This window comes from Bradyrhizobium sp., from assembly GCF_047605465.1.
GTDB lineage: Bacteria > Pseudomonadota > Alphaproteobacteria > Rhizobiales > Xanthobacteraceae > Bradyrhizobium.
In genome coordinates, this window is sequence record NZ_JASGFS010000011.1 from 57,047 (window position 1) to 113,473 (window position 56,427).

Here is a 56,427-nt window from a genome sequence, read left to right on the forward strand (position 1 = left end):
CGCGCATGCTGACCAAGCTGGAGAGGGCGGGTTGCGAGCGCAGCGTGGTCGGCCTCGTGATCCCGACCGGGTACTCCTTCAATCTCGACGGCACCTGCCTCTACCTCGCCGCTGCGGCGGTGTTCCTGGCGCAGGCGACCAATACGCCGTTCGGCCTTGCCGAACAGATCGAGCTGCTGCTGATCCTGCTCGTGACCTCGAAGGGCGCGGCGGGGATCGCGGGCGCCGCCTTCGTCGTGCTGGCGGCGACGCTGTCGGCGACCGGCACCATTCCGGTCACGAGCGTCGCGCTGGTGCTCGGCATTCATCGCCTGATGTCGCAGGGGCTGACCCCGACCAATCTGATCGGGAACGCGGTCGCGACGATCGCGATTGCGAAATGGGAGGGCGCGCTCGATCACGAACGCCTGCGACGTGTACTTGACGGCGAGGAGCCGGTGGCTGCGACTTGAACGAACCTGCTGCCTGCATGAGGCGGGCAGCTTATGATGCTGACGAACGAAAGAGGGGAATTGATCCCATGAAGACAGGTCTCGTGATTACCGCCCATCCGGGCGATTTCGTCTGGCGCGCCGGCGGCGCCATCGCGCTTCATGCCAAAAAGGGCTACCGCATGAAGATCGTGTGCATGTCCTTCGGCGAGCGGGGCGAGAGCCAGTTCGCCTGGAAGGAAAAGGGCGCCACACTGGAGTCGGTGAAGGCCGGCCGCAAGGACGAGGCCGAGCGCGCGGCCAAGCTGCTCGGCGCCGAGATCGAGTTCTTTGATTGCGGCGACTACCCGCTGAAGCTCACCGAGGCCCATTTCGACCGCATGGTCGACATCTACCGCGAGCTCAATCCGAGCTTCGTGCTGACCCACGCTCTGGAAGACCCCTATAATTTCGACCATCCGAATGCGGCACATTTCGCCCAGGAGACCCGCGTGGTCGCGCAGGCGATGGGCCACAAGCCCGGCGCCCAGTACAAATATTCCGCGCCGCCGGTGTTCCTGTTCGAGCCGCACCAGCCGGAGCAGTGCAATTACAAGCCGAACCTGATCCTGAAGATCGACGAGGTCTGGAAGGAGAAGTACGAGGCGTTCCAGATCCTCGCCGCGCAGAAGCACCTCTGGGGCTATTACGAGCGCGTCGCGCTAAACCGCGGCATCCAGGGCAGTCGCAACACCGGCGTGCCCATGACCTATGGCGAGGCGTATCAGCGCCTGTTCCCGACTGTCGAAGAGGTGTTGGCATGAAGCCGGTCGTCGTCCGCAACATCAAGCGCGCCGATCCCGCCGGGATGGCGGAGTATGGCGTCTCCACCGTGCACGAGGCCTATGGCCGCGTCGGCCTGATGAAGCCCTACTTGCGGCCCGCCTGGCCGGGCGCGGCGATCGCCGGTCCCGCCGTCACCGTGCTGGCGCAGCCCGGCGACAACTGGATGATCCATGTCGCCGTCGAGCAGTGCAAGAAGGGCGACATTCTCGTCGTCGGCTGCACCACGGACAATACCGACGGGATGTTCGGCGAGCTGCTCGCGACCTCGCTGCAGGCGCGTGGCGTGCAGGGATTGATCATCGATGCCGGTTGCCGCGACGTCAAAGCGTTGCACGAGATGAAGTTTCCGGTGTGGTCGCGCGCGGTTTCCGCCAAGGGGACGGTGAAGGCCACGCTCGGCTCGGTCAACGTTCCCGTAGTCTGCGCCGGCGTCAACGTCGATCCCGGCGATATCGTCGTGGCTGACGATGACGGCGTCGTCGTGGTCCCGAAGCGTTACGCCGCCGAGGTCGCCGAGAAGGCGAAGAAGCGGAACGCGGACGAGGGCGGCAAGCGCAAGCGGCTGGCGTCGGGCGAACTCGGCCTCGACATGTACAACATGCGCGAGGCGCTGGCGAAGGCCGGGCTCGTCTACGTCGACAATCCCGAAGACGTCTGAACGGCGAAGGAAGAGAAGCGGAGCGGACGGATGGATCGTGTCAAGTTGCGGACTGTGCTCGGCAGTCACCCTCATGTCCAGGCGGTGAAGAGCGGAGATATCCGCTCCGACCGCTTCGATCTCGACTTCATCGAGTACACGCCGACCAACACGGCGTTCAAGCCGATGGTACGCGAGCAGGCCTTCGACGTCTGCGAGATGGCCATCGTCACCTATCTGATGGCGAGGGCGCACGGCAAGCCGCTGGTGCTGCTGCCGGCGACCATGCTCGGCCGTTTCCAGCACGGCTATGCACTGTACAATCCCGAGCGGGGTACGCTCGGGCCGTCCGATCTCGAAGGCAAGCGTGTCGGCATCCGCTCGTTCACGACGACGACGGGGGCCTGGATCCGGGGCATTCTCGCCAACGATTACGGCGTCAATCTCGACAGGATCCGCTGGGTGACGTTCGAGGATCCTCATGTCGCCGAATATGTCGACACCACGGAGCGTGCGCCGAAGGACAAGAAGATCCTTCAGATGCTGCTCGACGGTGAGCTCGATGCCGTCCTCGGCGAGACCTCGAACGACGCGCGGCTGAAGCCGCTGTTCGCCGATCCCGCCGCGGAAGCCGACAAATGGTATGCGCACCGCGGCGTCGTTCCCGTCAACCATCTCGTGGTCGTGACGGAAAAACTCGCGAAGGCGCATCCGGACGTCGTCGCGGGCGTCTATGATCTGCTCAAGCGGAGCAAGGCGCAGGCCGGTCCCGCGGCGACGCCCGACCTCGTTCCGTTCGGAATCGAGGCGAACCGGAAACCGCTGGAACTGATCGTCGACTATGCGTTCCAGCAGGCGCTGATTCCGCGCCGCTATGCTGTCGAGGAACTCTTCGACGAGACGACACGAGGACTGAACTGATGTCGGATCCGAGGCGATGGCAGATCGGGCTGGTGGGCTATGGCGAGGTCGGCCGGATCCTGGCTGAGGACCTGCGCCAGCAGGAGATCAGGGTCGCCGCCTATGACATCAAGCTCGACGGCGAGCAGGGCGCTGCCCTGAAGGAGCACGCGGCGACGTTCGGCGTCGCACTCGCCGCTTCGCATGCGGAGCTGACCGCGAAGTCCGATTTCATCGTCTCCGCCGTCACGGCGAGCCAGGCCGTGCCGGTGGCAGAGGCCTGCGCCGCCGCGGTCAACCAGGGCACCTGGTTCCTGGATTTCAATTCGGCGTCTCCCGGCGCCAAGCAGCGCGCGGCTGCGCTGATCGACCGTGCGGGCGGCCGCTATGTCGAGGGCGCGGTGATGACGTCGGTTCCACCCTACCGCATCAAGGTGCCGCTGCTGCTCGGCGGCCCGGGCGCGAAGGAGCTGGAACCGCTGCTGAACGCGATCGGCTTCGCGGCGAAGGTCGCGAGCGACAAGCTCGGTGTGTCCTCGGCGGTGAAGATGTGCCGCAGCATCATGATCAAGGGCCTCGAAGCCATGGTCATCGAGAGCTTCACCACTGCGCGCGCCTACGGCGTCGAGGATGCGGTGCTGGCCTCGCTTGCGGAGACGTTCCCGCAGATCAACTGGGAAAAACAGGGCGCCTATTTCTTCCAGCGCGTCATCGAGCATGGCCGCCGCCGTGCCGAGGAGGTGCAGGAGGTTGCCGAGACCGTGCGCGAGGCCGGGCTGACGCCATGGTCCGCGCAAGGCACCGCCGAGCGGCAGGCGTGGATGGCCGATCTTGCGGACGAGGGTTTGTTCGGCACCAAGGGAACGAAGGAGTTTGCCCGCAGCGCCGACTGGCGCGTGGAGGCGGACCGTATCCTGGCGAAGGTCAATCGCCGGAAATAGCCCGGTTCAACTCAATGTCCGGCCGGGATAGCTCGTGACCTCGTCGCGGGCGCGTTCGATCAGGTCCATCAGGTTTCTGGACTTGCGGACGAGTTGCTCGGTGGCCGGCTGCGTGCGGAACTCCGCCAGCACCGCGCGAATGCATTTGTTGGCGGCGTCGAGCGTCCAGAGCGCGCGCGCCATGTCGTCCTGGGTCTTGATCGCGGAGATGTCGAGGCCGGACAGGACCTGCCCGATGCCGTCGAGCCGCTTCATGGCGGCATCGACGGGCGTCCGGGGCCGGATGGAATCATAGTCGATGCCGCTGAATGCGCTGAACATGTCCATGCTTGCCCGTTGAATGCAGACGTCAGTGCGCGACGTAGTATGATCCGTACGGCCCGGCTTGCAACGCGCACGGCTACGGTCCGGGTTTCTACTGGATTGCGGCGTTCTGAACGATCGGCGGTAACATCGAACGGAGACTGGTCGAGGGTCAGGCGCGTTTCCCGACCATCTTACCGTCCGTCGCGACGAGCCGGCCTTCCTTGTAGACGGACCGTCCCTGCGACGGGCCGACGACGGCCTCCGGAACATGCTCGGCGTTCAGCGTCACGAAGTCGGCCTTGGCGCCCACGCGCAGGCCGTAGTGCGGGAGGCGCAGCGCCTTTGCACCGGCCGCGGTGACGACATCGAATGCGACGCGCAGTTCTTCGTCGATGTTGAAGCCCGAGCGATAACCGAGCGTTGTCGCTCTATGCAGCATGTCGCCGTCGCCGTAGGGCCACCAGGAGTCCCGGATATTGTCGTTGCCGCTGAAGACGGTGACGCCGGCATCGCGCAGGGCGAGGATGGGCGGGAAGGGCCGCGCACCCGGCGCATTCGTCATGATCGCGACGCCGGAGCGGGCCAGCACGTCGGCCATCGGCTTGAGCTGATCCATGGTGATGTCGCCGAGCCCGTAGGCATGGCTCACCGCCACGCGGCCTTCCATGCCGAGCGCGCGCGTGCGCGCCGCGATCTGTTCGATCTCGAAGGCGCCCAGGGAGCCCATGTCGTGCAGGTGGATGTCGACGTCGACGCCATGCTTGTCGGCCACGCCGAACACCACGTCGAGGTGCTTTTCGACATCGCGGTCGAAGCTCGCGGGATCGAGGCCGCCGACGAGGTCGGCACCGAGCCCGATGGCTTCGTCGAGCAATTGCGGCGTGCCCGGGCTCGACAGGATGCCGCTCTGGGGAAAGGCGACGAGCTGGATGTCGATCAGTCCCCGATATTCCTCGCGCACCCGCAGGATCGTCTCGAGCGACTTCAGGCCGACCGAGCCGTCCACCATGACGTGGCTGCGCATCTGCGTGCTGCCGTGGCCGATGCAGAGATCCAGCTGATTGCGCGCACGCACATCCATCGGCGCGGCGGCGGCCATGTTCTCGGCCTGGAAGGCGACGCGTTCATGCACATCGAACCCGTTGGTGCACGGCTTGTGCGGGCGCCAGGCATCGCCATAGAAGCTGGTGTCGAGATGGATGTGGCCTTCGACGAAGCCGGGAACGACGAGGGCATTGCCGAGGTCGATCGTCTCGGCGCCGACGGGCGGCTCGCCGGCGGGGGTGATCGCGGCGATGCGGCCGTCGCTGACCGCGATGTTGTGGCGGGTCCCACCATCGAAACGCGCGTTCAGGAAGATCTTGTCGAAGGCCATCGGCTCCTCCGTTGGTTGATTGCTGGTCGCACAGGGCCGGACAGGCGCGCTGTGCGCGAGAGCGTGTTCAGTTCGGGGGCTTGAACAGGGTGGGGCGCGCGCGTTCGAAGGTCTGCCGGCCGTTCTTGAATCCCATCATGATATCCGGCAGCTCGGCGATCGCGAAGCGGCTGTCCTGCGTGTCCAGCACGACGAGATCGGCGGGATTGCCGACTTCGACGCCGTAGTCGGCGAGATTCATCAGCCGTGCGGGAAGCTCCGTCACGAGATCGAGGCAGGTGCCGAAGTCGGCGACCGAGGCATGCGCGACATTGGCGTAGAAGTTCGCCATCCGCAGCAGCGATGCATCGCCAAAGGGCGTGAAGGGATTGAGCACGTTGTTGGTGGCTACGGAGCAGCGTACGCCGCCGTCGACCAGTCTGTGGGCGAGGGTCAGGCCGCGCGGGGCATCGTGGGTGGCCTCGCGCCCCATCAGATAGAGGTCGGTCGCGGGCAGCACGGTGACGGCGACGCCGGCCTTCGCGAGTTGCGTGATGGCCGCCTTCAGGCGCGCCGGCGGCAACGCCGACAGCTTCGTGGCATGCCCGATGGCGACACGCCCCTGATAGTTGCGCTGCTCGGTCTGCCGGCAGACTTCGTCGAGATGCCACCAGGACGGATCGAGATCGAAGTCGAGGTGGAGATCGACGTCGACATCGAACTCCTGCGCTAGGTCGAAGATGCGCGCGAGATGCGCATTCGGGTCGGTGTCCGTGTAGGGACAGCCGCCGATCGTCTCGCCGCCATCGCGCAACGCCTGGATCAGCAGTTCCTCGCTGCCGGGATCGTTGGTGAGGCCTTCCTGCGGAAAGACGCAGAGCGACAGGTCGATCGCCCAGGCGTAGTCGCGCTTGAGCGCCTTGACGGCCTCGAAGCCGCGCAAGCCGATCCGCGGATCGATCTCGACATGGGTGCGCATGCGCGTCGTGCCGTGCACGATCGCGCGTTCGAGCACCCGGGCGCCGCGGGCGTAGACGTCTTCGATCGTAAAATCCTTCTTCATCCCGGCCACGGCGCGGATCGCCTGGGCAACACCACCGTGCTCGTGCCCGCAGCGGTCGAGCAGGCACGCCTTGTCGAGATGGATGTGGGTGTCGACGAAGCCGGGCAGCGCCAGCCGGCCGCCGACGTCGATCTCGACCGCCTCGCAGGCAAGCCGTGGCCCGACAGCGGCGATCCGGCCGCCTCTCACGCCGATATCGACGGGGGTGGCGGACGATCGCAACAGCGCGTTGCGGAAGATCAGGTCGAAGGCGGGCTGGGCGGTCATGGTGTCGGAGTCGCGTGTGGCAGCGTAACGGAAGTGGCGGGGTTCGGCAGCGTCAAATTGTGTGCAACCATACTACAGGATTGTGCGGGACGATCGACAGGCCGGTTCGAGCAGGCTTCCCCGAGAAGGAGGTCTGCCGGCGCGCGAAGCCGGAGACCATGAGGTCCTCCTTGACGCCGGTCAGGGCACATCAAAAAGCGCGATAACTGGTAGACGCAGCCTCGTCTGGCGATTGTCGCGACCCTGCGCTATCAACTTGCCGCGACCGCGCCGCGGCGGTCGACGACCCACAGGAGTCGCCGATGCGTCCAGCCACCGTCCTTCTGGCCGTTACAAGTCTTGCCCTGACGAGCCTTGCAGGCGCTTCGTCGGCCGAAGACCTCTCGGGCACGCTCCAGAAGGTCAAGGAGACGAAGAAGATCACGCTGGGCTATCAGGAGGCGTCTGTTCCCTTCAGCTATCTGGACGGCAACCAGAAGCCGGTCGGTTTTGCCCTCGATATCTGCCTCAAGATCGTGGATGCCGTGAAGACGCAACTCGGTATGCCCGACATCGCGGTCGACTACACGGCGGTGACATCCTCGAACCGCATTCCGCTGATGGTCAACGGCACGATCGACCTGCATTGTTCGGCGACCACCAACAGCGCCGATCGCCAGAAGCAGGTGTCCTTCACCAACACGCATTTTCTGAGCGCGACGCGGTTTGCGGCCAAGAAGGCGGCGAAGATCAACACCATCGACGATCTCAAGGGCAAGTCGGTCACGGCGGTGGCGGGATCGGTCAACCTGACGCAACTGGTCAAGATCAACACCGCGCGCAATCTCGGCATCAACGTGATGCCGGCCAAGGACCAGGCCGAGGCCTTCCTGCTGCTCGAGACGGATCGCGCGCAGGCCTATGCGCTCGACGACGTCCAGCTTGCGGTCGCGATCGCGCGGTCGAAGGATCCGTCGCTGTTCATGATCAGCGAGGAGACCTTCTCGAAGCCCGAACCTTATGGGATCATGCTGCGGCGGGAGGATGCGCCGTTCCAGGCGCTCGCTGATCGGGCCACGGCGGAGCTTTACGCAAGTCCGGAGATCGAGGTCCTCTACAGGAAATGGCTGCAATCTCCGACGCCGCCGAACGGTCTCAATTACAATGTTCCGATGTCGCCGGCCCTGCGCAACGCCTTCAGGAAGCCGAGCTCGAGCTACGATCCGGATGTCTATGAAGTGAATTGAGGCGAGGGCGCTAGCGCGAACGCTGCGCGTCGAGCAACTGACCGGCCAGCGCCGCGCCGATCACCGCGATCGCAGCCATGACGAGCGCCCAGGCGACGAACAACCGATGACCGATCAGCGCGCCGCTCACCAGCGGGGCGCTGATGTTCGCGCCCGACATCAGCGACTGGTTGAGGCCCATGATCATGCCCTGGCGGTTGATCGTGGTGCTCCGCGACAGTTCCGCCGTCAGTGTGCTGCGGGCGAACATGGTGCCGACGATGATCAGCGTCAGATAGACCGCGAGCAGGCTGATATTGGCGCCGGCCGCAAGCCCCGCAAATCCGAGGCCCATGCAGGCGAACGCCGCCGCGACGATGCTGCGGTCGGAGGCGATCAGGTTCGCGCGCGTGATCAACAGCCCCTGGACCACCATGTTGATGAAGCCGGCATAGGCGAACATCCAGCCGAGCTCCCGCGCGCCGAAGGGGTGGCCGTCCCACGAGAACCGCGCCGACAGGAACAGGCCGATCTGCGACAGGAACATCGAGTTGACGAAGAAGAAAACGATGAGCAGGCCGAGCAGGCGCCAGGCGTAGCGCATGCCGAATAGGCTCCGGGTCAGCGTCGGCTCCGGCACGCGATGCTGGTAGAGCGGCTCGGAAGCCGGATGATCCGGCGGAAGCAGGACAATCGTCGCCAGGATGCTGATCAATGACAGCGCGGCAGCGGCCCACACCGGCGCGGTCTGCCCGTAATGGACGAGGAAGCTCGACAGCGCCGGTCCGAGCAGGAGCCCGGTTCCGATCGCGCCGCTGGTCATGCCGAGCGCCTGCTTGCGCGTCGCCGGCGCGCTGTGCTCGGCCGCATAGGCATGGGCGACCGAGATGTTGCCGGATGTCAGGCCGTCGATGATGCGCGCCAGAAACACCAGAGCGAGATTGCCGGCCATCGCGAGCAGGACAAATCCGACCAGGGTTCCGATCTGGCTCACGACCAGCACCTTCCGCCGGCCGTAGCGGTCCGAGAGGATGCCGACCACGGGGCCGGCGATGAGCTGGCAGACGGCGTAGACCGAGATCAGCGCACCGATCAGGAACGGCGTGGCGCCGAGGCGCTGCGAATAGAAAGGCAGGAGCGGCAGGATGATCCCCATGCCGGTGGCATCCACGGCCACGACGACGAAGGTCGGGACCAGGGTGAGGGCGCTTTCCCCCGCCACGGCCTGCCGTGCCTCGGTCGCGGAACCCGATCCCATGTCGCGTCGCCTCGTTCGCTTTTTCGTGATCGCTCAACTGATGTCAGGCTATATAGTTGCAGCCTAATAGTTTGTGTCCTATCTAATTTGCATGGCTCCATCGCAGGCTCATATCCATGCCGAAATCGGCCGGCTCGTCACGCGGCTGGCCCGGGTCTGGCGGCGTGAATCGGATCAGGCGCTGTCCGATCACGGCCTGTCCTATGCGACGGCGATTCCTCTTCTGGTGCTGTCGCGCCAGGGCGAGAACGTCCGTCAGGGCGTGCTGGCCGAAGAGCTCGGAATCGAGGGGCCGTCCCTGGTGCGCCTGATTGATCTGCTGCAGGCCGAGGGCCTGGTCGAGCGCCGGGAGGACCTGACCGACCGCCGTGCCAAAACGCTACATCTGACGAAGGCGGGCGAGGCCAAGGTCGAGGAGATCAACCGCGTGCTGCGCCGTGTGCGGGCGAGCCTTCTCAAGGATGTCGGTGCAGAGGAACTTGCTGTAACCTTCGAGACGCTCCAGCGTGTCGAGCGGCGGGCGAACCTCCTGCTCGAAGCAAAGACTGCGCCAGAGGCGAAATAGTCATGCGCGCCGAAGAGCCGTTTCTGGTCCGCCACGCGGACCTCATCTTCGCCTTGAAGACGTTCGCCGCGTCGATCCTGGCGCTCGTCATCGCGCTGGCGATGGACCTGCCGCGGCCCTATTGGGCGATGGCGACGGTCTATATCACCTCGCAACCCCTGGCCGGCGCGACCAGCTCGAAGGCCTTCTTCCGCGTGATGGGCACGCTGGTCGGCGCGATCATGACGGTGGCGCTGGTGCCGAACCTGATCGATGCGCCGGAACTGCTGTGCCTGGCGATCGCGCTCTGGGTCGGGCTCTGCCTTTATCTGTCGCTGCTCGACGGTACGCCGCGCAGCTACGTCTTCATGCTGGCCGGATACACCGTCGCGCTGATCGGCTTTCCTTCGGTCTCCGAGCCCGGGGCTATCTTCGATACCGCGGTGGCGCGGCTGGAGGAGATTTCGCTCGGCATCATCTGCGCGAGCCTCGTCTCGACCATCGTGTTTCCGCGCAGTGTCGCGCCGGCTGTCGCCCGCCGTGTCGACACCTGGTTGTCGGATGCGCGCCGGCTCAGCCAGGTCGTGCTGCTGCGCGAGGGCACCAGCGACACGCGCCGCGGCAAGCGTCTCAAGCTCGCGACCGATATCGTCGAGATCGACACGCTCTCCACTCATCTTGCCTATGACCGGCTGACCGACAGCAATGCCGTGCGCGGCCTCGGCGAGATCCGACTGCGCATGCTGATGCTGCTGCCGGTGATCGCCTCGCTCGAGGACCGGCTGGCGGCGCTGGGCGAGGAGGCCCTGCGGCGGAATCCGGAGCTGAAGCAGCTTCTGGAGGATCTCGCGCAGTGGATCGCGAGCGACGTCAGTGAACGCCAGCCGGCCGAGCGGATTCGTGCGATGATCGTGCAGCGGCAGGCCGTGCTCGACGACAGCACGTCCTGGGAACGCATCATCACGACGAGCTTGTTGTCGCGGCTGCGCGAACTCGTCGATCTCTCCCGCGATTGCCGGGTGCTGACCGATGCGATCGCCGAAGGCGACAATATCTCCGCCGTCGATCTGGCATTTCATTCCGAGGCCGGTGCCGCGCCCGTGCGCCATCGGGATCGCGGTCTCGCCCTCTGGTCGGCGGCCGGCGCGGCCGTGGCCATCCTGATCTGCTGTGCGTTCTGGATCGGGACCGGCTGGCCGGACGGCGCCTCGGCACCGATGATGGCGGCGGTCGCCTGTTCGTTCTTCGCCGCGCAGGACGAACCCGCGCGCTTCATCCGCAGCTTCGGCCTGTGGTCGCTGGTCGCCATCGTGGTCGTCGCGATCTACCTGTTCGCGCTGGTGCCCGCCATCTCCCATATCGAAGTCCTCGTCGTCGCCCTGGCGCCGACGTTCCTGATCTATGGTTTCCTGATCGCGCGACCGGCTACCTCTGGCACCGGCATGGCGCTCGCGGCCAACACGGCGACGCTGCTCGCGCTGCAATCGACCTACAACGCGGATTTCGCGTCCTACGCCAATTCCGCCGTCGCCTTTTTTGTTGGTGTCGTCATCGCCGAACTCGTGACCAGGATCGCGCGCGGGGTGGGGGCGGAGTGGATCGCCAACCGCCTGGTGCTGTCGAGCTGGAAGACTCTTGCGGTGGCCGCCGAGCGCCGGGGCAAGCGCGACCGCGCGGAGTTCGCGGGCCTCATGCTGCACCGGCTAGGGCTGCTGGTGCAGCGTATCGCCTTCCTCTCCGAGAGCGACCGTCGCGACGCCGACAGCCTCGTCCAGCTCCGCATCGGGCTCAACATCATCGACCTGCGCCGTGCCCGTTACGGGCTTGCAGCAACGACCATCGCCGTCATCGACGACATGCTCGACCAGCTCGCCGCGGCCTGCCGCGGATATGGCGGCGCGGGCATGCCGGGCGAGCTGTTGCGGCGTGTCGATCTGGCGCTGGCGCAGGCCGTCAAGGACCCCAATGACAGCGCGCGCGAAGATGCCTTGATCGGCCTCGTCGGTATCCGTCGCGGGCTGTTTCCGGATGCGCCCGCCTATCGGCCGCGCGCAGGCGAGAGTGTTGCGGCATGAGATATGTGATCGACATCTACGGCGTTCTCGTGCCGGCGCTGCTGCTGTGGATCATCGTCGCCTATTTGCTGAGCGCGCTGGTGAGGCGATTCATGCAGCGCTTCGACCTCTACCGGCTGGTCTGGCACCGCGCCTTGTTCGATTTCGCGATCTTCGTCTGCCTTCTCGGCGGCGTCGTCTATCTCTCGGAGTATCTCTCATGAAGGGGAATTCGGCCTGGATCGGCCGCCTCATACTGACCGTCCTTGCCGTGGTGGCGGCGCTCGCCGTCGGGCGGGAGCTTTGGAGCTATTATATGGAGTCGCCATGGACGCGTGACGGCCGCGTCCGGGCCGACGTGGTCCAGGTGGCGCCCGATGTCTCCGGCTTCGTCACGGACGTGCTGGTCAAGGACAATCAGAAGGTCCATCGCGGCGATGTCCTGTTTCGGATCGATCGCGAGCGCTTCGCGCTGGCGTTGCGGCAGGCCGATGCCTCGGTGGCCGGCCACCAGGCAACGCTCGACCAGGCCAATTCCGACCTGAAGCGTTACAGCGCGCTGACGACGGACGCGGTCTCGCAGCAGAAGCAGGAGCAGGTTCTGGCCACCCAGCTTCAGGCCAAGGCGGCCTTCGATCAGGCGGTGGCCGATCGCGCCGTCGCGCAGCTCAATCTCGACCGCAGCGAGGTTCGCGCCTCCGTGAACGGCGTGATCACCAACATGGATCTGCGCCCCGGCGCCTATGTCACGGCCGGAAAGGGCGTGATGGCCCTCGTCGACACCGACACGCTGCACGTGGAAGGCTATTTCGAGGAGACCAAGCTCGCGCGCATTCAGGTCGGCGACAAGGTGAAGGTGCGCCTCATGGGCGACAAGGGCACGCTGACCGGCCATGTCGAGAGCATCGCGGCCGGTATCGAGGATCGCGACCGCGCCGAGGGTGCGAGCCTGCTTGCCAACGTCAACCCGACCTTCAGCTGGGTCCGCCTTGCGCAGCGCGTGCCGGTGCGCATCGCGCTGGATCCCGTTCCCGACGACACGGCCCTGGTTGCCGGCCGCTCGGCGACGGTGGAGGTCTTGAACTAGCCCTCGACGGTTGCCGAGAGGCCTAGGCCTCGCCCGGGAGCACACCCAGTCGATGCGCGCGATCCATGAGCCTGCGCGCATTGCGGTAAGTCGGCACTTCGACCCAGAGCCCATCGACCAGCGCGCGATCTTCCCCGCGACTGCGCGCCGCATCGAAGCCCGCGACGATGGCGCGCGCATGCGCGATCTCGTCGGCGCCGGGCGTGAAGACCTCATTGAGGCGCGGCGCGTGTTCGGGCAGCACCAGGGATTTGCTGCGGTAACCGAGGCGGCGGGACAACGTCGCCTCACGCACTGCGCCCTCGACGTCGCTGAACGTAAAGGGAGCATCGATCGGCTCGATGCCGCTCGCGCGTGCTTCCAGGATGAAGCGTCTCCGGGCGTAGTCGAGCTCGAGGCCATCGGCGCCGCGTTCGGCGCAGAGGTCGTTGGCCAGATCCTCGGCACCGAGCAGGGCGCAGCGAATGCGGGGGCTGACCGCAGCCATCGTGCGGACCTCGACAACGCCGAGCGCGGTTTCGCAGACGGGAAGGATTTCCGTGCTCCCCTGGTCGAGGTCGAACCGGTTTTCCCAATGCGAGATCGCGGCATCCAGGGCATGCATCTGGCCCGCTCTGTCGCTCATGGGGTAGGCGATCACATCGGGTCGCGCCGTCATGGCGGCCGCGAGATCGAGCAGCCCGTCCGTCTCCAGGGCATTGATGCGGATGGCGGCAAGGCGTTGCCGCCGACGACACTCGCTCACGAAGCCATCGAGCAGGTCTCGTGCCTCGCCACGCCGCGCGGGTGGCGTGAAGTCCTCGAGGTCGAGGATGAGCGCATCCGCACCGCTGTCGAGCATCCTCACGTGCGCCGCGCGGTCGGCGCCAGGTCCGAAGAGCCAGGTGCGGCGAAGATCGGGATCGAGACGGACCATCGGGAATGACCTGTGTGTTTGAATGCTTCTTCAACGCGGCCCGCGCGGTCTTGTTTCGGCAAGCCCAGTCCGATCCATCGGCAAGGTGCAGCGGGTGGGCGCTGCTCCGCTTCCTTGATCGACGGAGGGCGGCTCAGTCTAGCCGATCTCCAGATAGTCCGGACCGGGCAGTTTCGGGAAGGCGGCCGTCGGCAGCGCCTGATACCAGAATGCCACCGAGGCGATGTCGTCCTGCAGCGGCAGATATTTCGACTCCTTGACGCCCGGGAGCCAACCCAGCGCCTGGATGGTCACGCGCAGGTCGGTGCGAAAGCGCACGGGATCGGGGATGTGCCAGCGGTACATGCCGAAGCGCTGCTGCGACCTGTAGACGCCGTCGGGACGGATCACCTGCGGCAGGCCGGCATAGGGCGTAGTGAACTCCTGATAGCGCGACTGCTGCGCGGGGCCCTTGCCGGAATGGGCGACATAGGGATCGAAATTGTAAGCCCCGCAGAAATAATCCTCGGTGCCGGTGCCGCAGATGGTCGGGAATTCACCGTCGCCGTCGATGAAGAACTTGATCTCGCCTTCGCCCCACCAGCCGTTGTTGTTGACGCCCCAGGCCATGTAGGTGCCGACATAGTGGCCTGCGCCCGTGACACCATCGAGGATGGTGTAGACCTCCTTGTAGGGCAGCGGATTGGTGCGCCGGAACTGCGCATGGAAATAGGCGCAGTCCTCGGGAACGTCGGTCAGCGTGTAGTTGATCTGGTAGTAGACGGTGAGCTGCTCCTCGCTGCGGTTTTCCAGCGTGAAGCGGGCGCGCTTGCGGAAGGGCATTTCCCAGTAGCAGTTGAACGCACGGCCGGGATTGACGCAGACCGCAAGCGATGACACTTGCGCGAACTCCTCCCAGCCGCAGGCGAAGAAATCGCCGGCCGGGCATTCGACGCTGGGCTGCTCCTGCCCGTCCCAGTAGATCCGCAGGATCGAGTGGCGCAGACGCCCGCGCGCCAGCGTCATCCAGATCTGCTGGATCGCGCCCTGGCCCTCGATATCGGCGAGGGTGAAGGTCGTGCCGGGCTCGATCACGACATAGGGCGAGACCTTCCAGCCTTGGCCGAGATCGCGGGCCTGACGCGCCGCTGGGCCGTCGACGGACATGCCGCCCTTGCCCTTCTCGCCGGTGAAATTCTCCGGACTGATCGAGCGCGTCTGCGCGTTCGAGAGGCGCGACAGATTGCCGAGATGCAGGCCCAATCCGGAAAACGCCATGATGTCCTCGATCCCTGGGAATTAGCGACATCTCGATATATCGCCGCCGAATCTACCAAAAGATGAAGACGATCGCGCAGGGCAAGGCCGGGATGGCCGGGGTTGTCAGCCCACGCGGTATTCCCTGAACTTGTCGCGCAGAGCCGACTTCAGCACCTTGCCGGTCCCGGTCATCGGGAATTCGTCGAGGAATTCGACGGCGTCCGGCATCCACCAACTCGCGATCTTCGGCCGCATGTGGTCGAGCAGCGTCTTGCCGTCGACATTCGCGCCCTTCTTGCGGACGACCAGGAGGAGGGGACGCTCCTGCCATTTCTCATGGGAGATCGCGACCACGGCGGCCTGCAGCACGTCGGGATGCGACAGCGCGACGTCCTCGAGCTGGATCGAAGAAATCCATTCGCCGCCGGACTTGATCACGTCCTTGGAGCGGTCCGTCAGAGTGACGTGGCCTTGCGGGTCGATCACGGCCATGTCGCCGGTGATCAGCCAGCCGTCGCGATCGAGCCCTTCGTCCAGCTTCATGTAGCCGGAGGCGACCCACGGGCCGCGGGCACGCAGATGACCCACGGTCTTGCCGTCGCGCGGCAACTCGCTGCCGCCGTCGTCGACGATGCGCAAGTCGGTGCCGAAGCAGGCGCGGCCGGACACCTGCCGGCGGTCGAATTTCTCCTTGTCGCCGAGATGCTCCGAGCCGGGCCGCAAGCCCGGCATCGAGCAGCCGAGCGCCTCCGTCATGCCCCAGGCCTGGATGTAGTCGATGCCGTAGTCGCGCTTGAGCTTCTCGACCATCGCGCGTGGCGGCGCCGAGCCCGAGGACAGCGTGGCGCGCAACGTCGAGAACGTGTTGCCGGTGCGTCCCAGCCAGTCGAGCAGGATCAGCCAGAAGCTCGGCACGCCTGCCGAGAGCGTCACCGTTTCGCCCTCGAGCAGTTCGTACAGTTTGTCGGGCTCGTAGTTGCGCCCGGGCAGCACCAGCTTGGAGCCGGTATAGGGCGCGGTGAACGGCATGTTCCAGCCGTTGCCGTGGAACAGCGGCGCCATCGGCATCATCACCTCGCGCACGCCTTCGACATGGCCCGGCAGGAAGTCGAAGCTGCAGCAGGTCATGGTCTGAAGGATCGCGGCACGGTGCGAATAGATCACGCCCTTGGGGTTGCCGGTCGTGCCCGACGTGTAGCAGATGGTGGATGCGCACTTTTCGTCGAACTGTGGCCACGCGAAGCCGGCGTCGCTCTCGCTGGCGAGTAGATCCTCGTAGCAATGAACGTTCGCAAGCTTCGTTTCGGGCATCCGTTCGCGTGAGGACATCACGACGTAAGCCTCGATCGTCTTGAGTTGCGGCGCGATCGCCTCGACGATCGGCAGCGTGGCGCGGTCGATGAACAGCAGCCGGTCCTCGGCATGGTTGATGATGTAGACGAGCTGCTCGGGGAAAAGCCGCGGGTTGACCGTGTGCAGCACGTAGCCCATGCCCGGCGCGGCATAGAACATCTCGAAATGGCGGTGCGTATTCCACGCCAGCGTGCCGACGCGATCGCCCGGCTTCATGCCGAGCCGCTTCAGGGCCAGTGCCATGCGCTTGATGCGCGGATGGGCCTCGGCATAGGTGTAGCGATGGATGTCGCCCTCGATCTCGCGCGCGACGATCTCGGCTTCGCCGTGATAGTCGGCGGCATACTGGATCAGGCCGCTGATCAGCAGCGGCATGTCCATCATCAATCCCTGCATGGTCTCCTCCGGACCGCCATGTCGTTGCACGGCGTTGCTTGTGATTTGCACGCACGGTAGCGGAACGCCGCGCGGCGTTCACGCAAAAAACGGCAGGCGCGATTGCATGCGTCACTTTTTCGGGGCTAACGTAAGACGAGCTGCCGGCGAAGCAGCATTCGCCGTGGAGGAGATTGATGTCAGCGGAAAAACACAAGACCGGATCAGCCGGCGCATCCACAATCGACATTGCCGCACTTCGTTCGCGCTATCGCGACGAACGCGATCGCCGTTTGCGATCCGAGGGCAAGGCGCAATATGTCGAGGCGACCGGCGAATTCGGCCGCTACCTCGACGATCCCTGGGCCGAGCCCGGCTTCACGCGCGATCCTGTCAGTGAAGAGACCGAAGTGCTCGTGGTCGGTGGTGGCTTCGGCGGTCTGCTCTGTGGAGCGCGCCTGCGCGAGGCCGGCATCGATGAATTTCGTATCGTGGAAAAGGCCGCTGATTTCGGGGGCACTTGGTACTGGAATCGTTATCCTGGCGCTGCCTGCGACACCGAGAGCTACATCTATCTGCCGCTGCTGGAGGAGACCGGCTACATGCCGGTGCGCAAATATGCGCGTGCGCCGGAGATCTACGAGCATTCGCGCCGCATCGGCCGTCACTTCGGTCTCTACGAACGTGCGCTGTTTCAGACCGTCATCACGCGCATGGAATGGCGAGAGGACGAGGCGCGGTGGCTGGTCGAAACCGACCGGGGTGACCGCATCCGCGCGCGCTTCGTGATCTTGGCCGGTGGCCCGCTGAGCCGACCGAAGCTGCCGGGCATTCCCGGCATCGAGAGTTTCAAGGGCCACAGCTTCCACACCAGCCGCTGGGACTACGGCTACACCGGCGGCACGGCCGAGGGCGGCCTGACCGGTCTTGCCGACAAGCGCGTCGGCATCATCGGCACCGGCGCCACCGCCGTCCAATGCGTGCCGCATCTCGGCCGCTTCGCGAAGGAGCTCTACGTTTTCCAGCGCACACCGTCGGCGATCGGTGTGCGTGCCGACCGTCCGACCGATCAAGGCTGGGCGCAGGGCCTGAAGCCGGGCTGGCAGCGCCAGCGCATGGACAACTTCACCGCGGTGATCTCAGGCGAGGCGTTCGAGGAGGATTTGGTGCAGGACGGCTGGACCGGTCTCCTCGGCGAGATCCTGCTGGCGCCGCGCCGTCAGCCGCAACCGGTCACCTCGATGGAGGAGGCGCTGAAGCTGATCGAGCAGGCCGACTACCGCAAGATGGAGGAAATCCGTGCGCGCGTCGACGCCGTGGTGCAGGACGAGGCGGCGGCGGCCGCATTGAAGCCCTGGTACAAGGCGTTCTGCAAGCGGCCGTGCTTCCACGACGAATATCTCGACACTTTCAACCGCCCCAACGTTCATCTGGTCGACACCAGAGGGAAGGGCGTCGAGCGCATTACCGAGAACGGTGCGGTCGTCGAGGGCAAGGCCTACGAGCTCGACTGCCTGATCTACGCCAGCGGCTTCGAGGTCGGCACCGATTACGCCCGTCGCATGGGCTTCGAGGTTCATGGCCGGGACGGAATGAGCCTGACCGAGCGATGGCAGGATGGCGTCAAGACGCTTCACGGCTTCTACAGCCGCGGCTTTCCGAACTGCTTCCTGATCGTCACGGTGCAGGCCGGCCAGAGCGCCAATTTTCCGCACATCATCGACGAGCAGTCGCAGCACATTGCCTATGTGATCGGAGAGGCACGCAAACGCGGCGCGAGAACCCTGGAGCCGACGCTCGCCGCCGAGAACGCCTGGGTCGACGAGGTGGTCAGGGCAGCGCTCGGCCGCCAGACCTATCTCGCCGAGTGTACGCCCGGCTACTACAACAACGAGGGCGTATTCGATCCCGTTGCGGCGAGAAACAGTCAATATTGGCGCGGGCCTGTGGCGTTCCTGCGGCTTCTCGACAGATGGCGGAAGGAAGGCCGTCTGGAAGGGTTGGAATTGTCCTATGATCACGCCATGGCGCCGGCGCCCTTGCGCGGCTAAACTCCGGCGATCGGAGCGCCGCAGGATGGAAGGATTTCGGACATGATCAGGGGCAGGGCTGTTGCGACGGCGGTTCTTGGCGCGATGGCGCTCCTCGGTTGTCTGACGCCCACTGCGGAGGCCGCGCAATGTGGCAGCACACCTGCCGGGTTTGAAAGCTGGAAGCGGGAGTTCGGCGAGGAGGCGCGCGCCAAGGGTATCGGGTCCACCGCGATCTCGGCGCTGATGCAGACGAACTATGCCAGCGCCACCATCGCGGCCGATCGCGGCCAGCGCAGTTTTTCGCTCTCGCTCGACCAGTTCCTTGCCAAGCGCGGCGCGACCACCATCGTCGCGCGAGGCCGGTCGCTGAAACAGTCGCAGGCCGCCTTGTTCGCCTCGATTCAGCAACGCTACGGCGTGCCGCCGGGACCGTTGATCGCGATCTGGGGCATGGAGACCGGTTTCGGCAGCCAGCGCGGCAACCAGAACATGCTGTCATCGATTGCGACGCTCGCCTATGACTGCCGTCGCCCCGAATTCTTCACCGATCAGCTCTACGCCGCGCTGAAACTGGTCGATCGCGGCGTGCTGTCCGGTTCGACCCGCGGTTCGATGCACGGTGAGGTCGGCCAGACCCAGTTCATGCCCAAGAACATCCTGGCCTACGGCACCGGCAATCTCGACGTTGCCGCCAATGCGCTGAACTCGACGGCGAATTTCCTGAAGGCCCATGGCTGGCGCGCAGGAGCCGGCTACCAGCCGGGCGAGCCGAATTTCGCCGCGATTGAAGCCTGGAATGCCGCAGGCGTCTATCAGAAGGCGATCGCACTGATGGGTCGACAGATCGACGAGGGCGGTGGCGCAGCGGCATCGCGCTGATGTGTTCGCGCGCACAGGAGAAAGTTCTTGCCGTCGGGAACTGACGGCACGAGGTTTGCTTTGATCGGGGCAGGGCTGGGAATGAGGAGACTCAACATGGCAACCCAGATCGTGATGGACCAGACCGGCGACACGCGCCACGAGTTTGATCCAGACAATGCCGAAGCGCTGGCGCGGGCCGAACGGCGCTTTCGGGAGCTGACAGGGACGGGCTTTACCGCCGCGCTTCGAACCGGGCCCGGCGAAGTCACCCGTATCAAATCGTTCGATCCGACCGCGCAGGAAACGCTGTTCTATCCCCGTCTGGTCGGCGGTTGATCTGAGCTGCTCATGAATCTGGCACTTCGGCTCCGCGCGCCGGTGCGAGCGCGGCTGCACGCGCTACGCGAGCTCTACCGGCGCTTCTTCGGCGAGAACACGCCGGACGCCCGGGGCCGGCGGCTTTTGGCCGACTGGCTGTCGCCGGCACAGCGCGCGCAGTTCGAACGTCATCGCTATTTCGACGTCATCGGCTGCGACAGCGGCAGGCGCTACCGGATCCATTACGGCACCGCCGCCAATGTCCACGAGATCGACGATGCCGGAATCGCGACGATGGGATGGTGCTTTGTTCCGTCGGGCTTCCTCGTCCCCGGCGACGTGATGCTGGCGCAGAAGATCGCCTTGGAGACAGACGAACGGGGAGCCCTGGCGCTCGCCAACCGTTTTCCGCCGGCAACGCATTCGGAACATTTTTACCGGCGGCCGTTCTAGGGACCGGGGGCGGCGGCCCGCTTAGAGATGCATCGTGCGATAGGCGTCCACCGCGTGCGCGGCGAAGACGCCGATACTGCAAAGGACGAGCAGGGCCGAGATCAACTCGATCATAGTTCGCCCTCCTGGGTCGGCTGGGCGACAAGGTGCCGGCAGCAGGAATAATCCCTGATCGGGTCGATGAAGAATCGCATGGTGGCCGTCCCTGTGTGATTTTGACGGGACCATAGCCGGGCATCTGTTTCAGGCGTGTTTCGTGCGTTCAGGAAAGGGGTTTCGCGGGGAACCCAGGGGCTGGCCCGCGCGGGACAGACCCGCTACATCCGCTTCCAGCCCATCCCTTTTGCCGCGCGTTTCGGGCCAGCGGCATGTCACATTGCGAGACAAGATCATGGCACAGGTCGAATGGTTCGACGATCTCACCGTCGGAATGCGGTTCAAATCGCCCGAGGTTCAGGTCACCGAGGCCGATATCAAGCGCTTCGCGGCGGAGTTCGATCCCCAGCCGATGCACCTCGACCATGAGGCAGCCAAGGGCACCCTCTTCAAGGGGCTCGCGGCCTCGGGATGGCACACCGCAGCGATCGCCATGAACCTTGCGATCCAGGCCCGTCCGTTCGGCCAGCATCCCCTGATCGGTGCCGGCGTCGACGGTTTGCGCTGGACAATGCCGGTGCGGCCCGACGACCGACTGCATCTTGTCGGCGAGGTGATGAGCCTGACGCCGTCGAAATCCAAGCCGCAGGGTATCGCCATGGTGAAGTGGACGATGTTCAACCAGAACGGCGAAGAGGTCTACACCTTCACGCCGATCGCGATCGTGCCGCGGCGCGGCTGAGCGCGATCCGGCGCCGCGGGCGTTCGGCCGGTGAAACCCTTGCGGGCGGCCGGAAGAGGTGGTCATCTTCGCGTGGGGAACGCGCTGGAGGCTGACATGAGACGCATATTTCCCGCCGCCTTGCTGCTTGCGGGCGCCCTGAGCGGCGCCCCCGTGCTCGCGCAACAGACCAGGGTCGGCGACTGGACCGTCGAGAAGCGCTCGCAGGACACCCACTGCAATGCGAGCCGCGGCTACAAGAACAAGGACGACGAGAACCGCAACTACGTCATCGTCGTCACCTATTCCGACAAGGCGATCGTCATCGTGATGATCTACGACGGCTGGGATTGGGAGAAGGCGGGTGATGTCCTCAGGGCGGATGTCGGAACCGACGACGCCGGCATCATGAAGAAGGCGAAATGGGAGGTCATGGACAAGACCACCGTGCGCGGCATCTTCGAATACGATCAGTCGATCATGGATCGCCTGTCGAAGGCCAGCCGCATTTCGCTCGATTTCGAGGACGATGACGACGACAGCATCGAGATGCAGATCCCGCGTGCCGGCGAGGCGCTCGCTGCGCTGAAGTTCTGTGAGGAGAACAGGAAATAAAGAGCCTGGCGCTTGCGAATCCGCCCGCGACGATAAGGCGCGTGATCTGCGGCACACAGTCCGGCGGCTGTTCGTATTTATCCTAGTCTTTGGCGAAAACGTCCAAGCTGCATCCTGCGGTTGACGTTACCCAAGGACGATGTTCGACATTCCAGCATTTCGCTGCGGCTTTTTCTTCCCATCGACGGCGATAGTTGACCGCGCTGTCTGCTCCGCTGGTTCCCGAAGCGGGTTGGCCCTGCCTCGCCTTGAGGGCAACACGCAAATCGCATCCTTCGACCAATGACGCTCGTGCAGGCGAACCGGTTCTCGTCGCTCGTCGGCGAGATCTACGATGCAGCAGCCGATCCGGCCCTGCGCAGCGCCACGCTGGAACAGGTTTCGGATTTCGTCGGCGGATGTGCCGCAACCATTCTGTCCAGGGATACTGCAAAGCTCTCGATCGAGATCCACCAGAACTTCGGGACCGACACGCGCTTCCGCCAGCTCTATCGCGACAGATACGTGGAGCTGGATCCGCTGCTCGATCGGCACCTCGATCTCGTGACGGGCCAGATGATCGCCGTCACCGACGTCATGCGCCACGAAGACTTTCTGGCGACGAGCTTCTATCGGGAATGGGTGGAGCCGCAGGGCGCCGTGGATCTGGCAACCGTCACGCTCGAGAAATCGAGTACGCGCACCACGGTGCTGCAGGTGATGCGCCACCGCTCTCGCGGGATCGTCGATGACGCCATGCGCGAGCGCATGCGGTTGCTCGCGCCGCACATGCGGCGCTCGCGCCTGATGGGACGGCAGATCAGCGCGCGCTCGCACACCGTGACTGATCTCGCCGGCGTTCTCGACGGGCTGAGCGCCGCCATCTGCCTGTTCGATGGTGAGGGGCGGGTCATGCATGCCAATGCTGCATGCCGGCGGCTCTTCAGCGATGCCGACCTGCTCGTCATCGTCGGCGATCGGATCGTGGCCCGCAACACCCAGACCGACAAGATATTCCGCGGCCTGTTCGATCCGGTCGGGCGATCGGGAACTGCGGCGGCGGATCGGCGCCGGATCGAACTGGTGACGTCGGTCGACGGCACCCACTATCTCGTCCACGCCCTTCCTCTGGCGCGGGACGGTCTGCCGGTGCGAGAGCGGCGTGACGTCGCAACCACGGTGCTGTTCATCCAGAAGGCGTCGATGGTACCTTCGCTTGCGACCGATGCAATCGTCGCGGCCTTCAGGCTGACGCCATCGGAACTACGCGTGCTGATGGGCATCATCGAGATTGGCGGCGTTCCCGACATTGCGGCAAGGCTCGGCATCGCCGAGACCACCGTCAAGACTCATCTCGGCCGCTTGTTCGAAAAGACAGGCGCCGGACGGCAGGCCGACCTGGTGAAGATCGCCGCCGGATTCGCCGCGCCGTTTGCGCAGCCAACGCGTGGCGATGACGACAGCGCGTGATCCAATTCACATTCGTTTCCCGCCTTTGTGGTGCTCTCAATCCATCGTGATGGACGGCGCGTCCGGGTCCTCCGAACGTAGGACGCGATTCGTTCGAGACTTTCGTATACGGCGCGACTTGAAATGAGAGGAGCAGCGTGCGCCACGCGCGCGGTGCGTGACCGTACCGAACGCGAACGCGCGGACACGACCGCGCCTGGCCGCGCCTGCTCGTCGGTTGGAGAGATTGCGGTGAGCGGCAAGGATGATTTTTCCATTCTCAGTGTTTCGACTGACGACATTCCGGAATGCGAGCGCGTGTCGTTGTTGCGAGAATTCTATTGTCGAGGCGTGTTGAAGGCCGAAGTCGAAGCAAGGGACGGAAAGCCATTCGCGGCGAGCCTGACGTCCCATTCATTACCGGAAGCGCAGGTGCTGATCGGGGGGCTGTTCGGGGCGCGAGTCGTTCGGACGAAGCAACTGGTCGCCGATGGCGATGACAGTCTTGGCCTGGTCGTGAACCGGTCCGGCGTCGTCGGCATATCCGGGCGAGGTCACGATCTGCAGCTTCATCCCGGAGATGCCGTCCTGATGAGCGCGGAGGACGTCTCGACGTTCGAGCGGTTCTCGCTTGGGAACTCTCTCTCGCTGCGCGTGCCGCGACGCGTGCTCGCGCCGATGATCGTCGATGTGGACGATGCCGTGATGCGCATCATGCCCGAAAGCGCCCCGGGTCTTCGGCTTCTCGTCGACTATGCGATGACCGTCGTGCGGCAGAAGGCATTCGCGGTGCCCGCACTGCGCCAGATCGGCGTCGGGCATCTGCACGATCTTCTGGCGCTCGTTCTCGGAGCGACGGAGGAGGTGCAGGAGCTGGCTGGACGGCGCGGCGTCAGGGCGGCGCGGCTGCAGAAGGCGAAGTTCTTCATCGCCAGCAATTGCCGGCGGCAGGACTTGTCGGTCGCGACCGCCGCGCAAGAACTCGGCGTGACGACGCGCTATCTGCAGCGTCTGTTCGAAACGGACGGCAGAACCTTTTCGTCATTCCTGATCGATCAGCGTCTCAAGCGCGCCCATCGCATGCTGCGAGAGCCGGAATTCGCCGAGCGTCCGGTGAGCTCCATCGCCTACGATGTCGGCTTCGGGGACCTTTCCTACTTCAATCGCTGCTTCCGGCGGGCCTACGGCGCGACGCCGAGTGGCGTCAGGAGCGGTGACGCGCTGTGATCGCGCTTCACCGAATGTTGCGTAATTCGATCGGAGTCGTGAATGCGCCGGTTCTTCTTTGACCTGCTGGTTGGAAACGTCGTGATGATCGATCCAGGGGGCATGGTGTTCGAATATGCCGAAGCCCCGATCTCGGCGGCCGACCAGATGGCGAAGCACCTGTTCGTCTGGCGCGACGATTTGCGGGATCGCGATGCCTGGGTCCGTGTCAGGGATGACGGCGGTCGCGAAGTCTATCGCGCTCCGGTCTGGTCCGAGAATTCGGAGAAGGCCGGATGGGACCAGGCCTGACCGTGGTTGCCGCAGTGTCGCAACTTTACATCAGTGCCACGCGAAGCGCAGTGAGTTCGTCCTGAGCCGAAACCCGGTCGCTTTCGTCCAAGTCGGATTTGTCACTCCTTTCTACCTTGGCGTTCAGCGAATCCAACTTGTTGTGGTGGGGCTCCCGCGATCGGAGGAGGCCCATCGAAATTGACCTGCGCGGGCGGCGCAAGGTCGCTACGGCCAAGGAAGTGGACATGAAAGTGACGGCTCGGGGCAGCACTGAACAGCGGTATTTTTTCTCGCGGGGATGTCTTCTTGTCCCGGCGATTCTGATCACGCCGATGGTCATTGGTGGGCGTGCAGAGGCGGCGTGTACGCCCGTGGCGCCGGCGAGCAATGCAACAGTGGTGTGCGCGACGGACACCGACGACCAGCAGGGTGGCAATACCGGCTACGGCACGCTCAATGACAATAACAATACTTATCGTGTCGACGCGGGCGTGACGGTCCACGGTGGCAGCTTCGGCCTCGTGACCGGTACCAACAGCGTCATCACCAACGCCGGCACGATAAGGGGCGCGAGTTCCGCGGGCGTTTCAGTTGCCGGCGACGCCAGCATCAACAATCTGAGTGGCGCGACGATCTCGGGTTACTTTGCCATCACCGCGAGGAACGTCGATCTGACCAACGCCGGCACGATCTCGGGTGAGCTTGGTGCGGTTTCGACCGGCGGTGATGCCACGATTACCAACCTCAGTACGGGTGTCATCACGCAGACGTCGATATTGGGCGGCGCGGTGTTCTCCGCTGGGCTGGCGACGGTGAGCAATGCAGGCACGATTTCGGGCCACACGTTCGGTGTATCCGGAAAGAACGTCAGTCTCTCGAATACCGCGTCCGGTACCATCATCGGTAACAACGCGGTGATCGCGGATCAATCCGTGACGGTCACCAACGCGGGATCGATCCAGTCGAGCGGCAACGCCATCGTGGCGCAGACCGGCGATGTCAATCTGACCAATATCGCTTCCGGAACGATCTCGGCCGCGGCCGATACCATCGTGACAAACGGCGACCCGGCGAGCGGAAGGGGCAATATCACGATCAGCAATGCGGGCGTGATCCGCACGACGACGTCGTTGGCGTCCGTGATCTCCGCCAGCAACCTCGCAACGGTCACCAATTCGGGGAGCATCGTTGGCGGAGCCATCGGCATTATTGGCTTGAACGTCAAGCTGACGAACCTCGCCGGCGGCACGGTGACGGCACACGACGCAGCGGTATTCGGCGCAGCGTCGTTTGTCGACAATGCCGGAACCATTGCCGCCGACGGGAGCTCCGGCGTTGCCATCATTGCCGACGTCACCGACGCGACGGTCCGTAACAGCGGTACGATCTCCGGAGCGGATGCCATTCGGGCACACGCCAGCGCGAACGTGGTCAACAGCGGCACCATATCGGGCACTGAAGCGGCGATTCTTGCCAATACCGCGAACGTCACCAATACGGGGCTGATTTCCTCGACCGCCGGCTTTGCTGTGGTTGCTGCCACAGTCAATCTCGACAATGCGGGGACGGTTACGGGCACGCGCGGGGTCAATGCGATCCTTGCGAGCGTCAGAAATTCCGGAACGATTACCGGAACGAGTGGCGCGATCGTCGCGAACGAATCCACCGTGACCAACACGGGCGTGCTTCAGGCGACCGGAAGCACCGGCATCGGCGTTCTTGCGGTCAGGACCGACGTCAGAAATTTCGGGACGATCACGGGCTACAATGGCATTGTTTCGTCGAACGCAGCGACAATCACGAATGCCGGAACGATCACCGGCACGGGTGGTACCGCGATCCAGCTGTCACGCGCCGCGGATACGCTGACGCTGCTGCCGGGTTCGAAGATCAACGGCGTGGTCGATTTCGGCTTCGGCGATGACGTGGTGAACATCAATCTTGCTCCGAGCACCCGGGTGTCGTCCCTGGTGACCATCGACATGCCGACCTTCGTCAATTTCGACGGCAAGATCAACACGATCACGTCGGGCGGCAAGTTCAACGGCCCGTCTGTCGTCGCCGGTTCGACGCTCGCGACGCTCGACCCCACGGCACTGGCGCAGACCGATCGGACGCTGATGGATTTCACGGGTGGCGTGTCCTCGCTGGTGCAGGGGCGCTTGAATGGCGGTGCAGGTCCCGGCGGCAGCAACATGATGGCGATGTCCTATGCGCCGGACAGCGCGCAGGCAGGACGGTTCACCAAGGCGCCGTGGAGCGTCTGGACGGATTCGGCACCGATCACGGTCTGGGCCAACAGTTTCGGCGGCCAGCGAATCCAGGACGAGACGGCGGCAACGCTGCGCGCGACCTCGACGGCCTGGGGCGGTGCGATCGGCATCGATCGCAAGGTGCAGCCGAACTGGCTGGTCGGTGTCTTCCTCGGCGGCGGGCAGGGCGGCCTGTCGGTCGATCTCAACTCGCAGTCGGTGGACACCAACTACGCCTTTGCCGGCGTCTACAGCCGGTTCGAATGGGCGGCGCAATTCTTCGATTTCACGATCCAGGGAGGCAATGTCGACAACCGTTCGCGCCGGCTGGTGCTGAACAATTCCGTCGACGGCGGCATGGAGACGGCGACCGCGAACTACAGCGGCTGGTACATCAGCCCCGAGGTCGCCTACGGCTACAGGCTCCAGATCGGGAATGGCTACATCCTGACACCGACGGCGCGGCTGCGCTATGTCGCGGGCCGGTTCGACGGCTACAGCGAAGCCGGGTCCGAGCAGGGGCTTTCGGTCGGCGGCCGCACGCTGCAGGATTTCGAGGAGCGGGGCGAGGTCGACCTGTCGCGGGTGACGAGCCTGGCCGGCGGCGAGTTGAAGGCGAACGTCCATGGCGGCGTGGTCGCGCTCCAGCGCGCCGGCGATGCCACGATCAACACCGTGCTGATCGGGCAGAACCTGTCCTTCGTGACGCCCGGCAGCCGCAGCAGCGTCGGTGCGGTGGCGGGCTTCGGCTTCGACTATCGCACCAGCCGCAACGTGTTCGTGTTCGGCGCGGTGGAGGGCATGATGATGTCCGACCAGAGCCGGACCGGCACGGCGAAGGGGGGTGTTCGCATCGCGTTCTGAGCCGGCATCAGCCCCGGCGGCCGGAACGTGATGGCCGCCGGCCGGGTTCCATCCGCCCGGCCGGCGCCTCCTCCGATCGGAGGACGCCGTATCCCCTGGTTGTGCTATGGTCCCCGGCATTGATTGAATTCAAGCCATTTAGAGCCATGCCCGGACCGCGACAACTGCCTGAACTGGTCGAATCCATCTATGACGCCGGGCTAGATCCGTCGCGCTGGAACGAGGCCGTCGTCGGCATCCGCGATTTCGTCGGTGGCCAGGCCTGCGGGCTGTTTTCCAAGGATTCGATCAGCAAGTTCGGCGTTACCCATTACTATTGCGGGGCGGATCCGCATTACATCCAGCTCTATTCCGAGACGCATTCGAAGTTCGATCCGCTGTCGGTCCTGCCGCCGCAGGGGCAGATCGTCAGCATTCCCGATCTCGTCAATTTCGATGCGTATCGGCGAGGGCGCTTCTATCAGGAATGGATGCGGCCGCAGGGATGCAGCGACGCGGCCAATGTCGTTCTCGACAGGTCGAATGCAAGCTGCCCGGTGATGATGACGGTGTTGTCGGGTCGCCGCATGGTCGATGCAGGGATGAAGCAGCGTCTGTCCCTCGTCGTGCCGCATGCCAGCCGCGCGCTTCTGATCAACCGCACCATCGCCTCCAAGCTGACGCTGGCGACGGCACTGGCCGACATCCTGGACAATCTCGCATCCGGCATCTTCCTGCTCGATGCCAGTTGCCAGGTGGTGCATGCGAACTCCGCCGGTCAGGCCTTGCTCGCGGCCGAGGACGTGGTTCGCACCGTCGCCGGACAACTCGTGACCTCCAGCGCAGAAACCAATCAGATCCTGCGCGATGCTTTCGCGGCCCGTGACATTGCCCTGCCGGTCGGGCGAGGGCAGGCGATTCCTCTGCTCTCTCCCGAGGCCGAGCGATATGTCGCGCATATCCTGCCGCTGGCTTCGGTGCTGCGCAATGGCAGCGAGCGCCTTCCCGATGCCGTTGGCGCGCTGCTCTTGCGCAAGGTCACGCTGGGCGGTCAGTCCTACGGTGAACTGATCGCGCGGACGTTTGATCTCACGCCGGCCGAATTGCGCGTGTTCCTGTCGATCGTCGAGGTCGGAGGCGTGCCGGAGACGGCGGCAGCGCTCGGAATTGCCGAGACGACGGCGAAGACGCATCTGCATCGCGTGTTCGCGAAGACCGGTGTGTCTCGCCAGGCCGACCTCGTCAAGCTCGCGGCGGGGTTTTCCAGTCCACTCGTCAATTGACGGGTCGGCGGCCGTCGGTATTGAACCTTTCGCCTCCGTCATCGACTCCCTAGAAAGTCGCCGGGCATCAAGAACGCTCGGCGCTCTCTATTTGACGATTGGCGATTGCGATGCAGAGGCCACCACAACAATCCGAGTTGATCGATAGCATCTACGACGCAGGGCTTCACCCCGAATTGTGGAACGAAGTCGTCGTGATGCTCAACGCGTTCATCGGAAGCCGGGCGTGCGGCCTGATTTCGAAGAACCAGGTCAGCAAGTCAGGCGCGACGCATTACTATTGCGGCGTCGATCCGCACTACATTCGGCTCTATGCCGAAACCTATGCGCGGTACGATCCGCTCGCCAGGCTGCCCCGGTACGGCGAGGTCCGCAATATCCCCGATCTCGTGAATTTCGACGAGTACCGGCGCGGACGATTCTATCAGGAATGGTTGCGACCGCAGGGCTGCATCGACGTCGCCAATGTCGTGCTCGAGCGTTCGAAGTCGCCTTGTCCGATGCTCATGACGGTTATCCCGGGCAAGGAGATGCTCGACGCGGATCAGCGTGCGCGGATGCAATTCATTGTTCCGCACGCCAGCCGGGCATTGATGATCAACCGGGCGATCGAACGCAAACAAGAGCGCGCGATTGCCCTTGCCGATGTCGTGGACAGGCTGAACGCGGGCGTGATCCTGCTGGATGCGGCGTGTCACATCGTCCACAGCAATCCCGCGGCGGAGACGATCCTGGCCGCGGACGATGTCCTGCGATCCGTTGCGGGAAGGCTCGTCGCGCGATCCGCGGAAGCGAACCACGCCTTGCGTGACATCTTCCGGGATCCGGGAGACGTCTCCGTGGCGGCGGCCGCGGGCAAGAAAATCCCGCTGACCTCGCACGATGGATCGTATTACGTCGCACACGTCATCGCGTTGCCGTCGCTCCTGCGCGACGACCAAGCGGAGCGATCGTCGGCCACGGGGGCGTTGTTCCTCTGGAAGGCGGAACTCGACACCCGCTCATGTGCCGGCCTGATCGACCGTACCTTCGAACTGACTCCGGCGGAACTGAGAGTCGTGCAATCGATCGTCGAAGTCGGCGGCGTGCCGGAGTCGGCGATTGCGCTCGGAATCGCCGAGACGACGGTGAAGACCCATCTGCATCGCGTGTTCGCGAAGACCGGCGTCAGCCGGCAGGCCGACCTCGTCAAGCTTGCGGCGGGATTCTCCAATCCGCTCGTTCACTGACGCATCGCCATGCCGCAAAAGCGGCCGTGCAGCGTCCATCATTTCATCATCAGAAAGTTATCGCGCGTCATTCGATTGAATGACGCGATTTGCTGCCGCCTCTTCTAGGAGACACTACACGATCACTTGTTCGATGCATTCGATGTCTGTGTGAAGCAACTCACGAATAACCGAGGTGAGTTCTGTCAATCTCTCACACAGATGGAGAGGAGAGTTACATGCGAACAGTGCCGCGATCTCCAGCCAGCAAGTTTCGCGACATGGTCCATCGCGTCGTCGCGGCGTTTCACAGGCAACGCGAAATCGAGGCACGTCGCGCATTGCGACGCTATCGGCATCTGCTCGAGGTCGAGCAGCATACATCGCATTCGACCGAGATCAGCCCCATGGGCAGCGAAGAGGATATTTCAGACAATGCCAACGAATTTGATGCGCGCGAGCGCGCCACCAGTCGCCGCACGTTCGAGCGCGCGTAACGTCAACATCGTCGTGATCGCGCTCACCGCAGCGCTCGTCGCTCTCCAATTGGTCGGACTGGCGATCCTCGAGCGTTCCCACGCGCATGCGATGCAGGCGCCGGTTTCGCGGGAGCCGGTCGGCTGCCCGGAAGCCGCCGCGGCTCCCGTCCCGGAAATTCCCTACGATTGATCGGAGGGCAGATCTTGCCAGATATCGCGACTTTGATTCTGCTCAGCGTTGCCGTATTCGCGGGCGCCTTCGTCTCGGGGCTGTCCGGCTTCGCGTTCTCGGCCGTGGCTGGTGCCATCCTGCTGAGGGTGTTCCAGCCGCTGGAAGCCGTTCCGCTGATGATGGCATGCAGCATCGGCGTGCAGGCGACCAATCTGTGGGCGCTCCGGCGCACCATCCGCTGGGAAGGCAGTTTGCTCCTGATCGTCGGTGGACTGATCGGCGTTCCCATCGCCGTCTCGCTGCTGCAGAGCACAGACACGCATCTGCTGCGGCGTGGATTCGGCATCATTGTCGCGCTCTATGCGGCCTACATGCTGCTGCGGCCGACGCTGGTCACGGCTGGAGAAGCCGTCGGCCGGCACTGGGTTGCGCTGATCGGTTTCGGCGGAGGGCTGGTCGGTGGCCTCACGGCCATGCCCGGAGCGATCCCGACGATCTGGTGCGACATGCGCGGCATGCCCAAGAGCGAGCAGCGCGGCCTGGTGCAGCCGTTCATCGCGGCGATGCAGCTGTTTGCGATCGCTTTGCTGGTCGGGCATCAGGATCTGTCGTCGAAGGTCTTCATCGACCTGGCAATCAGCCTGCCGGCGCTGTTCGCGGGCTCGGCTCTCGGCGTCATCGCCTTTCACCGTGTCAACGAGACGGTCTTTCGCAAGACCGTGCTCGTTCTGTTGTTGCTGTCGGGGATCTCCCTGATCTAGTGACCGAGTCCCTGGACCGGCGCAGCGCTGGTGTCGCTGCCGTGATGCGTCAGCGGCTTCATGCCGGTGACGGTGCGAAGCAGCACATAGAATACCGGGGTCAGGAACAAGCCGAACACGGTGACCCCGATCATGCCCGAGAAGACGGCGACGCCCATGGCCCGCCGCATCTCGGAGCCGGCGCCGGTCGATAGCACCAGCGGCAGCACGCCCATGATGAAGGCCATCGACGTCATCAGGATCGGGCGCAGGCGAAGCCGGCTTGCCTCGATCGCCGCGCGGAGCGGCGAGCGCCCCGCGAATTCGAGCTCGCGCGCGAATTCGACGATCAGGATCGCGTTCTTGGCCGAGAGGCCGACGAGCACGATCAGGCCGATCTGGGTGAAGACGTTGTTGTCGCCCTTCGAGACCCAGACCCCGAACATCGCCGCCAGCAGGCCCATCGGCACGATCATGATGATCGAAAGCGGCAGCGTCAGGCTCTCATAGAGTGCCGCCAGGACCAGGAACACCAGCAGGATCGCCAGCGGGAACACCCACAGGCCGGAATTGCCGGCGATGAACTCCTGATAGGTCAGGTCGGTCCATTCGAAGGCAAAGCCGGGCGGCAGCACTTCGGCGGCGATCCGCGTCGCGGCTTCCTGCGCCTGGCCGGAGGAGTAGCCCGGCGCGGCCGCCGCGTTGATGTCGGACGACAGGAAGCCGTTGTAGCGGATCGCGCGTTCGGGCCCCGCGCTCTGGCGGATCGTCAGCAGCGCCGACAGCGGCACCATGTCGCCGGAGGACGAACGCACCTTCAACTGCCTGATGTCGTCGGCGCGCGCGCGGAACGGCGCATCGGCCTGGACGTAGACGGAGTAGGTACGGCCGAACTTGTTGAAGTCGTTCACGTAGTAGGAGCCGAGATAGATCTGGAGTGTGTTGAACACTTCGGTCACGGGCACGCCGAGCTGCAGCGCCTTGGTGCGGTCGATGTCGGCGAAGAGCTGCGGCACGTTGACCTGGAAGCTCGAGAACACGCCGGCGATCTCCGGCGCCTTCTGCATCGCCGCCATGAAGGCTTTCGTCGCCTCGTTCAGTGCCTCATAGCCGAGGCCGGCGCGGTCCTCGATCTGCAGCTTGAAGCCGCCGATCGTGCCGAGGCCGTTGACCGGCGGCGGCGGGAACATGGCGATGAAGGCTTCCTGGATGCCGGCGTATTTCTTGTTCAGTTCGGCCGCGAGAGCAGGGCCGCTCAGCGAGGGATCCTTGCGTTCGTCGAACGGCTTCAGCGTCGAGAACACGATGCCGGCGTTTGAGGAGTTGGTGAAGCCGGAGATCGACAGGCCCGGGAAGGCCACGGAGCTTTCGACGCCGGGCTGGGTCAGCGCGATGTCGCTCATCTTGCGGATCACCTCTTCCGTGCGGTCGAGCGTCGCGCCGTCGGGCAGGCGTGCGAAGCCGACCAGGTACTGCTTGTCCTGGCCGGGCACGAAGCCGCTCGGCACCTGCTGGAACAAGAGGGCGGTCAGACCGACCAGGACCACGTAGAGGCCCATCACGGCCGCCTTGCCGGAGATCACCTTGGTCACGGTGCCGCTGTAGTTCTCGGAGGAGCGCGTGAAGGCCTTGTTGAAGCCGCGGAAGAACCAGCCCAGTGCCTTTTCGAGCAGCAGCGTCAGCCGGTCCTTCGGCTCGTCATGGCCCTTGAGCAGCAGGGCCGACAACGCCGGCGACAGGGTCAGCGAGTTGACGGCCGAGATCACGGTCGAGATCGCGATGGTCAGCGCGAACTGCTTGTAGAACTGCCCGGTGAGGCCGGAGATGAAGGCGAGTGGCACGAACACCGCGATCAGCACCATCGCGATCGCGATGATCGGCCCGGAGACCTCGCGCATCGCCTGATAGGTGGCATCGCGCGGCGACAGCCCGCCCTCGATGTTGCGCTCGACGTTCTCGACCACGACGATGGCGTCGTCGACGACGATGCCGATCGCGAGCACGAGGCCGAACAGGCTGAGCGCATTGATCGAGAAGCCGAACACGTGCATCACGGCGAAGGTGCCGACGATCGAGACGGGCACGGCCAGGAGCGGAATGATCGAGGCGCGCCAGGTCTGCAGGAACAGGATCACCACCAGCACCACGAGCGCGATCGCCTCCAGCAGCGTATGGATCACGGCCTCGATCGACGACCTCACGAACTGGGTGGGGTCGTAGACGATCTGGTAGGACACGCCTTCGGGCATGTTCTTCTTGATCTCCGCCATGGTGGCGCGGACGTGATCGGAGATCTCGAGCGCGTTCGAGCCGGGAGCCTGGAAGATCGGAATCGCCACCGCCTGCTTGTTGTCGAGCAGCGACCGCAGGCCGTATTCGGATGCGCCGAGCTCGATGCGGGCGACGTCGCGCAGCCGCACCACTTCGCCGCGCGAGCCGGTCTTGACCACGATGTCGCCGAATTGCTCCTCGTTCGCGAGGCGGCCTTCGGCGTTGACCGAGAGCTGCAGGTCGATGCCCTTGACGTTGGGGGACGAACCGACGACGCCGGCGGCAGCCTCGACGTTCTGTGCCTGGATGGCCTTGACGATGTCGCTCGCGGTCAGCCCATGCTCGGCCGCCTTCTGCGGATCGACCCAGACCCGCATCGAATAGTCGCCGGCGCCGTAGAGCTGGACGTCGCCGACACCGTCGATCCGCGCCAGCCTGTCCTTGACGTTCAGCACGGCGTAGTTGCGCAGATACGTCATGTCGTAGCGGCCGTTCGGCGACAGCAGATGCACGACCATGGTGAGGTCGGGCGACGACTTCTTGGTGATGATGCCGAGCTGGCGTACCACGGCCGGCAGGCGCGGTTCGGCCTGCTGCACGCGGTTCTGCACGAGCTGCGTCGCCTTGTCGGGATCGGTCCCGAGCCGGAACGTCACCGTCAGCGTCATCGCGCCGTCGGTGGTGGCCTGGCTCGACATGTACAGCATGTTCTCGACGCCGTTGATCTGCTCCTCGATCGGCGTCGCCACCGTCTCCGCGATCACCTTGGGATTGGCGCCGGGATAGGTCGCGCGCACGACGACGGAGGGGGGCACGACGTCCGGATATTCGGAGATCGGCATCGCGAACAGCGAGATCAGGCCCGCGAGAAAGATCAGGACCGAGAGAACGCCGGCGAAAATCGGGCGGTCGATGAAGAACTTCGAGAGATTCATGGCTATGCCCCTGCGCTAGAGACGACTTTCCCTGGCCCCGGGGTGGCTGCGAAGCCGCGGGCCCGGAGTTCACAGTGATGTCCTGAGAGTTCGAAAGCTCCGATGTGCCGGGGACGCGTGAAGCGCGCCCCTGGCACCACGGAGAACGCTAACGCTGCACGATGTCCTGGTTGCTGTGGTTGGACGCCTGCTGCGGCCCGCGGGCACCCATCTGTGCGACCTCCGTCTTGAGGAGGGCGCCCGGACGCACGCGCTGCAGGCCGTTGACGACGATGCGATCGCCGGACTTCAGGCCCGAGGTGACGATACGCAGGCCCTCGACCGAACCACCCAGCGTGATCGGCCGGTAGACGGCACGGCTGTCGTCGCCGACAGCCATGACGAACTTCTTGTCCTGGTCGGTCCCGATCGCGCGCTCGTCGATCATGACCAGGCTCTGCTGCTTCGGCTGGCCCATGCGCACGCGGGCGAACTGGCCGGGAATGAGACGCCCGTCCGCGTTCTGGAATACCGCGCGGACACGGATGGTGCCGCTCTGGCCGTTGACCTGGTTGTCGATGAGTTGGATGTGGCCCTTTGCCGAGAGACCGCCGGAAGTCGCCATTTCGACCGGAATCTGATCGAGATTGCCGCGCTTGCCGGATGCGTCGGCGATCGTGTTCAGCGCACGCAACACCACCTCTTCGTCCGCATCGAAGGAGGCGTAGATCGGGTTGACCGAGACCAGTGAGGTCAGGACGGGGGAGGCGGTGCCGGCGGCGACGAGATTGCCGACCGTGATTTCGATCTTGCCGACACGGCCGTCCACCGGCGCGCGTACCTCGGTGTAGTCGAGATTGAGCTTTGCGGTCTGCAGCGTCGCCTCGGCTGCCTTCACGTTGGCAATGGCCTCGCGATTGGCGTTGTCACGCTGATCATAGTCGCGGCGGGTGACGACGGCGTTGCCGACGAGCTGTGCGCCGCGTTCGAGTTCACTCTGGGTGAACACCACGCGCGCCTTCGCCGCCTCGAGCTGCGCATTGGCCTTGTCGACCTCGGCGGCGTAGGGCGCCGGATCGATCTTGAACAGGACGTCGCCGGCCTTCACCAGCGCGCCTTCGGTGAAGTTGGCCGACAGGATCGCGCCGGCGACGCGTGGTCGAAGCTCGACGCGGTTGATCGCTTCGAGCCGGCCGGAGAAATCGTCCCACAGCACGGTCTGTCGCGGTTCGATCATGGCGACCGTGACGGGGACGGCCTGTTCGGCGGCTGCGGCTGTCGCGGTCGCCTGGGCTGGATGAAAGTAGTGGCCGGTCGCGATCGAGCCGGCCACGGCGAGGGCGCCCACGATGGCGACGCCGCCAAGGAGACTGCGGAAACGACCGGCGCGAGAGGTATTTTGGGAGGGATGCATTTACGCGCTCCAGATATGTAATGGTCACTACACATGTGGAGCTGGATGTCGCAGTGCAAGATACTTATGTACCATTCACTAAGAAAATTGTACTTGCTTACCGCGACGAATGGAAGACGCTAGAGAAAAGAAAGCCAGAACAAATAGATAGGATCAGGCGTTAGAGTGGGATATGACGCCGGTTCAGACGGAGGATAAAGACAATGGGCATGGGACGCCCCCGGGAATTCGACGCCGAAGCGGCGCTGGATCGGGCGATGGAAGTGTTCTGGCGCCATGGCTACGAGGGCGCCACCATCGCGCAGCTCACCGAAGCCATGGGCATCAACCCGCCTAGTCTCTACGCCTGTTTCGGCAACAAGGAGGGGCTTCTGAAGGCCGCGCTCGATCGCTACACCATGTTGCGCGGGGCCTGGATCGAAGAGGTGATCGCAGCTCCGACTGCCCGCGACGTCGCCATCCGGATGCTGATGGGGATCGCCGACAAGCAGACCGATCCTGCCAATCCGCCCGGGTGCTTGCTGGTGCAAGGTGGCATCGCCTGTGGCTCGGGTTCCGAGAACGTCCCGTTTGAACTTGCTGCCCGCCGGGCCCAGAACGAGGATCAACTGCGCGAGCGTTTCGTCCGCGCCAAGGCCGAGGGCGATCTCAAGGAGACTGCCGATCCCGCCGCTCTGGCGCGCTATATCTCCGCCGTCTCCGTCGGCATGGGCGTGATGGCATCCTCCGGCGCCGATCGCGACGCGCTGCGCCAGGTGGCGAGCGTGGCGGTGCAGGCGATCGAGGCGCAATCGCTGCAGCGATAGGCGCGATCGAACTCGCTCACGTCGATCTCGGCCGCGAACGCCCCAGGACTGCGGCGGCCTCTAGTCGGCGGCGGCAGCCGGGACGGGAAGCACGGTCACCGACTTGATCTTCTCCATCGCAAAGCGCGATGTGACGTTCTTGAGCGGAACGGTACGGATCAGCCTCTTGTAGAAAACGTCGTAGCTGTGCATGTCGGCGACCACGACGCGCAGCATGTAATCGACGTCGCCGGCCATCCGGTAAAGCTCGATCACCTCCGGCATGGCGCTGACGGCCTCGGCGAAGCGCTTCAGCCACGCATCCGAATGATCGGCACTCTCGACCGACACGAACACGGACAGTCCGAGTCCGATCCTGTCCTGGTCGACGAGCGCGACGCGCTTCAGGATGACGCTGTCGGCCTCGAGCCTCTGGATGCGCTTCCAGCACGGCGTCGACGACAAGCCGACCCGCTCGCCGATTTCAGCGACCGAGAGCGAGGCGTCCTGCTGGAGCACCATCAGGATCTTCCGATCGATGGCGTCGAGGCGGCGGCTGGCTTCAGTGAACTGCAAGGCCGCGTCGGTCATGCCTGAGAACCGCGTGTCATGGGGCTTTGGGTGGTGCGGATGGATCGGAAGTCGTCAGCCATGGGGTCCAAACAGGAATATCTCGTAGAAGTCGTCGGGATCATTGTCCCGATCGCGCGAATGGGAATCGACGAAATGTCGACGTCGTTCGCGCAGATGCGCGAACAGCTCGGCCACGCGCGAATGGAGTGAGGCGAGATAGGTCATGGTCGCTCCAAAGCGCAGGAGAACGGATCGACTGAACGCTATCACGCTCACGCCGCCGCCGAACATCGCTGGATGCGAGCTGCAGTCAGTTTGGTAGAATCCTGCTGGAGGCGCCAAGCGTTCGAGAATCCCGTTTCAAGGTGTAGGGCGGCCAAAGATGATTTTGCCGCCGCTCAACCGATGTCAGCGCCGTGTTCCGGCCGTATCTCAGCCGGTTTCCCGGCAAAGCGGGCTTCCGCCTGCGTCACATTCACTTCATGTAGTCGGGCAGAGTGAACCCGTCATAGAACCGATCGGCCGCGATCGCAGCCTTGAAGGTCGGTGACTTGTAGCCGGCGACGATGTCCCGGACCCAGTCCGCATCGGCGTTGCCCTTCTTGACGGCGAGCACGTTGATGTAGGGCGTCGTCATCTTCTCGAGCGCAAACGCATTCGTCAGCTTCAGCCCGGCGAAGATGGCGAAATTGCCCTGGATGGCGGCGAAGTCCACGTCGTCGAGAGCGCGCGGCGCCTGCGCTGCTTCGAGTGGAACGATCTTGATGCCGCCCGGATTCTTGATGACGTCGAGCTCGGTAACGTCGACCGGCTTGCTGTCGCGGATCTCGATCAGGCCGAGGTCACGAAGGATCCATAACGCGCGCTGCAGGTTGACGGGGTCGTTGGGCACGGCGACGCTCGAGCCGGGCTTGATCGGCGTGCCCAGCGGATGCTTCTTCGAATAGATGCCCATCGGCGGCGTCGGAACGTGAACGACTCCCACCAGATCGGTTTGCTGGCGTTCGTTGTAGGAGTCGAGGAAGATCGTGTGCTGCATCACGTTGGCATCGATCTCGGACTTGAACACCGCATTGTTCGCTTCGAGCCCGGTCGAGAATTCCACATAGCGGATCTTGTAGCCCCTCTTCTTGAGCTCCGGCTCGACCCCGATCTTGAACTCGTCGATGTAGGGGCCTGGCACGAAGCCGACCCTGAGCTCGGGTTTCGACAGCTGTTGCGCGAAGGCGCTTCCGGCAATGACCAAGGGGAGGATGAAAAGGCTGAACAGGAGCAACCGGGCGTTCTTCATTTCGACTTCTGCCTGCTTTCTTGGATGGCGGGTCCTGCGGTGCAAGACCTCGGTGAAGGTCTGTTCAGGCGCTGGCCTTGATCGCGCTCGAATAGATGCTGGCCGGCTTCGCGAGGCCGTAATGGTCACGCAGCGTCGTGCCGGTGTAATCTTCCCGGAACAGGCCGCGCTTGCGGAGGATCGGGACGACCTGATCGGCGAACAGCTCGAGCCCGCCGGGCAGCCATGGCGGCATCACGTTGAAGCCGTCGGCCGCGCCGTTCTCGAACCAGGTCTGGATGTTGTCGGCGATCTTCTCCGGCGTCCCCGCGATGACCCAGTGACCACGGGCGCCGGCCAGGCGTTGCACCAATTGGCGAATGGTCGGCTTTTCGCGATCGACGATGTCGACCACCAGCTTGAAGCGGCTGGCGACGCCGCGCGCGCTCGCGGTATCGATCAAGTGCCGCGGCACCGGGCCATCGAGGTCGTAGCCGGTGAGATCCAGCCCGATCATCTGGCGCAATTGGGTGAGGGAATATTCGGGCTGGATCAGCTCGTTGAATTCCTCCTCGAGGCGATCCGCCTCGGCCTGCGTGCTGCCAATGAAGGGGCTGATACCGGGCAGGATCTTGATCTGATCGGGACCGCGATCGAAGGCGCGGGCCTGCCGCTTGATGTCGGCGTAGAATTCCCGGGCCGAGTCCAGGGTCTGGTGAGCGGTGAAGATCGCTTCCGCGAAGCGGGCAGCAAAGGCCCGGCCGTCGTCGGATGCGCCGGCCTGCACATAGACCGGGCGCCCCTGAGGCGTCCGCGAGATGTTCAGCGGGCCGCGGACGCGGAAGTGCTTCCCGACATGGTCGAGCGTATGGATCTTGCTGGTGTCGGCGAACAGCCCCGACGCGGGATCGTTGACGAGCGCATCGTCCTCCCAGCTATCCCAGAGCCGCGTGATCACGTCGAGATATTCGCGTGCGCGCTCGTAGCGCTCGCTGTGCGGCGGATGCTCGGGCAGGCCGAAGTTCTGGGCAGCTTGCGGTGCGCTGGTCGTCACGATGTTCCAGCCGGCGCGGCCCCGGCTCAGATGATCCAGCGACGCGAAGAGGCGGGCGAGGTTGTAGGGCTCGGTGTAGGTCGTCGAGGCCGTCGCGATCAGCCCGATGCGGCTGGTCACCGCCGCGATCGCGGCGAGCCATGTGATCGGCTCGAACCGGAAGCGCTGCGCATAGCGAACGTTGTCGGCGAGCGCCGGCCCGTCGGCGAAGAAGATCGCGTCGAACTTGCTGGCCTCGGCGCGCTGCGCCAGCTCCTGATAATAACTGATGTCGAGAATGCGGTCGGCCGAAGACCCCTTGTAGCGCCAGGCGGCCTCGTGGTGACCGCCCGGATAGATGAAGACGTTGAGGACGAGCTGTCGTGGCTGGCTCATGGTTCGAATGTCCCGGCGCGAGTTCGAGGATGAGGAGAGGAACGATCAGGAAGCGGGGGTGGTACGTGGCTCCGGCTTTCGGGCGAATGCGAAGCGCAGATATCTTTCGAGGCGAAGGCCTTCCGGAACGCGCTTGGTTTCGACCAGCGCCGCGAAGGCGCCACGGACGACGTCTCGTTCGGCCGGAGTGAATCCTTCCAGGAAGTTGCCGAACGCGCTGGCTTCGGACCAGCCGAACACCGAATTGACGTCGTCATGAAGATCGACAAGCGACCGCAGGTCGCTGCGGTAGTCGACGAATCCGGCGCCCGCGAACAGGGCCTTGAGCTCGTCGTCCGTCACGCCGAGCACGCGATGCGCTTCGCCGCTTCGAGGACCGAAGCCGGATTGTTCGATCGCCTGCCGGAACAGGATACGTGACTCGTGCGGTCTCGACGGATCCTGGACATTCAGCCCGAGCCGTCCGCCTGGTTTCAGCACGCGAAGAATTTCGCCGAGCGCACGCTGCTTCTCGGCGATCCAGTGGAAGACGCTGTTGAGGTAGACGACGTCGAATTCGGCATCGTCGAAGCGCGATAGGTCCTCGGCGCGACCGACGCCGAAGGTCAGCGTCTCGGACTCGCGCAGGCGCGCGATCGCGATGCGGTTGTCGAGTGGGTCGATGCCGATCACGCGACCGTGCGGACCGACGAGGTTCGCAGCGAATTCCGTCAAGCGGCCTGTGCCTGCGCCGATATCCAGAACCCGATCTCCGGATTTCAACGAAAGCGGGCCGATGAGAAACTTGCCATGGTGAAACTGCAAAATGCCGGCCTGCTCATAGGTGCGAGCAAGCTCGGGAGTGTCCCGTTCGAGGCTGATAACGCCGTGCGCCGACATCCTATTTTTCCAGATCTCCGACATGCCGTCTCAGCGCGGCACGAGCGAGAGGGACTCTATGTCGACGGTCGCGCGAATGTCGATGAAATGAATTTGCGTTGTTCGTTTCGATGCGAGCATGAAACTAACGAGCAAGCCGCCGAACGTAGGCGGCAGTGCGGCGCGCATGTTGTTGCGACGTCCGATTGCATTGCGCTGATATCTTTGCGGTACGTCAGACCGGTGAAATGCGTCGAACTGAATCTTTCGACGCGCCGCTTGATCGCGACGATTTAATTGCCCGCGCGAGCAAACAACGCTGATTTCATTTCATTGACTGGGCGCCGTTCGCTTCTACGATTTGATCGCATCTGATGCCGCTTTCAAGCCGGGTGCAAAACATGGTTCAAGCCGATATCGACAAGACCTCTCGCGAGACCCTGCGCCTGATCGGACCCGATCCGCAGAACTGGGTGCCGGACCGTGCCGGGGTCGACCACAACGTCGCGATCATCGGAGGCGGGCAGTCGGGCAGCACGTTCGCATTCGCGCTTCGTCGCGCCGGCATCGGCAAGGTCACGGTGATCGATGCGGCCAAGGATGCCGCAGCGTCCGGCCCGTGGCTGACCAGTGCGCGCATGCACAAGCTCCGCACGCCGAAGGGCTTGCCCGGACCGGAATTGGGCCTGCCTGGACTGAGTTTCCAGGCCTGGTACGAGGGACGCCACGGCGCGTCGGCCTATGAGGCTCTCGATCGCATTCCGCGACTGGACTGGGCTGCGTATCTCGACTGGTACCGCAAGACGCTCGGGATCGACGTGCGCTATCAGACCAAGCTCCTGCGCATCGAACCCGTGGATGGTCATCTCCGCCTGCACCTGGACCGCGCCGGCGTGGTCACGACCGAGACGGCACGCAAGGTGATCCTGGCCAGCGGCTTTCCCAGCAATGGCGGCCCGTCCATTCCCGAGGTCCTCACGCGCAACCTGCCGAAGGAGGTTTATGCGCATACGCTCGAGGCGATCGACTTCGAGGGCCTGCGCGACAAGGCGGTCGCCGTGCTGGGAAGCGCAGCCTCCGCTTTCGATGCGGCGGCCGTCGCCCTGGAGGCGGGGGCAAGGGAGGTCCATCTCTTTGCACGCCGCGACAGGATCGCCGCCGAGCCCGTGATCAGGACGCGCGGCTATCCCGGCGCCTACGACAATTACGGATCGCTGCCCGATGCCGTGCGCTGGCATCAGGCTGTTCGTTTCCGCCGCGCCGGGTCGACGCCTCCGCCCGATGCCATTTCACGGGTCGTGAAGTTTTCCAATTTCCATCTCCACCTCGCCGCGCCCTGGGCCTCGGCAAAGCCGTTCGGCCGCCGGCTGCTCGCCACGACGCCGCAGGGCGACATCGCCTTCGACTTCGTGATCGCCGGAACGGGCTTCCAGGTCGATCTTGGCCTGCGTCCTGAGCTTGCCGACTTCGCTGACCGAATCTTGCTCTGGCGTGATCGCTTTACGCCGGCGGCGGACGAGCGGGACGAGAGCCTGGCTGCGCACCCCTATCTCGGCGCCGCGCATGAATTCCTGGAAAAGACATCCGGCACGGCGCCGTATCTTGCCGACATCCACGTGTTCAATCCGGCGGCGTTCGTCAGCTTCGGCCTGCCGATCGGGGATGTCCCGAGTTTCAAGCGCGACATTCCCGCGGTCGTTGCACGCATCAGCCGCGATCTGTTCCTGGCCGATCTTTCCGCGCATGAAGCCCGCATCAACGGGCCGGTCGCGGACGATTTCGATCCGGCGCTGTATTCGGCGGCGATCTGGCGTGCGCCGAGCACGGTGGCGGCCGAATAGCACCGGATGGCAACGGTGGCGGCGAAGCGATGGAGCGCCGCCTGACGTGCCGGAAAGGTGCCGGCCCGCGGCCTAGCCCTGCTTGTTGCGCGCCGTTGCCTGCGTCACGATACTGTTCGGCGGCACATCCTTGGTCACCCAGACGTTGCCGCCGATCGTGGATCCCCGGCCGATCGTGATCCTGCCGAGGATGGTGGCTCCGGCATAGATGACGACATCGTCTTCCACGATCGGGTGCCGCATGTCGCCCTTGACCAGGTGGCCGTCGTCGTCGGTCGGAAAGTGCCGCGCTCCGAGCGTGACCGCCTGGTAGATGCGGACATTGTCGCCGATGATGGCGGTCTCCCCGATGACCACGCCGGTCCCGTGATCGATGAAGAAGCCCGAGCCGATGGTCGCTCCGGGATGGATGTCGATGCCGGTCCTGGTATGGGCGATCTCGGCGATCAGCCGTGCGATGAGGCGCGCATCGCGCCGATAGAGCAGGTGGGCAAGGCGATGGTGGATGATCGCGGTCATCCCGGGGTATCCGATCAGGATCTCGGGAAAGTTCCTGGCCGCGGGGTCGCCGACGAAGGCGGCCCTGAGATCGTTGATGAGCAGCCCGCGAACCGTCGGGAGCTGCGAGGCAAAATTCCGTGTCAGCGCGATCGCGCTCTCGCGACGAAAACCTGGAATCAGATCGTCGCCGACGAACAGGGCGCCGCGATGGATCTGCTCGCACAGACTGTCGAGGGCGAAGCTGAGGCGATTGCCGACGAAATAGTCGATGTTCTCGCCGTCGAGGTCGAACTGGCCGTAGTGCCGCGGAAACAGCGCCTCGGTCAGTCCATCCAGGATCGCCTGGAGTGCGTCGCGGGAAGGCGCCCGCCGGGCTTCTCCGTCACGCCGGATGCTGTGGGTCTCTTCGCGGGACGCCCTGAGCTCTGCGACGATCCGGTCGAGCTGCCAGCGCTTCGACGCGGAGCCGGCCTGGTCGTCCGCCGTATTATCCGACGGCTCCGGAAGATCGTCCCGCCTCATGCTGCCTCAAACCACCGGTCCTGATGACGAGATATGTTGTCACCGAACGTGCGCCAGGGGAATACTGATTTCCGCCAGCAGATCCAGGTCGACATCGTGGTTGATCTCGATGTACTGGCCGTTCCAGTACACCAGGCCGGACAATTGCGGGGAGAGCTCGAAGCTCGAGAGGCTGCCGACGATGATCCCGTGCGAATGCCGTTCGATGATCTCCTCGACCTGGCACTCCACGGTGGCGAGCGAATTCCGCAGCAGCGGGACGCCGGATGAACCCGCAGACCAGGGAATTCCCTCGAAGCGCTGCGCGCCCTTCAGCCGGCCGTTGCTGAATTGGCCCGCCACATCCTGCTGGTCGGACCCGAGAATGTTGACACCGAAGGCACGGTACCGCTCGATCAGCGCAAAGGACGAAGCCTGCCGGTTGACGCTGACGAGGAGCCGCGGAGGGCTGGCGCTGAGCGACGTCAGGGACGTCACCGTCATTCCCGAGATCTCGCCGCCGCGGCCCGCCGTGATGATGCTGACGCCACCGGCCAGGCGGCGCATCAAGCCGCGAAACTGGCGTTCGATCTCGTTGCTTCCCTCGACGAGATGAATGTCCGACCGTCCCATCTGTGTCTCTCCTTGTGCCGGCCTCGTCGAGCGCCCGTTGCCGGGCCTAGAAGAAGCCCTTGGCGGGCAGCGGTGTGCCGTTGACCTCAAACTCCCCAATCGAACGCGCCTTGTAGGTCGTCGGATTGTGCGAGGAGAGCGTTCGCGCGTTGCGCCAGTGCCGGTCGAAATTGGTCACCTTCTTGGTCGCGGAGGCGCCGCCGACGTCGAACAGCAGGCTGCCGCCGCGGATGGCGAACTCGTCGGCGATGATTTTCGCCTTCGCCGACAGGAGAGCCGCGGTGTGTGCGGCCTCCGCGGCGTTCGGAGCGCCCGTGTCGAAGGCATTGGTCGCGACATCGAGCGCGTCGGCCGCAGCCAGCACAACGGTCTCGGCCGCGAACGCGCCGCTGGCGAGCTGGCCGATGGTCTGCTGAAGCAGCGGGTCTTCGGTCGGGACCTCGGTCGGCGCGTAATAGAAGGTCCGCTTGCGAGAGCGCACCAGCGCGCTGGCATCGTGCAAGGTCGCGCGCGCGATGCCGGCGACGATCGCGGTCAGGAAGAGCTGAGCGAATGTGTTGGAGTAGGGCACGCCGTAACCAACGTCGGGCGAGTCGAACACCACTTCCTGCCGCTTCACCTTCACGTTGCGGAAATGCGTCGTGCCGGTGGCCGTGAGGCGCTGTCCAAGGCCGTCCCAATCGTCGACGAGTTCGATGCCTTCGCGCTTGACCGGAACGATCGTTGCACCGCTCGCGCCCGACGGGTCGGCCGCGCGCACCAGCACGTAGTCCGAATAGAGCGTGCCGGTGCTGTAATATTTCGTGCCGTTCAGCAGGTAATCGCCGTCGGCGTCGGGCGTGAACGTCGTACCCGGCGTGATGTTGCCGACGCGGGGGCTCTCGAGCTCGGTGGTCGCAAGGCCGATGATCGCCCCTTCGGCGACCGCCTTCTGCCATTGCCGGCTCTGGTCGTCCCGGGGCGTGCGGACCAGCCGTTCGACTACGCTGAAATGATTGCGCAGGATGTGCGCGACGTTCGCATCGGCCTCGCCCAGGCGGATGACGAAGCCGAAGAGGTCACGGATCGAGCTTCCGGCGCCGCCGGCTGCCAAGGGAAGCCGCAAGGCGCCGAGGCGCGCACGGCGGATCAGGTCGATGGCGTCATGGGGAAGGATGCGTTCGCGCTCCCGCTCGCTCGCACCTTCGGCGATCGTTGCCAGCAAGGCGTCGATCTCGGACGATTGCGGCGTGAGCGGATGCGAGGCTTGCAGTGAGACGGCGGATACGGGCTTGTTCATGGGTCCAACTCGGAGATGGCTTGAATTGATTTTGGATGTGCTGGATGGGTCGCGCGGCGATCATTCCCGCAGCTGCGCAAGATGGTCGGTCACCTTCACCGGCTCGGGCAGAACCTTGCGGGCGACGAGCCAGTCGGCTGCCTTTTGCAGGTCGGAGATGAACTGCTTGTCGTCGACCGCGAAATAGCGATACTGCCGGTTCATCGCGATGAACTGGTCGCGAACCGCGTCGCTGTATTTTCCGGCCTTTTGCGCGATGTACTCGGCGTCCTTGCTGTTGTCCGAGATCCATTTGCCTTCGGCGCGGAACGCGTCGTTGACGGCGCGGACGAGTGCCGGATTGTCGGTCGCGAATTTTCGGGTCGTCAGGTAGGACGTGTAGTCGATCTGGAAGTCGAGATCGCGGCCTTCCAGGAAGATGTCGTGCGCCTTGTATTCGAGGCGGGCGATGTCGACGCCCGGGCTCCACATCGACCAGGCATCAACCTTGCCCGAGGCAAGAGCGGGCGCGGCGTCCGGCGGATTCAGATAGACGAATTTTACTGCGGAGCGATCGACCTTGTGCTTCTCGAGCGCGGCAACCAGCAGGAACTCGCCAAGTCCGGAGCGATTGACCGCGACCGACTTGCCGACGAGGTCCTCGATCTTGTCGATACCGGAGCCATCCCTGGCGATGATCGCCGTGGTACGGGGCTCGTAGACGACGAACTGGGTGAATACCAGCGGCGAGCCGGCAATGATCGCGGCCAGTGCCGGCGTGGTGCTGCCGCCGAAGCTGAAATCGGCGCTGCCGCCGGTGACGGCCTGCAGGGTGGGCGCATGGTTCGGGAACGGACCGAGCCATTCGACCTTGATGCCGTCCCTGGCCAGCACTTTTTCGAACTCGCCGCGCTCCTTCGCGATCAGGTTGAGGCCGCTCAAGCCCCAGGTCAGGCGAACGGTATCGGTGGCACGCCCGGTGGCGGCCTCCGCCAGGCCGCCGATATTCATGCCCGCGAGCGCGCCAACTCCGAAGGCCGCTGAGCTGATGAAGCTGCGACGGGATGGTTTGGACGATGAAAAGTCAGACATGCGGTCCTTCCGGATAACCTAGTGGGAAGAGTGAGTGGCGACTACGCCGAGCTCAGCGAGGAGATCGACGCGGGAGATGGAAGAATCGATCTCGGGCGAAGTCCGGTGCTCGAAGGCGATGCGGCCGTTCCGCATCACGAGGATGCGGTCGGCGAGCGCGATCGCCTCGTCGACGTCGTGGGTGACGAGGAGGACGCCGGGCCGGTGACTTGCGACGAGCTCGCGGACCAACTCATGCATGCGGATGCGGGTGAGGGCATCGAGTGCCGCGAAGGGCTCGTCGAGCAGGAGCAGTTCGGGCTGCTGCACCAGCGCCCGGGCGAGCGCGACGCGCTGAGCCTGTCCGCCGGAAAGGTTCCGCGGCCAGTCGTCGAGACGATCGCCGAGACCGACCTCGGTCAGCGCGTCGGCAGCGCGCTCGCGCGCATCCGCGGCCTGCAGGCCGAGCGAGACGTTACGCCAGAGATTGTCCCATGGCAGCAGCCGGTGCTCCTGGAATACGACCGCCGGCCGGCGCGGGGCCGCGATGCGTCCACCTTGGATCGGATCGAGGCCGGCGAGGGCCCGCAACAGCGTGGTCTTCCCGCAGCCGCTTTCTCCCAGCAGAGCAACGAACTCGCCGCGCTCGATACGCAGATTCAGCTTCTCGATGACGACCCGCGCTCCGTAGGCGCGCGTCAGATTGCTCACGACGACGGCTGGTCCGGAATGCAGTGATGGCGCGGGCGTTGCGATATGCAGGTTCATCGCATCGCTCCATAGTTCGGGTGCCATGCGAGCAGGCGGCGTTCGAGGATGCGCGCGATGGCATCGGCGGCAACGCCGATCAGCGCGTAGATCACGATCGTCAGAATGATGACGTCGGTGCGCAGGAACTCGCGTGCGTCCATCGCGAGAAAGCCGATGCCGGACTGGGCTCCGATGGTTTCGGCGACGACGAGCGCAAGCCATGCGGTGGCGAGCGCGTAGCGGATACCGGTCAGGATCGACGGCAACGCACCGGGAAGGATGATCCGGCGGATCAGTTGTAGGGTGCCGAGGCCCTGAACGCGACCGAGTTCGAGCAGTTTCGGATCGACCTGCCGGATGCCGAGGACGGTGTTGATATAGATGGGAAAGGTGACGCCGAGCGCGACCAGGAAGATCTTTTCGGCCTCGCCGACGCCGAGCCAGACGATGACCAGCGGCAGCGCCGCGAGGAACGGGATGGCCCTGACCATCTGCACGCTGCGGTCGATCGCGGCCTCCGCGACGCGGGAGAAGCCGACGAGGATACCGAGCCCGGCGCCCACGGCGAAACCGATGGTGAAGCCCGCAGCGGCGCGCAGGAGGCTGACGCCGAGATCATTCAATAGGCTGCCATTGACCGCGAGCTTGAACGCGGTTCTGACGACCTTGCTCGGCGCGGGCAGCACTTGCGGCGACAACCATCCTGCCTGCGCCAGAACCTCCCATACGATGACGAGCAGGACCGGCGCGAGCCATGAGAGGACCTGCAGTCCGCGCCCGCTGAGTGCGTTTGTCCTTGCCGTGGGTGAGCTGCTGCCGCGCGACTGGTCATCGGCCTCGGCGGCGATCGTTGCCTGGTCGACGTCGCTCAATTCGATATGGGTCAAGACGAGAGTCCTCGGTTCAACGAACCTCGCTTCCGATGCAGGAGGTGCGTCGGCAAATGACTTGCCGTCTCGACAAAATGTCCCACGAATTCGCGCCGACAGAAATAGAGCGGTTTTTCAATTGTCGTTCGTTGCGGAGTGTTCTGATGTCGTTACAGCGCGGCGCGCGACAAAGAATATCTTTTGATGTTCGGCGTGCTTGATCGCGCGTCATTCATTGGCAACAAGAGGCTTCGGCCTCCGTCACGGGACCGGAATGGATGGGAGAGCACGATGACGACGACGCCTCTTCGCTTCGGCATCTGGGCGCTGGTGCATGGTCCGCGTGCCGCACATCAGGATCCCGAGGAACCGTATGACGCGTCATGGGAACGCAACAGGGATCTGGTGCTTGCCGCCGAAGAACTCGGTTACGATTCCACCCTGATCGCGCAGCATACGATCAATCCGCATCAGGAAGATCTCGACCAGCTCGAAGCCTGGAGTGCCGCGGCTGCGATCGCCGCGCTGACCAAGCGGATCGAGATCATCGCGGCGATCAAGCCTTATCTCTATCATCCCGTGGTCCTGGCCAAGCTCGCGCTCGGCATCGAGAACATCAGCCGTGGCCGCTTTGCGATCAACCTCGTCAATGCCTGGAATCGTCCCGAGCTGGAGAAGGCGGGAATCGGCTTCCCGGAGCATGACGCCCGCTATGCTTACGGCCGGGAGTGGATATCGGTCGTCTCGCGTCTCATGGAGGGCGAACGTCTCACCTATGCAGGTGAGCATTTCAACGTCACCGACTATGCGTTGCGGCCGACCAGTGCGTATCGCAGCCGTCCGATGATCTATGTCGGCGGAGAGTCGCAGCCGGCCCGCGAACTGGTCGCGGGCCATGGCGACGTCTGGTTCATCAATGGCCAGCCGTTGGAGGATGTCGCCGGCTTGATCGCCGATGTTGCCGCGCGCCCGCGCGGCGCGGTCCCGCCGCTGCGTTTTGGCCTGTCCGCCTTCGTGATCGCGCGAGAGACGACGGAGCAGGCGCAGGCGGCCTATGAAAGGCTGCTGAGCCTTGCGGCCAAGGACGCGCCGATGAAGGCGATCCAGAAGCTGAACACCGATCCGAAGGTGGTGATGATGCAGATCATGCAGAAGACGGCGCGCGTCGGCAGCAATGGCGGCACCGCGGCGGGCCTGGTCGGCAGCTATGACGAGGTCGCCGAGCGGATCAAGGCGTTCCACGCCGCCGGTATCGAGCTCTTCATGCTCCAGTTCCAGCCGTTTGAAGCTGAGATGCGGCGCTTTGCACTTGAGGTGATCCCGCGCGTGCGGGGAGATGCATCCAGGCGGCGGCCAGGCGTTGCCGCGAGCGGGCTCTGATGCCAGGTTAGAATTTGACCGCCGTCGCGCGAATGGCGGCAACAAGCGCCTTCAAGGAATTCTTCGTCTGCCGGTCTCTGAGACGTGCGTGCAACACCACGTCGCGGGAAGGAAGAGGCGGCAAGCCCAGTTGCGCGCCGGCATCGATGGTTCCGGCCGGGGCGACGCGCCGCCCCAGCGCTGCGACGGCAAGGCCGGCCGAGATGGCGGCACCGATCGTGGCGACACCGCCGCCGATGAAGACTTCGGTCCAGGCGATGCCGGCCTTGTTGAGCGCATCCACCGCCATGCTGCGCACGCTGCAGGGGTCAGCCTGCGTGGCGAGGCGCAGCGGCTCTCCGCTGTGTTGCTCGAAATCCGGCGCGGCCATCCATCCGAACGACTCCGTCAGGACGACCTCGCCACCGCGGCGCCGGCTGTCGTGGCGCAGCACGATCGCGGCGTCGGTGGCGCCGCGGTCGAATTCGTCCAGCACATGGCCGGATGTGGACACCCGGATTTCGAGCACGAGCCGCGGCTCGGCACCCTTCATCCGCCGCAGCAGGATCGGTAGCTCCGCACCCACGATGTGGTGGCTGATGCCGACGACGAGCCGCCGCCGCTCGAGCCCAAAGCAATCGACCGCGCCATGATGGGCCGCCAGCAACGTCCGGGCCGGCTCGAGAAACGTGCTGCCATCGGCCGACAGGCGCACGAGCCGGGGCGTACGGTCCAGCAGCCGGCGACCGAGTTCGTCCTCCAGGCGCTTGATCTTCAGGCTGACGGCCGACTGCGTCGTGCTCATCACTTCGGCCGCGCGAGTGAAACTCTTCAGGTCTGCGGTCAGCACGAAGGCCTGCACCGCCTCGATGTCCAGCGTTTTCATGGTCAATCATTGAAAATGGCAATCATTGAAACATGATTACATGCCGTTTTTAAATGATCAACTGCTCGCTATCTTTGCAGCATCAGAGTCCGCGAAGGAGAAATGCCAAGATGACCATCGCTCATTACATCCACCGGCTCCCGGCCGACTACGATATCGGGATCATCCGCGACCGCGCGAAGGTGCGTGGCGCGTTGTGGGACGTAACGCCGGAACTATATTTCAAGGGGTTCCTGCTACGCGAGCGGGGCCGGTTCGGCGCCATCGCCAGCAGCTATTCCTCGCTCTATCTCTGGCGGAAGGACGAGGCTTTCCGCGATTTCCTGATGGACGGCCGCTACAAGACGGTGACGGACAGCTTCGGGCGGGCGGAGATCCAGACGCGCTTCGCTCTCGATGCGCGAAGGGGCCGGGCGGGCATTGCCCGTTTCGTCTACGTTGACGAGCAGCAGATTCCGATCGATGCCGATCTCACGTCCGCCATCGCCGCCGAGATCGAACGCAACCGGCAGATCGCGGAGCGGCCGGGAACGGTGGCTGCCGTCGTCGGGATCGATCCGCGGGCCTGGAGCCTCACGCGTATCCAGCTCTCCGAACAGGAGCCGACCGGAGACGGGCCGGCGGTCGCCTACGAGGTCCTGCACCTCGCACGGCCGCTTCTGGACTCGCTGCCTTCAGCGAGTTCGCGATGAGTTACCGGTTCGAGGCCCGACGCATCTATCGGATGCCGACCCATTTCGGGCCGGCTCCGGGGCCGCGTCAACTGCCGCCCGGCATCGTCGCGGACAGGGCGAACAGTCCTCGCCGGCTTTCGGTTGCGGCAAGCTTCCTGACCGACGCGGCGCTGCTCGAACGCCATTTGCCCGACGGGTTTGCGCTGGTCGGCGATCCCGTGGTCACCGTCGAATTCCACTACATGACCGGGATCGATTGGCTTGCCGGCCGGGGCTACACCATGGTCCATGTCGGTTGGCCGGCGCGTTTCGACGGCACGCGGGACCACGCGGCGGGACGGTTCCTCGCCGTGGTCTGGGAGAACCTTGCCGATCCCATCATCACGGGACGGGACGAGATCGGTCATCCGAAGCTCTATGCGGAGGTGGATGCGCCACGGCAGTGGGACGGGACGCAGATCTGCTCGGCCGGCTGGATGGGCTTTCGATTCCTCGATCTCTCCGTGGCAGACCTGCGGGCTGCCGAGCGGCCGGTGGCTCCGTCCGATGGCACGTTGATGCTGAAATATGTCCCGGGCACTGGGGACTGGGGTCGGCATGCGCTGAGCCAGGTCACTTTGACGCCTGCGGCCGACCCCGACATGACGATTGAATCGCGACAGGTCGGGCGGGGCGAGGTGCGTTTCCGCCGCGCGGCATGGACGGACCTTCCCACGATGTATCATGTCGTCGACGCGCTGGCCGAACTGCCGGTCATCGAAGCACGCGGCGGATCGGTGCAGCATTCGCGCGGCGGCAAGCCCTATCTCGACCAGAAGGTGCTGGTGTAGCGCGTTGCCGCCGGCGGCGGATCTCATGATGGTCTTTGTCGCACGGCTAGGATGATGAGCAGGGGAGGCCGTCTTGTTCTTCGCCGCTCGGCGAAAGATCGCTTCGCGCCGCGCGTCGCCTGTCAAAGATCAGAAAGCTCGACAGGGCCAGAATCCAGACCGAAATCCATCCATACAGCATCACCAGCCTGAAGCCGTGAACCAGCGCGTCATGGACGGCGATGTCTGCCGCCGGTACGGCGGCCAGTTCCGGGAAGTCGGTCAAGCGCGCATTGCCGCCGGCTATTGCCTGCGCGAGATGTTGCAGGCGGCTTGGATCGAGCGCTCCGGGAAATCTGGCGCCGAGCCAGGAGGATATGCCTGCGATCAGGATGAAGCCCATGATGGCGATGTTGATCGCCAGCGAGATCATTCGGGCGCTCATGTCGATGCCCGACGCCATGCCGGCGCGTGCGCTCGACACCGATCCGGTCGTCGTATTGGTGACCGTCGTGTTGGTCAGGCCGAGGCCGATGCCCGCGAGCAGGCATCCGGGTGCGAGCGTCAGCCAATCGGGGCTCTCGACGCCGCTGCCGATCCACATCAGCATGAAGCCGAGGCCGATCGTGAAGAGGCCGGCCGGAATCGCGACGCCGCCTCCAAATCTCAACAACATCCGTTCGCCCAGCGGAGGAACCACCAGCGTCGGGAGCGTATAGGCCAGCAGCGCAAGGCCCGCTGCCACGTTGCCGTAGCCCAGCGCGCTGTGGATGAAGATCGGAAGATAGATCATGAAGGGCCAGAAGCTGAAGTTCATGCCGGCGGACCCCAGCAGCGCGCCGGATAAGGCCCGTATCCGGAACACGGAGAAATCGAACATCGGGCGGGTGCTGCGTGTCTCGGCCAGCACGAAGGCGCCGAAGCTCAGGACGGCCGTTGCGATGATCGCGAGGCCCGTCGGGCTGAGGAAGCCGAAGTCGGGGCCTTGCGTGATGTAGAAGGCCACGCAGAACACCGATACCGAGAGTGTCGCGATGCCGGCGATGTCGAGATGCTTCGCGTCGGGGTCGCGCGACTCCTGTACGCCGGTGACGGCAAGAGCGGTCGTGACGATGGCGATGACGGCGTGAACCAGGAAGACCCATTGCCAGCCGGAGATCGCGACGATTGCCGCGCCGATCAGGGGACCGAATCCGAGACCGATCCCGAAGATGATGCCCCAGGCGGCGAACGCTCTCGCGCGCTCTGGTCCTTCCTGGAATTGGTGAGAGAGGACCGCGACCTGACAGATCAGCATGGCGCCGCCGCTCATTCCCTGGAGGAAGCGGCTCAAGATCAGCACGAGCGCGCTCCCGGCGAGTCCGCAGATCAGGGAAGCCAGGCCGAAGACGAGGATACCGACGACGAACACCCGCTTCCTGCCATAGCGATCCGCCAGCGTGCCCGTCGCCATCAGTACCGCGGTGACGGCGATCGTATACGCGTTCATGATCCATTGGAGCTGCTGGAAGTCGGCGTGAAGCACCGTCTCCAGTGTCGGCAGGATCGTCGGGACGCTGGAGATTTCCAGCCCGAACATCAGGGAGGCAAGGCAAGCGGCAGCCAGGGCGATCGTGTTTTGTCGTGTCTTTGAGGTCGTCATGGCCGACTATCTCCAAGCCTGATGCGGAATGTTGACGCAGGCGGAGAGATCCGTTCGACCAGGGAAGGGGCTCCGGGTTCACCGTTCGGCGTCAGATGTCGCGCGAACATAGGAGCCCCTTGATCACAACAAAATCGCATCGATATACATTTCAGAGACAACAGATCTGGATGATGAAATGCTCTCGCTTGATGTCGATGCCGTCAGAGCCTTCGTGATGGTGGCCGATCTGCGCAGCTTCACGCGCGCGGCCGAGGCTCTCGGGACAACGCAGGGGGCGATCAGCGTGAAGCTGAAGCGGCTCGAGGAGCGCATCGGCCATCGCTTGATCGAGCGGACGCCGCGATCGGTGCGGCTGTCGGCACAGGGGGCGGCCTTCGTGGAGGGAGCACGGGAATTCATCGCGGCTCACGAGCGCGCGATCGCGGGCCTCAATGCGCCTCCGCGCCACTTTGGCCTTGGCATCGCCGCTCACGTCGCCGGCCCGGAGGTTCCGACCCTGCTGGCGCGGCTGCATGCTCACGACCCGAATTTGACGATCGAGGTGCAGCTCGAGAGTTCGCGCAGGCTTCTCGATCTGTTCGACCAGGGACGCCTCGATGCCGCAATCGTTCAGCGCGAAGACGATCGTCGGGATGGAGAGACGCTGGCACAGGAGCGTTTCGGCTGGTTTGCGGCACAGGGATTTCAGCACAGGCAAGGCGAACCGCTGCGGCTCGCTGCGTTGGCTCCGACCTGCGGCGTGCGCAATGTCGCGACGCAGGCGCTGGACGCGGCCGGCATAAGTTGGACTGAAGTGTTTCTGGGAGGCGGATCGTCCGCGGTTCATGCCGCCGTCTCGGCAGGGTTGGCGATCGCTCCGCTGTCGTATCGGATCGCGCCGGCCGGCACCATCGATGTCGGAGATCAGTTCGGGCTTCCCAGGCTGCCTTCATCCGAAGTCGTGCTTCATTCGTCCTTGACGGATCGGCGGTCCCGGGCGGCCTTGGGGGCGCTGGCGGCAGCGTTTCGCGAACATCGCGCGGCGACGTCGTGAACTTGCCGTGCATGGCGTCGGCGGTTTTCCGCTCCTCGAAAGCATGAGATAGGCGCGCGCGCCATCGCGGGCGCGTGAGAAATGCTCTCCCGTTCGACGTCTGCGGGAAATCTTTCCGGTCTCTGTGTGGCGCGACGCGGGCTTGCTCGCTTCGCAGGATGGAGTCGTGCGCGATCGTGGCAGGCCGGCCTCCTGGCGGACAGGCAGATCCCTGGCTGAACGACGGGACGAATAAACTCCGATCAACCGACAGCCGGAAAGAAACGGATTACGGAAGCGGGGCGAGGCAGCACGCGCATCGCTATTTTTCCAGCCCGCTCGACAGTCCGGAAAACGACACGCATCATTTTGCCATCGCGTGTCGGTCGATGGATCAGGAGAAACTCCGAATGACTTTGGAAACGAAGAAGTTTGAAACGCTTGCGCTGCACGGCGGATCGTATCGCGCCGATCCCGCAACCGGCGCGGTGGCGGTTCCGATCTATCAGACGACGTCGTTCCAGTTCGAGAATGCCGACCATGCGTCGCGTCTCTTCGCGCTCGAGCAGCTCGGGCCGATCTACACGCGCATTGGCAATCCGACACAGGAGGCATTCGAAACGCGGCTTGCCGCGCTCGAGGGCGGCGTGGCCGCGCTCGCCGTCGCCTCGGGGCAGGCCGCCACTGCGTTCGCGATCCTCAATGTGGCGCAATCCGGGGACAACATCGTGTCCTCGACCGATCTCTATGGCGGAACGTGGACGCTGCTGTCGCAGACGTTGAAGCAGTTCGGCGTCGAAGTGCGCTTCGTCGATCCTTCTGACCCCGAAAATTTCCGCCGTGCCACCGATGCGAAGACCCGCGCGTATTTTGCCGAGACGCTGCCGAATCCGAAGCTCAACGTGTTCCCGATCAAGGAAGTGGCCGACATCGGCCGTTCGCTGGGCGTGCCGTTGATCCTCGACAACACGGCGGCGCCGTTGATCGCGCGTCCGTTCGAGCACGGCGCTGCGGTCGTCGTCTATTCGACCACCAAATATGTCGGCGGTCACGGTACCTCGATCGGAGGCGCGATCATCGATGGCGGCAATTTCGAGTGGGCGGCCCATGCCGAACGTTTTCCGCTGCTGAACACGCCAGACGATGCCTATCATGGGGCGATCTGGACGGAAGCGGCGAAGCCGCTGGGCCCAATCGCCTACATCCTGCGTGCGCGGGTGAAGCTGCTGCGTGATCTCGGCGCATCGATCGCGCCGCAGAGCGCGTTCCAGTTCATCCAGGGGCTGGAGACCTTGCCGTTGAGGATCCGCCAGCACAACGAGAACGCGATCAAGGTGGCGAATTTCC

General features: G+C 64.5%; 54 protein-coding genes (2 of these 54 only partly in view). 32 read left to right on the forward strand and 22 right to left on the reverse strand.

The features are described 5' to 3' along the window. The 5 genes from dctA to QM712_RS12630 all read left to right on the forward strand — a co-directional run. Positions 1–452: the 3' end of a C4-dicarboxylate transporter DctA gene (gene dctA, locus QM712_RS12610; protein WP_415023426.1), read on the forward strand. 847 nt of this gene lie to the left of the window's left edge; 452 of the gene's 1,299 nt are visible here — the last part of the coding sequence; its start codon lies off the left edge, out of view; it ends in the stop codon at positions 450–452. Positions 453–520: 68 nt separating this feature from the next. Next, positions 521–1,234 (forward strand): PIG-L deacetylase family protein, encoded by a 714-nt coding sequence (locus QM712_RS12615; RefSeq protein ID WP_415023427.1) that lies wholly within the window; start codon positions 521–523, stop codon positions 1,232–1,234. Next, positions 1,231–1,914 (forward strand): 4-carboxy-4-hydroxy-2-oxoadipate aldolase/oxaloacetate decarboxylase, encoded by a 684-nt coding sequence (locus tag QM712_RS12620; RefSeq protein ID WP_415023428.1) that lies wholly within the window; start codon positions 1,231–1,233, stop codon positions 1,912–1,914. Before QM712_RS12615 ends, QM712_RS12620 begins: the two co-directional genes overlap by 4 nt. Positions 1,915–1,944: 30 nt before the next feature. Beyond that, entirely contained in the window at positions 1,945–2,814 is an 870-nt protein-coding gene (locus QM712_RS12625) for a hypothetical protein (RefSeq protein WP_415023429.1), read from the forward strand. After that, positions 2,811–3,734 carry a DUF1932 domain-containing protein gene (locus QM712_RS12630; RefSeq protein ID WP_415023493.1) on the forward strand — a complete coding sequence of 308 codons (924 nt, stop codon included), beginning with the start codon at positions 2,811–2,813 and terminating at the stop codon, positions 3,732–3,734. Before QM712_RS12625 ends, QM712_RS12630 begins: the two co-directional genes overlap by 4 nt. A 6-nt stretch (positions 3,735–3,740) precedes the next feature. On the opposite strand, the gene QM712_RS12635 is transcribed toward QM712_RS12630, so the two are convergent. From QM712_RS12635 to QM712_RS12645, 3 genes are all read right to left on the reverse strand, one after another. After that, positions 3,741–4,055, reverse strand: a complete 315-nt coding sequence (locus QM712_RS12635; protein ID WP_415023430.1) for a hypothetical protein — start codon at positions 4,053–4,055, stop codon at positions 3,741–3,743. Positions 4,056–4,209: 154 nt separating this feature from the next. Beyond that, positions 4,210–5,415 (reverse strand): amidohydrolase family protein, encoded by a 1,206-nt coding sequence (locus QM712_RS12640; RefSeq protein ID WP_415023431.1) that lies wholly within the window; start codon positions 5,413–5,415, stop codon positions 4,210–4,212. A 67-nt stretch (positions 5,416–5,482) separates the two neighbouring features. Then, entirely contained in the window at positions 5,483–6,724 is a 1,242-nt protein-coding gene (locus tag QM712_RS12645; RefSeq protein ID WP_415023432.1) for an amidohydrolase family protein, read from the reverse strand. A 302-nt stretch (positions 6,725–7,026) separates the two neighbouring features. Here QM712_RS12645 and QM712_RS12650 point away from each other — a divergent pair, with 302 nt between their 5' ends. Further along, complete coding sequence (locus tag QM712_RS12650) at positions 7,027–7,950, forward strand: amino acid ABC transporter substrate-binding protein (RefSeq protein WP_415023433.1); 924 nt, start codon at positions 7,027–7,029, stop codon at positions 7,948–7,950. A gap of 10 nt (positions 7,951–7,960) precedes the next feature. Here QM712_RS12650 and QM712_RS12655 read toward each other — a convergent pair whose 3' ends face one another. Then, positions 7,961–9,187: an MFS transporter gene (locus QM712_RS12655; RefSeq protein WP_415023434.1), complete on the reverse strand. Its 1,227-nt coding sequence runs from the start codon at positions 9,185–9,187 to the stop codon at positions 7,961–7,963. A 91-nt stretch (positions 9,188–9,278) separates the two neighbouring features. On the opposite strand from QM712_RS12655, the gene QM712_RS12660 reads away from it, so the two are divergent. Genes QM712_RS12660 through QM712_RS12675 form a run of 4 tightly spaced genes read left to right on the forward strand, consistent with a single transcriptional unit; the run spans position 9,279 to position 12,872 of the window. Further along, positions 9,279–9,752, forward strand: a complete 474-nt coding sequence (locus QM712_RS12660; protein ID WP_415023435.1) for a MarR family winged helix-turn-helix transcriptional regulator — start codon at positions 9,279–9,281, stop codon at positions 9,750–9,752. Positions 9,753–9,754: 2 nt separating this feature from the next. Further along, the gene (locus QM712_RS12665; RefSeq protein ID WP_415023436.1) at positions 9,755–11,806 is read left to right on the forward strand and encodes an FUSC family protein; all 2,052 of its coding nucleotides are present in this window, start codon (positions 9,755–9,757) and stop codon (positions 11,804–11,806) included. After that, complete coding sequence (locus QM712_RS12670) at positions 11,803–12,009, forward strand: DUF1656 domain-containing protein (RefSeq protein ID WP_415023437.1); 207 nt, start codon at positions 11,803–11,805, stop codon at positions 12,007–12,009. The genes QM712_RS12665 and QM712_RS12670 overlap by 4 nt, the downstream gene beginning before the upstream one ends. Continuing rightward, entirely contained in the window at positions 12,006–12,872 is an 867-nt protein-coding gene (locus tag QM712_RS12675) for an efflux RND transporter periplasmic adaptor subunit (protein ID WP_415023438.1), read from the forward strand. The genes QM712_RS12670 and QM712_RS12675 overlap by 4 nt, the downstream gene beginning before the upstream one ends. Positions 12,873–12,894: 22 nt before the next feature. Here the strand turns inward: QM712_RS12675 and QM712_RS12680 are convergent, their stop codons facing one another. The 3 genes from QM712_RS12680 to QM712_RS12690 form a co-directional block, all read right to left on the reverse strand. After that, positions 12,895–13,788, reverse strand: a complete 894-nt coding sequence (locus tag QM712_RS12680; protein ID WP_415023439.1) for an HpcH/HpaI aldolase/citrate lyase family protein — start codon at positions 13,786–13,788, stop codon at positions 12,895–12,897. 138 nt (positions 13,789–13,926) lie between these two features. Next, positions 13,927–15,045: a glycoside hydrolase family 172 protein gene (locus QM712_RS12685; RefSeq protein ID WP_415023440.1), complete on the reverse strand. Its 1,119-nt coding sequence runs from the start codon at positions 15,043–15,045 to the stop codon at positions 13,927–13,929. Between the two features lie 105 nt (positions 15,046–15,150). Beyond that, complete coding sequence (locus QM712_RS12690) at positions 15,151–16,776, reverse strand: long-chain fatty acid--CoA ligase (RefSeq protein ID WP_415023441.1); 1,626 nt, start codon at positions 16,774–16,776, stop codon at positions 15,151–15,153. Between the two features lie 176 nt (positions 16,777–16,952). Here QM712_RS12690 and QM712_RS12695 point away from each other — a divergent pair, with 176 nt between their 5' ends. The 15 genes from QM712_RS12695 to QM712_RS12765 all read left to right on the forward strand — a co-directional run bounded on the left by QM712_RS12695 (position 16,953) and on the right by QM712_RS12765 (position 31,778). After that, positions 16,953–18,806 carry a flavin-containing monooxygenase gene (locus tag QM712_RS12695; protein ID WP_415023442.1) on the forward strand — a complete coding sequence of 618 codons (1,854 nt, stop codon included), beginning with the start codon at positions 16,953–16,955 and terminating at the stop codon, positions 18,804–18,806. A gap of 42 nt (positions 18,807–18,848) precedes the next feature. After that, entirely contained in the window at positions 18,849–19,667 is an 819-nt protein-coding gene (locus QM712_RS12700) for a lytic murein transglycosylase (protein ID WP_415023443.1), read from the forward strand. Between the two features lie 96 nt (positions 19,668–19,763). Beyond that, positions 19,764–19,985 carry a hypothetical protein gene (locus QM712_RS12705; RefSeq protein ID WP_415023444.1) on the forward strand — a complete coding sequence of 74 codons (222 nt, stop codon included), beginning with the start codon at positions 19,764–19,766 and terminating at the stop codon, positions 19,983–19,985. A gap of 12 nt (positions 19,986–19,997) precedes the next feature. Then, complete coding sequence (locus QM712_RS12710; protein WP_415023445.1) at positions 19,998–20,420, forward strand: hypothetical protein; 423 nt, start codon at positions 19,998–20,000, stop codon at positions 20,418–20,420. A gap of 391 nt (positions 20,421–20,811) precedes the next feature. After that, on the forward strand, positions 20,812–21,258 hold the full coding sequence (locus tag QM712_RS12715; RefSeq protein WP_415023446.1) for a MaoC family dehydratase: 447 nt from the start codon (positions 20,812–20,814) through the stop codon (positions 21,256–21,258). A gap of 96 nt (positions 21,259–21,354) precedes the next feature. Next, positions 21,355–21,852, forward strand: coding sequence for a hypothetical protein (locus QM712_RS12720; protein WP_415023447.1), 498 nt, complete (start codon positions 21,355–21,357; stop codon positions 21,850–21,852). Positions 21,853–22,134: 282 nt separating this feature from the next. Continuing rightward, complete coding sequence (locus QM712_RS12725) at positions 22,135–23,301, forward strand: helix-turn-helix transcriptional regulator (RefSeq protein WP_415023448.1); 1,167 nt, start codon at positions 22,135–22,137, stop codon at positions 23,299–23,301. Between the two features lie 231 nt (positions 23,302–23,532). Beyond that, the gene (locus QM712_RS12730) at positions 23,533–24,507 is read left to right on the forward strand and encodes an AraC family transcriptional regulator (RefSeq protein WP_415023449.1); all 975 of its coding nucleotides are present in this window, start codon (positions 23,533–23,535) and stop codon (positions 24,505–24,507) included. A 42-nt stretch (positions 24,508–24,549) separates the two neighbouring features. After that, positions 24,550–24,798, forward strand: coding sequence for a DUF6894 family protein (locus QM712_RS12735; protein WP_415023450.1), 249 nt, complete (start codon positions 24,550–24,552; stop codon positions 24,796–24,798). Between the two features lie 377 nt (positions 24,799–25,175). Further along, positions 25,176–27,896, forward strand: coding sequence for an autotransporter domain-containing protein (locus QM712_RS12740; RefSeq protein WP_415023451.1), 2,721 nt, complete (start codon positions 25,176–25,178; stop codon positions 27,894–27,896). A gap of 146 nt (positions 27,897–28,042) precedes the next feature. Next, positions 28,043–29,158, forward strand: a complete 1,116-nt coding sequence (locus tag QM712_RS12745; protein WP_415023452.1) for a helix-turn-helix transcriptional regulator — start codon at positions 28,043–28,045, stop codon at positions 29,156–29,158. 110 nt (positions 29,159–29,268) lie between these two features. Beyond that, positions 29,269–30,387 carry a helix-turn-helix transcriptional regulator gene (locus QM712_RS12750; RefSeq protein WP_415023453.1) on the forward strand — a complete coding sequence of 373 codons (1,119 nt, stop codon included), beginning with the start codon at positions 29,269–29,271 and terminating at the stop codon, positions 30,385–30,387. Between the two features lie 260 nt (positions 30,388–30,647). After that, complete coding sequence (locus QM712_RS12755; protein ID WP_415023454.1) at positions 30,648–30,863, forward strand: hypothetical protein; 216 nt, start codon at positions 30,648–30,650, stop codon at positions 30,861–30,863. Beyond that, positions 30,802–31,035 (forward strand): hypothetical protein, encoded by a 234-nt coding sequence (locus QM712_RS12760; protein WP_415023455.1) that lies wholly within the window; start codon positions 30,802–30,804, stop codon positions 31,033–31,035. The genes QM712_RS12755 and QM712_RS12760 overlap by 62 nt, the downstream gene beginning before the upstream one ends. Positions 31,036–31,049: 14 nt before the next feature. After that, entirely contained in the window at positions 31,050–31,778 is a 729-nt protein-coding gene (locus QM712_RS12765; RefSeq protein WP_415023456.1) for a sulfite exporter TauE/SafE family protein, read from the forward strand. Here QM712_RS12765 and QM712_RS12770 read toward each other — a convergent pair. Next, positions 31,775–34,963 carry an efflux RND transporter permease subunit gene (locus QM712_RS12770; protein ID WP_415023457.1) on the reverse strand — a complete coding sequence of 1,063 codons (3,189 nt, stop codon included), beginning with the start codon at positions 34,961–34,963 and terminating at the stop codon, positions 31,775–31,777. The two genes, QM712_RS12765 and QM712_RS12770, sit on opposite strands and share 4 nt — an antisense overlap. A 148-nt stretch (positions 34,964–35,111) precedes the next feature. Beyond that, positions 35,112–36,356 carry an efflux RND transporter periplasmic adaptor subunit gene (locus tag QM712_RS12775; RefSeq protein WP_415023458.1) on the reverse strand — a complete coding sequence of 415 codons (1,245 nt, stop codon included), beginning with the start codon at positions 36,354–36,356 and terminating at the stop codon, positions 35,112–35,114. A 203-nt stretch (positions 36,357–36,559) separates the two neighbouring features. Here QM712_RS12775 and QM712_RS12780 point away from each other — a divergent pair, with 203 nt between their 5' ends. Continuing rightward, positions 36,560–37,162 carry a TetR/AcrR family transcriptional regulator gene (locus tag QM712_RS12780; RefSeq protein ID WP_415023459.1) on the forward strand — a complete coding sequence of 201 codons (603 nt, stop codon included), beginning with the start codon at positions 36,560–36,562 and terminating at the stop codon, positions 37,160–37,162. Positions 37,163–37,222: 60 nt separating this feature from the next. On the opposite strand, the gene QM712_RS12785 is transcribed toward QM712_RS12780, so the two are convergent. The 5 genes from QM712_RS12785 to QM712_RS12805 all read right to left on the reverse strand — a co-directional run bounded on the left by QM712_RS12785 (position 37,223) and on the right by QM712_RS12805 (position 41,292). Then, positions 37,223–37,732, reverse strand: a complete 510-nt coding sequence (locus tag QM712_RS12785) for an Lrp/AsnC family transcriptional regulator (protein ID WP_415023460.1) — start codon at positions 37,730–37,732, stop codon at positions 37,223–37,225. A 54-nt stretch (positions 37,733–37,786) separates the two neighbouring features. Beyond that, positions 37,787–37,939 (reverse strand): hypothetical protein, encoded by a 153-nt coding sequence (locus QM712_RS12790; protein ID WP_415023461.1) that lies wholly within the window; start codon positions 37,937–37,939, stop codon positions 37,787–37,789. A gap of 250 nt (positions 37,940–38,189) precedes the next feature. Then, positions 38,190–39,005, reverse strand: coding sequence for a MetQ/NlpA family ABC transporter substrate-binding protein (locus QM712_RS12795; RefSeq protein ID WP_415023462.1), 816 nt, complete (start codon positions 39,003–39,005; stop codon positions 38,190–38,192). A gap of 64 nt (positions 39,006–39,069) precedes the next feature. After that, positions 39,070–40,413 carry an LLM class flavin-dependent oxidoreductase gene (locus QM712_RS12800; protein ID WP_415023463.1) on the reverse strand — a complete coding sequence of 448 codons (1,344 nt, stop codon included), beginning with the start codon at positions 40,411–40,413 and terminating at the stop codon, positions 39,070–39,072. Positions 40,414–40,458: 45 nt separating this feature from the next. Beyond that, the gene (locus QM712_RS12805) at positions 40,459–41,292 is read right to left on the reverse strand and encodes a class I SAM-dependent methyltransferase (RefSeq protein WP_415023464.1); all 834 of its coding nucleotides are present in this window, start codon (positions 41,290–41,292) and stop codon (positions 40,459–40,461) included. Positions 41,293–41,672: 380 nt separating this feature from the next. Here QM712_RS12805 and QM712_RS12810 point away from each other — a divergent pair, with 380 nt between their 5' ends. Continuing rightward, positions 41,673–43,112, forward strand: coding sequence for an FAD-dependent oxidoreductase (locus QM712_RS12810; protein WP_415023465.1), 1,440 nt, complete (start codon positions 41,673–41,675; stop codon positions 43,110–43,112). Positions 43,113–43,184: 72 nt separating this feature from the next. Here QM712_RS12810 and epsC read toward each other — a convergent pair whose 3' ends face one another. Genes epsC through QM712_RS12840 form a run of 6 tightly spaced genes read right to left on the reverse strand, consistent with a single transcriptional unit; the run spans position 43,185 to position 48,596 of the window. Then, positions 43,185–44,135 carry a serine O-acetyltransferase EpsC gene (gene epsC / locus QM712_RS12815; protein WP_415023466.1) on the reverse strand — a complete coding sequence of 317 codons (951 nt, stop codon included), beginning with the start codon at positions 44,133–44,135 and terminating at the stop codon, positions 43,185–43,187. A 39-nt stretch (positions 44,136–44,174) separates the two neighbouring features. Then, on the reverse strand, positions 44,175–44,747 hold the full coding sequence (locus tag QM712_RS12820) for a flavin reductase family protein (protein WP_415023467.1): 573 nt from the start codon (positions 44,745–44,747) through the stop codon (positions 44,175–44,177). A 46-nt stretch (positions 44,748–44,793) separates the two neighbouring features. After that, entirely contained in the window at positions 44,794–46,026 is a 1,233-nt protein-coding gene (locus tag QM712_RS12825) for an acyl-CoA dehydrogenase (RefSeq protein WP_415023468.1), read from the reverse strand. A gap of 60 nt (positions 46,027–46,086) precedes the next feature. Continuing rightward, complete coding sequence (locus tag QM712_RS12830) at positions 46,087–47,097, reverse strand: NrtA/SsuA/CpmA family ABC transporter substrate-binding protein (protein ID WP_415023469.1); 1,011 nt, start codon at positions 47,095–47,097, stop codon at positions 46,087–46,089. An 18-nt stretch (positions 47,098–47,115) separates the two neighbouring features. Further along, a complete protein-coding gene (locus QM712_RS12835; protein ID WP_415023470.1) occupies positions 47,116–47,844 on the reverse strand; it encodes an ABC transporter ATP-binding protein in 729 nt (242 codons plus the stop codon). Next, positions 47,841–48,596, reverse strand: coding sequence for an ABC transporter permease subunit (locus QM712_RS12840; protein ID WP_415023494.1), 756 nt, complete (start codon positions 48,594–48,596; stop codon positions 47,841–47,843). Before QM712_RS12840 ends, QM712_RS12835 begins: the two co-directional genes overlap by 4 nt. Before the next feature lie 390 nt (positions 48,597–48,986). Between QM712_RS12840 and QM712_RS12845 the strand changes: the two genes are divergently transcribed. After that, positions 48,987–50,075 (forward strand): LLM class flavin-dependent oxidoreductase, encoded by a 1,089-nt coding sequence (locus QM712_RS12845; RefSeq protein WP_415023471.1) that lies wholly within the window; start codon positions 48,987–48,989, stop codon positions 50,073–50,075. Between the two features lie 7 nt (positions 50,076–50,082). On the opposite strand, the gene QM712_RS12850 is transcribed toward QM712_RS12845, so the two are convergent. Next, entirely contained in the window at positions 50,083–50,940 is an 858-nt protein-coding gene (locus QM712_RS12850; RefSeq protein WP_415023472.1) for a LysR family transcriptional regulator, read from the reverse strand. A gap of 110 nt (positions 50,941–51,050) precedes the next feature. On the opposite strand from QM712_RS12850, the gene QM712_RS12855 reads away from it, so the two are divergent. Both QM712_RS12855 and QM712_RS12860 read left to right on the forward strand, forming a co-directional pair. Beyond that, positions 51,051–51,632, forward strand: a complete 582-nt coding sequence (locus tag QM712_RS12855) for a DUF4865 family protein (protein WP_415023473.1) — start codon at positions 51,051–51,053, stop codon at positions 51,630–51,632. Next, positions 51,629–52,444, forward strand: a complete 816-nt coding sequence (locus QM712_RS12860; protein WP_415023474.1) for an acetoacetate decarboxylase family protein — start codon at positions 51,629–51,631, stop codon at positions 52,442–52,444. Before QM712_RS12855 ends, QM712_RS12860 begins: the two co-directional genes overlap by 4 nt. A 46-nt stretch (positions 52,445–52,490) precedes the next feature. On the opposite strand, the gene QM712_RS12865 is transcribed toward QM712_RS12860, so the two are convergent. After that, a complete protein-coding gene (locus QM712_RS12865) occupies positions 52,491–54,065 on the reverse strand; it encodes an MFS transporter (RefSeq protein ID WP_415023475.1) in 1,575 nt (524 codons plus the stop codon). Between the two features lie 178 nt (positions 54,066–54,243). On the opposite strand from QM712_RS12865, the gene QM712_RS12870 reads away from it, so the two are divergent. Both QM712_RS12870 and QM712_RS12875 read left to right on the forward strand, forming a co-directional pair. Beyond that, positions 54,244–55,101, forward strand: a complete 858-nt coding sequence (locus tag QM712_RS12870; RefSeq protein ID WP_415023476.1) for a LysR family transcriptional regulator — start codon at positions 54,244–54,246, stop codon at positions 55,099–55,101. 389 nt (positions 55,102–55,490) lie between these two features. Further along, positions 55,491–56,427, forward strand: the 5' portion of a protein-coding gene (locus QM712_RS12875) for an O-acetylhomoserine aminocarboxypropyltransferase/cysteine synthase family protein (protein ID WP_415023477.1). Its footprint extends 392 nt past the window's final position; 937 of the gene's 1,329 nt are visible here — the first part of the coding sequence; its start codon is at positions 55,491–55,493; the stop codon falls past the right edge of the window.

Excerpts from the sequence above, each read along its gene's own strand:
- QM712_RS12615 (WP_415023427.1), top strand. The coding sequence starts at position 521 with ATGAAGACAGGTCTCGTGATTACCGCCCATCCGGGCGATTTCGTCTGG.
- QM712_RS12620 (WP_415023428.1), top strand. The coding sequence starts at position 1,231 with ATGAAGCCGGTCGTCGTCCGCAACATCAAGCGCGCCGATCCCGCCGGG.
- QM712_RS12625 (WP_415023429.1), top strand. The coding sequence starts at position 1,945 with ATGGATCGTGTCAAGTTGCGGACTGTGCTCGGCAGTCACCCTCATGTC.
- QM712_RS12635 (WP_415023430.1), bottom strand. The coding sequence starts at position 4,055 with ATGTTCAGCGCATTCAGCGGCATCGACTATGATTCCATCCGGCCCCGG.
- QM712_RS12640 (WP_415023431.1), bottom strand. The coding sequence starts at position 5,415 with ATGGCCTTCGACAAGATCTTCCTGAACGCGCGTTTCGATGGTGGGACC.
- QM712_RS12645 (WP_415023432.1), bottom strand. The coding sequence starts at position 6,724 with ATGACCGCCCAGCCCGCCTTCGACCTGATCTTCCGCAACGCGCTGTTG.
- QM712_RS12650 (WP_415023433.1), top strand. The coding sequence starts at position 7,027 with ATGCGTCCAGCCACCGTCCTTCTGGCCGTTACAAGTCTTGCCCTGACG.
- QM712_RS12655 (WP_415023434.1), bottom strand. The coding sequence starts at position 9,187 with ATGGGATCGGGTTCCGCGACCGAGGCACGGCAGGCCGTGGCGGGGGAA.
- QM712_RS12660 (WP_415023435.1), top strand. The coding sequence starts at position 9,279 with ATGGCTCCATCGCAGGCTCATATCCATGCCGAAATCGGCCGGCTCGTC.
- QM712_RS12665 (WP_415023436.1), top strand. The coding sequence starts at position 9,755 with ATGCGCGCCGAAGAGCCGTTTCTGGTCCGCCACGCGGACCTCATCTTC.
- QM712_RS12670 (WP_415023437.1), top strand. The coding sequence starts at position 11,803 with ATGAGATATGTGATCGACATCTACGGCGTTCTCGTGCCGGCGCTGCTG.
- QM712_RS12675 (WP_415023438.1), top strand. The coding sequence starts at position 12,006 with ATGAAGGGGAATTCGGCCTGGATCGGCCGCCTCATACTGACCGTCCTT.
- QM712_RS12680 (WP_415023439.1), bottom strand. The coding sequence starts at position 13,788 with ATGGTCCGTCTCGATCCCGATCTTCGCCGCACCTGGCTCTTCGGACCT.
- QM712_RS12685 (WP_415023440.1), bottom strand. The coding sequence starts at position 15,045 with ATGGCGTTTTCCGGATTGGGCCTGCATCTCGGCAATCTGTCGCGCCTC.
- QM712_RS12690 (WP_415023441.1), bottom strand. The coding sequence starts at position 16,776 with ATGCAGGGATTGATGATGGACATGCCGCTGCTGATCAGCGGCCTGATC.
- QM712_RS12695 (WP_415023442.1), top strand. The coding sequence starts at position 16,953 with ATGTCAGCGGAAAAACACAAGACCGGATCAGCCGGCGCATCCACAATC.
- QM712_RS12700 (WP_415023443.1), top strand. The coding sequence starts at position 18,849 with ATGATCAGGGGCAGGGCTGTTGCGACGGCGGTTCTTGGCGCGATGGCG.
- QM712_RS12705 (WP_415023444.1), top strand. The coding sequence starts at position 19,764 with ATGGCAACCCAGATCGTGATGGACCAGACCGGCGACACGCGCCACGAG.
- QM712_RS12710 (WP_415023445.1), top strand. The coding sequence starts at position 19,998 with ATGAATCTGGCACTTCGGCTCCGCGCGCCGGTGCGAGCGCGGCTGCAC.
- QM712_RS12715 (WP_415023446.1), top strand. The coding sequence starts at position 20,812 with ATGGCACAGGTCGAATGGTTCGACGATCTCACCGTCGGAATGCGGTTC.
- QM712_RS12720 (WP_415023447.1), top strand. The coding sequence starts at position 21,355 with ATGAGACGCATATTTCCCGCCGCCTTGCTGCTTGCGGGCGCCCTGAGC.
- QM712_RS12725 (WP_415023448.1), top strand. The coding sequence starts at position 22,135 with ATGACGCTCGTGCAGGCGAACCGGTTCTCGTCGCTCGTCGGCGAGATC.
- QM712_RS12735 (WP_415023450.1), top strand. The coding sequence starts at position 24,550 with ATGCGCCGGTTCTTCTTTGACCTGCTGGTTGGAAACGTCGTGATGATC.
- QM712_RS12745 (WP_415023452.1), top strand. The coding sequence starts at position 28,043 with ATGCCCGGACCGCGACAACTGCCTGAACTGGTCGAATCCATCTATGAC.
- QM712_RS12750 (WP_415023453.1), top strand. The coding sequence starts at position 29,269 with ATGCAGAGGCCACCACAACAATCCGAGTTGATCGATAGCATCTACGAC.
- QM712_RS12755 (WP_415023454.1), top strand. The coding sequence starts at position 30,648 with ATGGTCCATCGCGTCGTCGCGGCGTTTCACAGGCAACGCGAAATCGAG.
- QM712_RS12760 (WP_415023455.1), top strand. The coding sequence starts at position 30,802 with ATGCCAACGAATTTGATGCGCGCGAGCGCGCCACCAGTCGCCGCACGT.
- QM712_RS12770 (WP_415023457.1), bottom strand. The coding sequence starts at position 34,963 with ATGAATCTCTCGAAGTTCTTCATCGACCGCCCGATTTTCGCCGGCGTT.
- QM712_RS12775 (WP_415023458.1), bottom strand. The coding sequence starts at position 36,356 with ATGCATCCCTCCCAAAATACCTCTCGCGCCGGTCGTTTCCGCAGTCTC.
- QM712_RS12780 (WP_415023459.1), top strand. The coding sequence starts at position 36,560 with ATGGGCATGGGACGCCCCCGGGAATTCGACGCCGAAGCGGCGCTGGAT.
- QM712_RS12785 (WP_415023460.1), bottom strand. The coding sequence starts at position 37,732 with ATGACCGACGCGGCCTTGCAGTTCACTGAAGCCAGCCGCCGCCTCGAC.
- QM712_RS12790 (WP_415023461.1), bottom strand. The coding sequence starts at position 37,939 with ATGACCTATCTCGCCTCACTCCATTCGCGCGTGGCCGAGCTGTTCGCG.
- QM712_RS12795 (WP_415023462.1), bottom strand. The coding sequence starts at position 39,005 with ATGAAGAACGCCCGGTTGCTCCTGTTCAGCCTTTTCATCCTCCCCTTG.
- QM712_RS12800 (WP_415023463.1), bottom strand. The coding sequence starts at position 40,413 with ATGAGCCAGCCACGACAGCTCGTCCTCAACGTCTTCATCTATCCGGGC.
- QM712_RS12805 (WP_415023464.1), bottom strand. The coding sequence starts at position 41,292 with ATGTCGGCGCACGGCGTTATCAGCCTCGAACGGGACACTCCCGAGCTT.
- QM712_RS12810 (WP_415023465.1), top strand. The coding sequence starts at position 41,673 with ATGGTTCAAGCCGATATCGACAAGACCTCTCGCGAGACCCTGCGCCTG.
- epsC (WP_415023466.1), bottom strand. The coding sequence starts at position 44,135 with ATGAGGCGGGACGATCTTCCGGAGCCGTCGGATAATACGGCGGACGAC.
- QM712_RS12820 (WP_415023467.1), bottom strand. The coding sequence starts at position 44,747 with ATGGGACGGTCGGACATTCATCTCGTCGAGGGAAGCAACGAGATCGAA.
- QM712_RS12825 (WP_415023468.1), bottom strand. The coding sequence starts at position 46,026 with ATGAACAAGCCCGTATCCGCCGTCTCACTGCAAGCCTCGCATCCGCTC.
- QM712_RS12830 (WP_415023469.1), bottom strand. The coding sequence starts at position 47,097 with ATGTCTGACTTTTCATCGTCCAAACCATCCCGTCGCAGCTTCATCAGC.
- QM712_RS12835 (WP_415023470.1), bottom strand. The coding sequence starts at position 47,844 with ATGAACCTGCATATCGCAACGCCCGCGCCATCACTGCATTCCGGACCA.
- QM712_RS12845 (WP_415023471.1), top strand. The coding sequence starts at position 48,987 with ATGACGACGACGCCTCTTCGCTTCGGCATCTGGGCGCTGGTGCATGGT.
- QM712_RS12850 (WP_415023472.1), bottom strand. The coding sequence starts at position 50,940 with ATGAAAACGCTGGACATCGAGGCGGTGCAGGCCTTCGTGCTGACCGCA.
- QM712_RS12855 (WP_415023473.1), top strand. The coding sequence starts at position 51,051 with ATGACCATCGCTCATTACATCCACCGGCTCCCGGCCGACTACGATATC.
- QM712_RS12860 (WP_415023474.1), top strand. The coding sequence starts at position 51,629 with ATGAGTTACCGGTTCGAGGCCCGACGCATCTATCGGATGCCGACCCAT.
- QM712_RS12865 (WP_415023475.1), bottom strand. The coding sequence starts at position 54,065 with ATGACGACCTCAAAGACACGACAAAACACGATCGCCCTGGCTGCCGCT.
- QM712_RS12870 (WP_415023476.1), top strand. The coding sequence starts at position 54,244 with ATGCTCTCGCTTGATGTCGATGCCGTCAGAGCCTTCGTGATGGTGGCC.